This window comes from Actinoplanes sp. NPDC019969, from assembly GCF_055562375.1.
Genome location: NZ_JBVHFK010000018.1, coordinates 1 through 56,264, shown reverse-complemented (window position 1 = coordinate 56,264; position 56,264 = coordinate 1). Strand labels below are relative to the sequence as shown.

Below are 56,264 nucleotides of genomic sequence, written 5' to 3'. Positions count from 1 at the left end.
GACGTTGGCCCGGTCGAACGCCCACCGCATGCCCAGCAGATAGGCGACGAAGAAGATCACCCGCCCGTTGTCCAGCCGGTAGAGGGCCACCAACCCGATCAGGTGTGACACCACCACGAACCCGGCCGCTCCGGCCGGCAACCGCCGCTCCGACATGTCGTCCTCCCCCAACTCGGCGTCGAGAGGGATTCGTGGCCGGGAGCCGTCCGGATGCCCGCGCCCGCGGGCCTGGCACATCACCGCCGCACGCTGGGTTGTTCCGGCCGGGGTCTCAGGGGGCGGCGCGGGTCTCAGGAGCGGCGCTGGTCTCAGGAGCGGCGCTGGTCTCAGGAGCGGCGCTGGTCTCAGGGGCGGCGCGCCAGGCGGCGCGGGTGGCCTGAGCGATGGCGGCGAGGAGGAAGGCGCTGTTCAGGGCGGTGTAGCCGGCGAGCAGCCACGGCATCGCGTCCGGGACGGCGACGGCGGCGGCGATCGCTGTGACCTTGAAACCGTGGTCGCGGACCGTCTTCACCAGGCGGATCGGCAGGCTTCCGGACGGCAGCAGGCTCAGGTTGGACCCTTCCCGGGCCATCACCGACGTCACCATGGAGATCATCCAGCCGGCGGCGAACGCGGCGACCAGCCACACCGGCGTCCCCTCCCCCGCGACGGTCGCGACGGCGGCGACGAGACCGATCTGTACGGCCACGTCCGCGAGCACGTCGAGGCGCGCCCCGGCCGGGCTCGTCGTGCCGGTGAACCGGGCGAGCTGACCGTCCGCGCAGTCGGCGAGGTAGGCCGCCTGCCACAGCAGCCACGCCACCACCGCGGTGACGACCGGCAGGCGCGGCGCCGCGGCGATCACCAGCGCCGACCCGGCCAGGCCGAGCAGCAGGTTGATCAGGGTGAGCGTGGTGGGCCGCAGCCCCAGCCGGTGCGACAGCACCCCGAGGTGCGCGGCGACCGGGTAGTTCACCGTGTGGGTGAACAGGCCGGCGTCCTGCCGGGCGAGCCGGCGGAAGTCAGCGGCGGACGGGCGGGTGGTCATTGAGGATCCGTTCGTACAGGTGGCTGTCCTGCCAGCGGCCGTCGATGTAGTAGTTGCCGCGGGCCGTTCCGAAATGCTCGAAACCGTTCTTGAGCAGCACCCGCTGGGACGGGATGTTCGACGGCGCCGTGCCTGCCTCGATCCGGTGCAGGCCGAGGCTCTCGGCGATCCGCAGCATCCCGGCGACGGCGGCGGTGGCCAGGCCCCGGCCGTTTTCCGCCGTGTCGACCCAGTAGCCGAGGTTGGCGCCGCAGACCGGGGCCGGCGTGATCATGTTGAGTGAGACGTAGCCGACGATCTCGGCGTCCCGGGCCAGCATCCCGCCGGCCATCTTGCCGTCCGCCTGCGCGCCGAGCAGCATCCGGAGCCGGTCGCGCTGGCCGTCGGCGGTCCAGAACGAGTCGGGCCGGTGTTCCTCGAACGGGAGCAGGCGGTCCCGGTTGCGCAGCAGGGTGGCGGCGAGCGCGGGCCCGTCGTCCTCGCGGATCGGGCGGAGCCGGACACCGTACGGAAGATCCACGGATGCGAACATCGGCACATGGTAGTGGCCCCGGAGCCGGCCGAGGTTGAGCAGCATGCGCATCCGGGTCCTGTCCGTCGCGGGCGGGGGGCTCCCAGTCTTCAGCAGAGCCGCCGCCGGGGACGGGCAGGCGCTCCGGCGCGAACGGAAACCCTTCGGGTGACGATTCGGGTGCCGGTGGTTCGTCATCGTGGTGTAGTCACCGTGCGAGAAGGAGATGTCGATGCGATACGCGCTGCTGATGCATCACGGCGAGCCCGCGGAGGGCGAGCTGAGCGAGGAGGTCGTCGCCGAGGCGATGAAGGCTTTCGACGTGTACGGGAAGGCGCTGCAGCAGGCCGGCGTGCTGCTCGCCGCCGAGGTGCTGCAACCGGCCGCCGCGAGCACCACGGTCACCCGGCGGGACGGAACGCTGCGGGTGCAGGACGGCCCGTTCGCCGAGACCAAGGAGGCGCTCGCCGGCCTGTTCCTGATCGACGTGCCGGACCTGGACGCCGCGATCGACTGGGCGGGCAGGTGCCCGGGCAGCCAGTGGGGTGTTCTCGAGGTCCGGCCGGTGTCCACCGCGTTCGTCGACGGCGGATGGACGCGCTGACCGGTGGCGGCTCGCGGGCGGCGGAACTCGCCGCCCGCGACGGGTACGGCCGCCTGCTCGCCCTGCTGTCCGCCGCCACCAGCGACGTCGCCGCGGCCGAGGACGCGCTCGCCGACGCCTTCGAACGGGCCGTGCGGACCTGGCCGGAGCAGGGCACGCCGGGCAATCCGGAGGCGTGGCTGCTGACCGTGGCCCGCAACCGGCTGCGGGATCTGTGGCGGTCCGCCGGGTTCCAGCGCACCGTGGCCCTGGACGTGGACCGGGACACGCCGGTCCACCTGGACGAGATCGACGTGGACGCGCTGCCCGACCGGCGGCTGGAGCTGATGCTGGTCTGCTCGCATCCGGCGATCGACCCGGCGATGCACACCCCGCTGATGCTCAACACCGTGCTCGGCTTCACCGCCCGGCGGATCGGCCGCGCCTTCTCGGTGCCGGAGGCGACCATGGCGACCCGCCTGGTCCGGGTGAAGAAACGGATCAAGGCGACCGGCATCCCGTTCCGGATCCCCGACCGGGCCGGCCTGCCCGCCCGGATGGCCGCGGTGCTCGAAGCCGTCTACGCCGCCGGGGAACTGCATCTCGCCGAGGTGCTCGCCACCGTCGCGCCGGACGATCCGGAAGCGCACGGGCTGGCGGCGCTGGTGCAGCTCACCGCCGCCCGGGCGGGCGCCCGCACCGATGCCCGGGGCCGGTTCGTGCCGCTGGCCGAGCAGGATCCGTCGGCCTGGGACCGCCGGCTGATCGCCCGCGCGCACGAGCACCTGCGGGCCGCGCACGCGCACGGCAGGCTGGGCCGGTTCCAGGTGGAGGCCGCCATCCAGGCGCTGCACTGCACGGTGGCGCCGGACCGGCGGACACTGCTCGACCTGCACCTGATCCTGCACGCCCTGGCCCCGTCACGGGGCGGCGACGTCGCCCTGGCCGCGGCGACCGCCGAGGTGGACGGCCCGGCGGCCGGTCTGGCCCTGCTCGATCGGCTGCCCCCGGAGTCCTGCCGTTTCCAGCCCGCCCGCGCCACCCGCGCCCACCTGCTGACCCGGCTCGGCCGCACCGCCGAGGCGATCGCCGAGTTCGACGCGGCGATCGCCCTCACCACCGACCCCGCCGAGCGGGAACACCTGCGGCAACGCCGCGACATGGCAGGATCGGGCCATGCTGAGCGGAGTCGGGAAGGTGCGGATCGGCGTTCGTGACCAGGAGCGCGCCAAGGGCTTCTGGACGTCGGCGATGGGTTGCGACGTCGTGCAGGACGAGACGTACGGGACCGAACGGTGGCTCGAGGTCCGCCTCCCGGACGGGGTGGTGCTGATCCTGGAGCAGGCGGACCCACCGGCCGAGGCGGGCCACCCCGGACAGCCGAACACGCCGGTCTTCCTCGCCTGCGACGACGTGGACGCGACGTGGCGTGAGCTGTCCGGGCGCGGCGTGGTGTTCCGGCAGGAGCCGGTCGACATGCCGTTCGGCCGGTGGGCGCTGCTGGAGGACACCGAGGGCAACCGGTTCCCGCTGCTGGCTCAGCCCGGACGGATCAACCGCCGGTGATGGACCAGTGCCAGGCCTCGGACGGCAGGTTGACGTAGCCGTACTCCCGGGCGTGCGCCTGCAGCCAGGTGAACGCCTTGGTGCTGCGGGAGATCGTCCGGCCGCCGGAGCTGATGTCGACGGCGAGGCCGATCTCGTGCAGGGAACGGCCCGGGATCGCGGTCGGTACCCGGCAGGACGACGACGGGGCCGTCCACACGTCCGGGCAGCCGTTGATCTTCCGGAGTTCGATCTGGCGTTCCTTGGTACGGAATCCGCCGCCGGACAGCTCGACACCGTCGGCGCGGGCGTCGTCGACCATCCGCTTGAACGCGAAGGCGACGGTGCGGTGCACGGTCACGCCGTACACGGTGGTGGTGTCCTTGATCGTGAACTTGGGCCGCACGTCGGTGACGACGCCCGCGCTGAGTTTGCCCGCCTCGGCGGCGTAACCCGCGGCGGTCCCGGCGGTGGCGATCCACCGCTGCGTCTGGCCGATGGTGGCGGACGTCCACTTCCGGGCGGCGAGGGCCTTCTTCACCCCGGCGGCGGTGCTACGGGCGCCGGCCTGGGCGGTACGCAGCGTGCCGGCGGTCGCCTGCAGCTTCGCGCGGCGGGCGTCGCGGACCTTGGTGGCGGCCTCGACGGCCTTCTTCGCCCGGGTGACGGCGGCGTTGGCGCGCGGGCGCTTCTTCTGCGCGGCCGACAGGGTGGTCTTCGCGGCGGCCAGGGTGCGCTCGGCCGTCGTCAGGCGCTCCCGCACCGCCGCGTGGGCGGCGGTGACTCCGGTGAGCGTCTTCTGGGCGGCGGCGTCGGCCTTGGCAGCGGCGACGGTCTGGACGGACCGGGTCTTCAGGGCCTGCTGCTGCTGGGCGAGGGTGCCACGCAGTTTGGCCATGGTCTCGTCCGCGGTGAGGCTGCGGTACATGAGGGCCGAATAGGACGCGGCGACGGCGGGGACCGCGGCCTGCGCGGCGGCGGGCGCGACGACGATCGGCGCGAGACCGGCCAGGGTCACGGTCAGCGCGGCGGCGAGACGGGTGGCGCTATGTCGCTTGGTCAATGACGTACGCTCCTCGGACTCCAGTGCTTCGTGGATGTCCGAGGATGCGTACCGCCGGGTGCTCCTACGGGCGTGAACCGAGTGCGAACCGGTTGCGGCCACTTCCCGCGTGTGTGGTTCGGCCGTTATTCGCGCCCGAAACACACACTCCGTCGGTCAGGCGGGCTCGACGACCACGTCGCCACCGCCGCTGCTCACGTCGATCCGGTGGGCCGACGCCGGGTCGACCGGGACGCCGACGGTGCTGCTGCCACCACCGGAGTCCACGTGTACCGCGAAGCTCTCCCGGGGCAGCGCGAGCGTGGTCTCGCCGCCGCCGGTGTCGACTCGCACGGCGCCGGGCGCGGCGGTGAACGTCATGTCGTAGGCCCCGCCGCCGGTCCGTGCGGTGACGCGGGGAGCGGCGATGCCGTGCGCCGTCACCGAGCCGCCACCGGATTCGAGGTCGATCTGCCCGGCCAGCCCGTCGATCGTGATGTCGCCGCCGCCGCTCTCCAGGGTGAGCCGGACCGAGGCGGGCAGTTCGATCCGGTAGTCGACGCCGCAGTCCCCGAGCCCCTGGCAGCCGGAGGTGAAGGTCAGGGCGGTGCCGTCGAGGCGATGCTCCGGACGTGGCCGGGCGCCGGTGTAACGGGCGGTCTCGGTGACGCGGACGGTGGCTCCGGTACCGGCGGTGACGGTGATCCGGCCGCCGAGGCTGTTGACGGCCGCCGTGGTGACCGAGCCGGTCACGTCGTACGACTCGGTGCTGGTCATTCGTGCTTCGTCACAGGCGGCGGTGGAGAGCAGGGTGGCGGCGAGGACGACGGGAAGAGTGAGACGCATGGCGGGTGCCTTTCAGGGAAGGAGGAGGCCCCAGTAGAGGGCCCACGGGACGAAGAGGGCGCCGCTGGTCAGCAGGAAGCCGAGGCGCAGGCGGTCGCGGGTGGCGGTGCGCCAGGCGGCGGCGGTCATCACGGTGGCGATCAGGAGGATCAGGGCGAGGGCCTGCAGCGCGACCCAGAGGACCGGGCGGCCGGCGGCCATCGGGCCGGGGTCGATGCCCTTCCAGTTCGCGCCGTCCAGGACCAGGACGAAGTAGGTGACCGCGCCGAGCACCGCGGTCAGGCCGGCCGCGGCGGCGACCCGGGCGGGGCGGGTGACGGTGACGCTGCGGCCGCGCAGCCTGCGGATCGCGGCGATCAGGGGGTACGCCAGGAAGCCGAGCAGCAGAACGGCAAGGGCGCCGAGCTGTACGGGCCACGACTCCCACCACGCCGACGGGGCGAGGGCGACGCTGTACGCCGGCTGCGCGGGGACGGCGTCACTGTGCGGGGCCGGGCGGGTCCGGATCCAGTCGCCGACGATCTCCGGGTAGCCGGCGTACAACGCGTCGGTGAACGTGCCGCCCTGGTCGAGGACCCGCAGGGTGTGGCCGGCGCCGGGCAGGGTCCGCACGGTCAGCGGGGCGGTGACGGTCTCCCGCAGCACGGCGATGCTCTCGGCCGCCGGGACCTGGGTGTCGTCGGTGCCGTACACGGCCAGGACCGGGATCCGCAGCGCGGCCAGCGGCGGCCGCGGGTCGTGGCCGGCCTCGGCGAACAGGCCGGCGTCGTTCGCGAGGCGGTAGAACCGGTCCGACAGGGTGCCGGTGAGCGCGCCGGACACTCCGGCGGCGGCCAGCTTGTTGCGCATGTTCCAGTTCTGCACGCGCAGCGGGGACAGGCCCGGGGCGGAGGCCAGCACCAGGAACGAGATGTCCGGTGACCGCTGGGCGGCCAGCGGCATCACCCAGCCGCCCTCGCTGATGCCCCACAGCCCGACCGCTGCCGGGTTCACGCCGGCCGTGCCGCGCAGCACTCCGGCGGCGGCTGCCGCGTCGCCGGCCAGCAGGTCGTAGTCCGGCTGGTCGAGGGGCCGCTTGTCGTAGGCGAGGACCGCGATGCCCTGCCGGGCGAACGCCACGGCCTCCGGGGTGACGCTCTTCCGCTTGCCGTTGCCGGAGCCGTGCACCAGCACCAGGCCGGGCAGCGGGCCGGTCGCACCCCGTGGGGCGTAGATCGTGCCCGCGAGGGTCTTCCCGCCCGATACGGGGATGCTGACGTCGGTCGTGGTCAGTTCCGTGGCGGCGGCGGCCGGGCGGGCCGGCAGGAGCAGCATGGTCAGGCTCAGCACGGGCAGCAGGGCCAGGATCAGCAGCAGTCTCTTGGTCACACGAGAATCTTCGGAAATCCGGCCGGCCCGGCCATCGCCGCCGCGAGGGAACTCCTTCTCACTCTCCAGAGGGAGAGAGCCCTCCCGCGACGACCAGACCGGATTCGTACGCGGCCACCACCGCCTGCGCCCGGTCCCGCAGCCCCAGCTTCGCCAGCACGCTGCTGACGTGCGTCTTCACGGTGTGCTCACTGACCACCATGGCCGCCGCGATCTCGCTGTTGGTCAGGCCCCGGCCGAGCAGCTGCAGGGTCTCCCGCTCGCGTGGGGTGAGCTGGTCCAGGCCGGCCCAGCCGCGGGGCGGCAGGCCCTGGCTGCGGACCGCCGTCTCGATCAGCCGGGTGGTCACGGCGGGGGCCAGCAGCGACTCGCCGGCGGCGACCACCCGGACGGCCTGCACCAGCTCGGCACGGCGGACGTCCTTGAGCAGGAATCCGCTGGCGCCGGCCCGCAACGCGTCGTAGACGTAGTCGTCCTGGCCGAACGTGGTCAGCATGAGCACCCGTACCGGCTGCCCGGCCAGCCGCCGGGTGGCCTCGATGCCGTCCATGATGGGCATCCGGATGTCGAGGACCAGCACGTCCGGCCGGTGCTCGGCGACGGCGTCCAGCGCGGCGGCGCCGTCGGCCACCTCGGCGACGACCGTCATGTCGTCCTCGGCGTCGAGGATCATCGCGAACGCGCCGCGGATCAGCTCCTGGTCGTCGGCGACCACGATCCGGATGGTCATCGCACCGTCGCCCGGACCTGGAAGCCGCGCCCGGCCGGGGTGGGGCCGGCCGACACCGTACCCCCGCAGCTCTCCGCCCTGACCCGCATGCCCGCCAGGCCGCGCCCGTCGGCGCTCGCCGCGGCCCCCGCCCCGATCCCGTCGTCGGTGACGGTGATCCGCAGCTCCCCGTCGTGCCAGTCGAGCGCCACCGTCGCGGTCCGGGCCCGCGCGTGTTTCATCATGTTGGTCAGTGCCTCCTGGACTATCCGGTACGCCGCGACCTCGGCGTCGGCGCTGAGCGTGCCCGGCTTACCGGACTCCGTCAGCGTCACCACTGTGGACCCGGCGCCGGAGACCTGTCCGACCAGGGTGGGGATTCCGGCGAGGGTGGGCTGCGGTACGCGTTCGCCGCCGGCCTCGAGAACACCGAGGATGCGGCGGAGCTGGCTCATCGCCTCGCGGCCGGCGGTGGCGATCGCCTCGAAAGCGGCTTCGGTACGTTCCGGGCCGTGCCGCATCGCGATCGGCCCCGCCTCGGCCTGCGCGATGGTGATGCTGACCGCGTGGGCGAGGATGTCGTGCATGTCGCGGGCGATCCGGGACCGTTCCCGTTCGGCTTCCAGCTCGCGTTCGCGTTCCAGGTGCAGCGCGCGTTCCTGCAGGACCCGCAGGTGTTCCTGACGGTTGGCCCAGGCCCGGCCGAGCGCGTACGCCGCGGTCCACAGCAGCGCGCCGCGGGCCGCCGTCTCGAGCGAGCCGGTGAAGAAGACCGCGCCCCAGACGATGGCCACGATCGCGGTGATCCGCTGCCATCGGGGCGCCTGCGCGGCGACGGTGAACATGGCGATCAGCGCCCCGTACCAGAGCGGCTGCCGGGGTCCGTCCGGCACGAAGTTGTACGCCACCGCCGCCAGCTCGCTCAGCGCCAGCATGGCGAACGGGGCCTTCCGGCGGAACAGCACCGGAACGGAGCCCCCGACAGCGACCAGGTAGCCGGCCACCGGCCAGCTCGGCCCCGACCACGGGGTCCCGGAGAAGGGGGCGAGCTGGGCGAGCAACGCGACCACGGCGAGGGCCCCGTCGGTCACGTACCAGGGCAGCTTCCGGAGATCCACGGGGATGATTCTGCACGTCCCGGCCGGGGCCGGTCGATCGAGGCCGACCGCGTGTGAAACTTGAACTATTCCAGAAAAGGGCGCTAGGGTCATGACCATGACGACCGACTTCGAGGCACAGTTGCGGGCGGTCTCGCTGCGCGTGACCCGGCCCCGGCTGGCGGTGCTCGCAGCCCTGCACGACCACCCGCACGTCGACACCGACACGGTGATCGACCTGGTGCGCGCGGAACATCCTACGGTCTCTCACCAGGCGGTTTACGATGTTCTGCGTGCGCTGACCGACGCTCGCCTGGTTCGGCGCATCCAGCCCGCCGGCGCGACCGCCCGTTACGAGTCGCGAGTCAGGGACAACCACCACCATGTCGTGTGCCGCAGTTGCGGTGCGATCGCCGACGTCGACTGCGCCGTCGGTCACGCCCCCTGCCTCACCGCCTCCGACGACCACGGGTTCGTGGTCGACGAGGCCGAAGTCGTCTATTGGGGCACCTGCCCCAATTGCATGAGCTCCGATTAAACGGCACGTTTCGGAAGGAATCCGATGAGCGACATCCAAGACCCGAAGCAGAGTGGCTGTCCGGTCGCGCACGACTCTGTGACCGGCCACGGCGGCAGCGAGAGCGAGAACCCCGGCATCCCCTCGCCGGAGCCGAAGACCGGCGGGCGCCCGCGCACCAACCGTGACTGGTGGCCCAACCAGCTCGACCTGAACGTGCTGCACGCCCACTCGTCCAAGGGCAACCCGCTCGGCCCGGACTTCGACTACGCCGCCGAGTTCGCCAAGCTCGACGTCGAGGCGCTCAAGCGCGACATCGTCGAGGTGCTGACCACCTCGCAGGACTGGTGGCCGGCCGACTTCGGGCACTACGGCGGCCTGATGATCCGGCTCAGCTGGCACGCCGCCGGCACCTACCGGATCCAGGACGGCCGGGGCGGCGCCGGTGACGGCGGGCAGCGGTTCGCCCCGCTGAACAGCTGGCCCGACAACGCCAACCTGGACAAGGCCCGCCGCCTGCTCTGGCCGGTCAAGGCCAAGTACGGCCAGAAGATCTCCTGGGCCGACCTGCTGGTGCTCGCCGGCAACGTCGCGCTGGAGTCGATGGGCTTCAAGACCTTCGGCTTCGGTTTCGGCCGTGTGGACGTCTGGGAGCCGGAGGAGATCTTCTGGGGCCCGGAGGACACCTGGCTCGGCGACGAGCGCTACGTCTCCGAGAACTCCATGTCCGAGGGCGTCGGCGCCACCGAGATGGGCCTCATCTACGTCAACCCGGAGGGCCCGCGCGGCAGCGCCGACCCGCTCGCCGCGGCGCACTTCATCCGTGAGACGTTCGCCCGGATGGCGATGAACGACGAGGAGACCGTCGCGCTGATCGCCGGCGGCCACACCTTCGGCAAGACCCACGGCGCCGGTGTCGCCACCGACCACGTCGGCCCCGAGCCGGAGGGCGCGCCGCTGGAGGCCCAGGGCCTCGGCTGGCTGAGCAGCCACGGCAGCGGCAAGGGCGGCGACACCATCACGTCCGGCCTCGAGGTCACCTGGACCGACAAGCCGACCGAGTGGAGCAACCGCTTCTTCGAGATCCTCTTCGGGTACGAGTGGGAGCTCACCACCAGCCCCGGCGGCGCGAAGCAGTGGGTCGCCAAGGACGCCGAGGCGATCATCCCGGACGCCCACGACCCGTCGAAGAAGCACAAGCCGACGATGCTCACGACCGACCTGTCGCTGCGCGTCGACCCGGCGTACGAGAAGATCTCCCGCCGTTTCCTGGAGAACCCGGACGACTTCGCCCTCGCCTTCGCCAAGGCGTGGTACAAGCTGCTGCACCGTGACATGGGCCCGGTCGCCCGGTTCCTCGGCCCGTGGGTGCCGGAGGCGCAGCTGTGGCAGGACCCGGTCCCGGCCGCCGGCCACCAGCTGGTCAGCGAGGCCGACGTCACCGCGCTCAAGGCGAAGGTGCTGGAGTCCGGCCTCACTGTCGCGCAGCTGGTGCAGGCCGCGTGGGCGTCGGCGGCGAGCTACCGGTCGACCGACAAGCGCGGTGGCGCGAACGGCGCCCGGATCCGCCTGGAGCCGCAGCGCAGCTGGGAGGTCAACCAGCCGGTCGCCCCGGTGATCGACGCCCTGGAGAAGCTCCAGCAGGAGTTCAACGCCGCCGGCGGCGCCACGATCTCCCTGGCCGACCTGATCATCCTGGCCGGTAACGCCGCCGTGGAGAAGGCCGCCGCCGACGCCGGCGTGCCGGTCACCGTGCCGTTCCACCCGGGCCGCACCGACGCCTCGCAGGAGCAGACCGACGTCGAGTCGTTCAAGGTCCTCGAGCCGCGGGCCGACGGGTTCCGTAACTACCTGCGGCCGGGCGAGAAGACCCAGCCGGAGATCCTGCTCGTCGACCGGGCGTACATGCTGAACCTGACCGCGCCGGAGATGACCGCTCTGGTCGGCGGCCTGCGTACGCTCGGCAACAACTTCGGCGACAGCAAGCACGGCGTCCTCACCGACAAGCCGGGCGTGCTCACCAACGACTTCTTCGCGAACCTGCTCTCCCCCGGCACCCGGTGGAAGGCCTCGGAGAACCAGGAGCACGTGTACGAGATCCAGGACCTCGCCACCGGCCAGGTCAAGTACACGGCGACCGCCGTCGACCTGATCTTCGGCTCCAACTCGCAGCTACGCGCCCTCGCCGAGGTCTACGCCAGCGCCGACGCCCGCGAGAAGTTCGTCCACGACTTCGTGAAGGCGTGGACCAAGGTCACCGAGCTGGACCGCTTCGACCTCGTCTGACAGGTAACGCGTACAGCGGCGCCCGGCCCGCCCCGGAATCCACTTTCCGGGGCGGGCCGGGCGCTATCACGTTCGGCAGAGGCCCCAACCGATATGCCGCACAGATCGAGAATTGTCGATAGAAAGGAGGCGTCCCGACCCCCATCCCCCGGAGGAAGTCATGCTGCTCCGCAGATTCGCGGCGGCCGTCGTCGCCGCACTGGCCGTCACCGGCGTGCAGGTGGCCACCACCAGCCCCGCCGCCGCAGCCCCGCGCGTGCTGTACTACGACGCCAGTCAGGCCCAGGAGTTCAAGTCGGTGGTCGCCCAGGGCGCCCAGATCTGGAACAACAGCGTCACCAACGTGCGCCTGGAGCCGGTGCCGGCCGGCCGTACCCCGAACATCAGGGTCCTCGCCGACAACGGCTGGCCCCGCGCCTACACCAGTTCCCTCGGCAACGGCACCTGGTACATGGGCCGCCAGGCCGTCAACCAGGGCTACTACCAGCCGCGGATCGCGGCGCACGAGTTCGGTCACCTTCTCGGCCTGCCGGACCGCCGCACCGGGCTCTGCGCCGACCTGATGTCCGGCAGCAGCGCCCCGGTGAGCTGCACCAACCCCAACCCGAACGCCCGCGAGGCATCCACCGTCAACAGCAGGTTCGCCACCGCGGCGAGCGTCCCGGCCCAAGCTTTCGCCTGGAGTTCCTAGCCCGGCATCACCGCGTGTGCGGCAGCACGCCGGCTCCGATGATGTGGACGGCTCGACCGAGCCGTCCACATCGCCTTCGGCGGGATGCCACCTGACGGCATCACGATGGGCGGTCAGGTGGTGGCGACGTGCTTGCCGGAGGTGCGGAGGAGCAGGGGTACGAGGTTGAGCACCAGCCCGGCCAGTGCGACGGCGGTGACCAGGCCGACGCCGGGACGGAAGGTGGTGAAGTCGGCGGCCACGGCGGTGGTCGCGCCCAGGAGGGCGGTCACCACGGCCAGGACCATGGCGGTTCCGACCTGGCCGGAGCTCTGTACCAGGCCGGAGGCGAGGCCCTGTTCGGAGTCGTCGATGCCGTCGGTGGCCTGGGCCATGATCGAACTGAAGCCGAAGGCGAAACCGCCGCCGAGCAGCAGCATCGCCGGGAGCACCGTGAGCAGGTAACCGGGCCGGCTGCCGGCGGTCAGCAGGAACCAGACGTAACCGGCGCTCAGCGAGGCCATCGCGGTGATGATCAGGGGCGCGGTGCCGTACCGGTCGATGAGCCTGCCCATGAACGGGGAACCGAAGGCGACCAGCAGGCCGGCGGGCAGCAGGGCCAGCGCCATCCGCAGCGGCGGCCAGTGCAGCACGTCCTGCAGGTAGAGGGTCATGATGAACTGGAAGCTGACGTACGAGCCGAGCAGCGCGACCATGCTCAGATTGGCGCGGACGATCGCCCCGGCACGGAAGATCCCGAGCCGGACCAGTGGGTGCCGGACCCGGCTCTCGGCCACCACGAAACCGGCCAGCGCGGCGACGGCGAGCACCGCGATCGTGATGGTCAGCGGGTCGGTCCAGCCGCGTTCGGGGGCGGTGACCACGGCGTACACCGAGAGAAGCATGCCTGCCGTGAGGGTGACCGCACCGATGAGGTCGTGGCCGCCGTCGGCGGCGGCCCGGTCGCGCGGGATCAGGAACCAGCCCGCGATCAGCGCGCCGAGTGCGAGCGGCACCGGCACGATGAACGTCCACCGCCAGCCCAGGCTGGTCAGCAGGCCGCCCAGGATCAGGCCGGACGAGTAGCCGCTCGCGCCGAACACCGTGAAGATCGACAGCGCGCGGTTGCGGGCCGGGCCCTCGGCGAACGTGGTGGTGAGGATGCTCATCGCGGTCGGGGCGGTGAACGCGGCGGCCAGGCCCTTGACGAACCGGGTCGCGATGAGCAGCGCGCCGTCGTCGACCAGGCCGCCCACCAGGGACGCGACGGTGAAGACGCCGAGCGCGATCAGGAACACCCGGCGGCGGCCGAGCAGGTCGGCGGTGCGGCCGCCGAGCAGCAGCAGGCCGCCGTACCCCAGCACGTAGCCGTTGACGATCCACTGCAGGGACGCGGTGGAAAGGCCCAGTTCGGCGCCGATGGACGGCAGCGCCACGCCGACCATGGAGACGTCCAGCCCGTCCAGGAACAGCACGGCGCAGAGCACAGCGAGCACACCCCACAGCCGGGGCGTCCACGCTTCGCCGGCGGCTCTGGTCCCTGTGGTCACCACTTGCGGCTCGGTAATAGTCACGCGGCGAATCTAGATGCACCTGCAACTAATGCACAAGCATTAGATGCGTACGCATTTAATTCCTGTGCATACAGCCCTGCCGGCGGATAGGATGCCGGGCATGAGCTCCGAAGCCGCCCTGCTCGACCGGTGGCGGTCACTGCTGACCAGCTACAACGAGGTCGCCGTCAACCTCGAGCGCGCGCTCGCCGAGTCGCACGGGCTGTCGCTCAGCGAGTTCGAGACACTCGATCGGCTGGCCACGCAGAACTGTGACAAGCGCCGCATGCAGGAGCTCGCCGAGGCGATGTATCTGAGTCAGAGCGCCCTGTCCCGCACGGTCACCCGTCTGGTCAACGCGGGCCTGGTCGAGCGCACCAGCTGCGTGCAGGACCGTCGCGGCATCTTCGTCCAGCTGACCGAGGCCGGCCGTGCCCGGCACACCGAGGCCCGGCAGACCCACCTGGCCGTCCTCGCCCAGCATCTCCCCACCCCGGCGTAACGCCCACCGAGCCTTCGGCTGGCCGTCAGTGCTGTGTCCGGCGGCCGGAGACAGCACTGACGGCCAGCCGGTTCCGGCGTTCCCCGGCTGGTTCTCATGGCTGTCTCGGGGCGCGCGAGACAGCCATGAGAACCAGCCGGGCCGGGGTGGGAGGGTCAGGAGAAGTCGCGGCGCAGGACGTCGAGCTGGTGTTTCGTCACAAAGGACGGGTTGGCGGCCTGGGGCTGCCGCAGCACTTCCAGGTCGGCCAGCTCGGGGTGGGCACGCAGGGCGGTCCGGGGGATCCAGGCGGACGGGGCGGCGATGGTCAGGTCCAGCGGCACCCACCAGCCGTGGCCGCCGGCCTCCGGGCGGGCGGGGCCGCTCAGCACGCCCCGGCCCCAGATGCCGTAGGGAACGTCCCGGAAGCGGCTGCCACTGCCCCAGAACAGGACGGGCTGACCGGCCTCCATCAGGTCCAGGCGGTAGCTGCGCTGCACGCACCATCGGTCCACCCGCGGATCCTCGGCGAAGCGTTCACGCAGGCCGGTGCGGTCGTCGTTGCCCTTGATCAGCCAGGCGCCGAGAGCCGCCGCGGTGATCAGGCCGGGGTTTCTGCTCACGGGGACAGGACTACCCCGCGGAAGAGCTGGTGACCACTATCGCCGACGGCTTGCCGCAACGCCAGCCAGGTGGCCCGGAAGGCGGCGCGGGCGGTGATCGGCGGCCAGCCGTCCGGCAGCAGTTCCAGGGGCAGCAGCGGGTCGGGGGCGATCGCGTGGTCGAAGGCGGCCGCCAGTCCGAGGGCCTGCCGCAGCACCTCGACACGCTGGTCGTGCCCGGCCACCTCCGCGGGGACCGGCCGGGCCGCCAGCCGCGCCACCGGGTCGTAGCGGGCGGCGATCTCGTCCAGGGGCCACAGCCGGCCGGCGAGGACGGCGGGCCGGCTGTTCCCCGCGTGCCGCAGGTCGGTCGTGGTGGCGGACCAGAGCGGAAGGCCGGCGAGTTCGGCGGTGACGACGTCGTTCCAGTCGTTGGGGCTGACGTACATGCCCGGGTGCAGGGGTGCGCCGCCGAGGCGCAGCAGGGTCCGGCGGACCGTGTCGCGGACGGCCCGCTCGCTCTCCGGCACGGTGAAGACCACGAGGCGCCACCTGCCGTCCCACGGCTCCAGGCCGGCGTCGCGGCGGTAGGCGAACCGGAGGAACCCGGCGTCGTGCCGTTCGGTGAGCGCGGCGGTTCCGGAGCGGCGCAGGATCCCGGCGCGGCCGCGGCCCTCCTGCACGTAGGCGCCGGCGGCGACGAGGCGGCGGATCGTGAGGCGCAGCGGCTGGTCCGGGATGCCGAGCGCGTTCCCGGTGTCGTAGACCTCGGTGAGGGCGGCGGTGCCGTCCGGGCGGACCAGGCTCTCGATCAGGAACCGGGCGCTCACCTCGGGCATGCCGGGACCTCCTTGACCATGTCGGTGACCGCGGCGAAGCCACCGTAGAGCCGGCCCAGCGTACCGGTCTGCTCGGTGCGGACCGGGACGAAGCCGACCCGTTCGTACAGCGCCCGGGCGCGCGGGTTGGTGTCCACGACGGACAGCCGCAGCCGCCGCAGGCCCTGTTCGGCGGCGAGCGTCTCCGCCTCGCGCAGCAGCCGGGTCCCGAGGCCCTGCCCGCGCGCGGCGGGGTCGACGGCGATGCCGTCCAGCAGCAGTTCGCCCGGGCGCGCGGTGCGGTGCAGCCCGATCAGGACGAGACCGCGCCACCAGGCGCCGGGGCCGTAGGCGCGGAACAGGCCGCGCAGCGTCACGTCGAAGGCGGCGCCGCCGTCCAGGTGCAGTCCGGCGACACCGCGCACCCGCCCGTCCACCGTGGCGCACAGCATGCGGTCCGGGCGCAGATGCTCGGCGAGGAACCGGATGCGCTGGTCACCGGCGCCCAGTGCGACGCGCAGCTTCGCGTCGAAGGCGTGCGCGTACAGCTCTGCCGCAACGGAACGCGCCGCGTCCGGCACCGTCCGGTGAACGGTGACGCCCCGCGCGGTGGTCTCTGCATCGTTCTCGTCTCGCATGGATAACCTATCGTTGAAGCAACGGCCGTCTACGAAAGGATAGGTCATGCGGAGATGGGTGGCGGCGGTGACCGCGGTGGCGCTGGTGGTCGCCGGACTGGCAGGGGCTGCGGCCTGGGGGAACACGTTCGCGATGGAGGAGCGGGTGGTCAGCCTGCCGGGGCTGGGCGGCACGCTCGACGGAGTGCTGACGCTGCCCGAGGACCGGGCGGGGCCGGTGCCGGTGGTCGTGTTCGTGCACGGGGACGGGCCGGTCGACGCGACGCATCAGGGGCTGTACCGGCCGCAGTTCGAGGCGCTGGCGAAAGCCGGTGTGGCCGCGGTGTCCTGGAGCAAACCCGCGGACTGGCTGCGGCAGGACCAGGCCGACCGGGCGCGGGAGGTGGCCGGTGTCGTCGCGGCGCTGCGGCAGTGGCCGGAGATCGACCCGGAGCGGGTCGGGTTGTGGGGCGCCAGCCAGGGCGGCTGGGTGGTCCCGGCAGCGGCGGCGGCCGACCCGCGGATCGCCTTCGTGGTGCTGGTGTCCCCGGCGATCAACTGGATGCGGCAGGGCGAGTTCAACCTGCGCGCGACGCTGGAGCACGACGGCGCGGACCAGGCTGCCCGGGACGCCGCGCTGGCCGCACGGGAGCGGGTGAACGCCGTGCTGGCGCGCGGTGGATCGTACGAGGAATATCTGGCGGCGAAGCCGTCCGGCGAACCGATGACCCGGGACCGGTGGGATTTCGTCGCCCGCAACTTCCGGTCCGACGCCACCGCCGCCCTGCGTGACCTGGCCCGCCGGAAGACGCCCGTGTTGCTGCTGCTCGGCGGCAACGACCGCAACGTCGACGCGCACGAGACCGAGCGCGTCTACCGGGCGACACTGGGCAAGGATCAGCTGCGGGTGTGCTGGTTCCCGGACGCGAATCACTCGCTGGCCCGCTCGGAGGTCGAGAACGACGAGCTGCGGGCGTGGGTCACCGCGGTCTTCACGCCGCGGCGCCTGATGGCGCCGGGCTATCTGGAGACCATGGCCGATTTCGTACGGGGCACCGGCGTGTAGACGCCGCCACCCGTGGATACTCAGGGTCGGTGAGCACCGAGGCGACCACCGTCCAGGCCGTTCCACCGTCGGCGTGGGCGCCGCTGCGGATCGCGGTCTTCCGCAGTCTGTGGCTGGCGCTGCTGGCCGGCAACATCGGCACCTGGATGCAGACCGTCGGCGCGCAGTGGCTGCTGGTCGAGCAGTCCGGCACCGACACCCTGGTCGCGGTGGTGCAGACGGCCAGCACCCTGCCGATCGTGCTGCTGGCGCTGCCGTCCGGGGCACTGGCCGACATCTTCGACAGGCGGCGGCTGCTGATCGCCGTGCAGGTGTTCCTGACCGGGGTCGGCGCGGTGCTGACCACGCTGACGCTCGCCGGGTACATGCCGCCGTCGCTGCTGCTGACGCTCACGTTCGTGCTCGGCGCCGGGCAGGCGCTGACCGCCCCGGCCTGGCAGTCGATCATCCCGGAGCTGGTGCCGCGCCCGCAGCTGGCGTCCGCGTCGGCGCTCGGCGCGATCAGCATGAACCTGGCCCGGGCGGTCGGCCCGGCGGTGGCCGGCCTGCTGATCGCGCGGGCCGGCGCGGGCGTGGTGTTCGGCCTCAACACGATCTCGTTCGCGGTGTTCGCGCTGGTGCTGTGGATGTGGCGGCCGGCGGCCACGGGACCGGCGACGACGCCGGAGCGGTTCACGGCCGCGGTCCGGTCCGGGAGCCGGTACGTGCGGCACTCCCCCGTGGTCCGCCGGATCCTGCTGCGGGCGGGGCTGTTCCTGGTGCCGGGCAGCGCGTTGTGGGCGCTGTTGCCGCTGGTGGCGAGCCGGGCGCTGGGGCTGGGCCCGGGCGGGTACGGCCTGCTGCTGGCCGCGGTCGGCGCGGGCGCGGTGGCCGGTGCGGTGCTGCTGCCCCGGCTGCGGGCCCGCTGGTCGCTGAACCGGCTGCTGCTGGTCGCCGGCCTGGGGTTCGCGGTGGTGCTGGCGGTGCTGGGGACGTCCGGGTCGACCGCCGCCGTCGTGGTGGCGCTGCTGCCCGCCGGGGTCGCCTGGGTGATGGTGCTGTCCAGTGTGAACGCGGCGATGCAGCTGTTCCTGCCGAACTGGGTACGGGCCCGCGGCCTGGCCGTCTATCAGATGGTGTTCGCGGGTTCACAGGCGGCGGGCGCGCTGGCCTGGGGTGTCGTCTCCGACGTGTGGGGGCTGCTGCCGGCGCACCTGGCGGCGGTCGCGCTGATGCTGGCCGGCGCGGCGACGCTGCGGTGGTGGCCGCTGCACGACACCAGCGGCCTGAACCGGGACCCTGCCGTGTTCTGGCCCGAACCGCACCTGGAGGTGGAGCCGGACGACCAGAACGGCCCGGTCCTGGTGATGACGAGTTACCCGGTGCCGGCGGAACGCCAGGCGGCTTTCGCCGAGGCGATGCAGGGGGTACGCCGGAGCCGGATGCGCACCGGCGCCGTCCGGTGGGGACTGTTCCGGGACGGCGAACGGCCCGGCCGGATGGTCGAGGTGTACCTGGTGCCGACCTGGGACGAGCACCTGCGCCAGCACACCGGCCGGCTGACCGGCGCCGACCAGGCCGTCGAGCAGCGGGCCCTGGAACTCACCGACGGCCCGGCCGAGGTCAGCCACCTGCTGTCCTGAGGAACGCCAGGACCGCCATCACCCGCCGGTTGTCGTCGTCGGACGGCGGCAGGCCGAGCTTGCCGAAGATCGCGGCGATGTTCTTGCTGACCGCGCTGTCGCTAAGGAACAGCCGCTGCGCGATCGCCGCGTTCGACCGGCCCTGCGCCATCAGCTCGAGGACCTCGTGCTCGCGGGCGGTCAGCCGGGACAGCGGGGTGGCGGCGCCGCCGGAGGCCAGCAGTTTCGCGATCACCTGCGGGTCCATCGCGGTGCCGCCGGCCGCGACCCGGTGGACCGCCTCGGCGAACTGGTCGCCGTTGAGGACCCGGTCCTTGAGCAGGTAGCCGACCGCGCCCGCGCCGTCGGCCAGCAACTCCCGGGCGTACAGCTGCTCGACGTGCTGGGACAGCACCAGGACCGGCAGCCCGGGGCGGGCCCGGCGGGCGTCCAGGGCGATCCGCAGGCCCTCGTCGGTGCGGGTGGGCGGCAGGCGTACGTCGACGACCGCGACGTCCGGCCGCTCCCGGTCCAGGGCGTCGCGCAGCGCCGGCCCGTCGGCGACCGCCGCGACCACCGCGAAGCCGTGGCTCTCCAGCAGCAGGACCAGGCCGTCCCTCAGGAGGTGCAGGTCTTCGGCGAGGACAACGCGCACGGCACCTCCATGATCACTACGGTCGGCCCGCCGGGCGGGCTGTGCAGGGTCACGGCGCCGTCGAACGCGCCCAGCCGCCGCCGGATGCCGTCCAGGCCGCTGCCGGCCGACGGGTCGGCGCCGCCGGGCCCGTCGTCGGTCACCACCATCCGGAGCAGGCCGTCGCGGTGGGTCATCGTCAGCGACACGTGCGAGGCGACCCGGGCGGCGTTGGCGAGGGTCTCGCAGACGGCGAAGTAGACGGCGGACTCGACGGCCGGTGGCAGGCGGCCGGGCAGGGCGGTGTCGACGGTCACCGGCAGCGGGGTGTCCAGGGCGATCGCGCGGACCGCGTCGGCCAGGCCGCGTTCGGCGAGCACCGGCGGGTGGATGCCACGGACCAGGTCGCGCAGCTCCGCCAGGGCGGTGGCGGACGTGTCCTGGGCCTGGGCGAGCATTTCCCGGGCGCGTACCGGATCGGTGTCCATCAACCGGGCCACCGCGCCCAGGCCGAGCCCGACCGCGATCAGCCGGGCCTGCGCGCCGTCGTGCAGGTCCCGTTCGATCCGGCGCAGCTCGGCGGCGGCGGCGTCGACGCTGTCCGCACGGCTGGTGTGCAGGTCCGCGACCCGGCCGGCCAGCACCGCCGCGGCGGTCGGGGTGAGCAGCCGGGTGTCCCACCACAGGCGCAGCCGGGTCAGCGGGCCGGCCAGCACCAGCCCGAGACCGGCGATCGCCAGGCCGAGCAGCACGCTGGTCCAGTCCGGGATCCGGGCGGGTACGGCTTTCGCGTACTCCAGGGCGTACCAGAGGTAGAAGGGCGGCGCCCACCAGCCGGACGCCAGCCCGACCGGGACCGCCCACGGCGCCCAGGTGAGCGGCTGCCACACCAGGCCGAAGAAGCCGAGGGCGACCAGGGTCGCGGGCAGCAGCGAGAGCGGCGCGAACACCACCGCGCCGAGCGCCCACACCTGGTCGCGCCAGGTCGCCGGGTCACGGGTGATCCAGAAATAGCGCTGGGCCAGGACGGCCTCGGACCGGCCGGTGTAGAGGGTGCGGCCGACCCGGTACGCGCCGTCGGCGTCCGGCTCGGGCGGTGGTGGGACCGGCCGGTACGGGCTGGGCAGCCGCACCCCGGTCCACCGGTGGGCGTGCCGCCGGTACAGCTCGGTCATCGGCCGGACGATCGTCTCCACCCGCACCAGCAGGCCGCCCCACGACAGCAGTACCGCGACCAGGGTCAGCAGGGCCGCGCCGAACGCGGCGAGGGACAGCCCGGCGAGTCCGGCCAGCCGCCAGGTCGCGGCCGACGCCCGGCGGATCCGGCCGGGAGGGGACGGCCGGTCGGGCGTTCGCAGGAGCAGGCGGGTGCTTTCCCCGTACCGCCGCAGAGCAGTCGGCGCCAGCCCGAACGCGGCGGTGAGGGCGCCGCCCGCCGCAAGGAACGCCCCCACCCCGCCGCGCAGTGCCAGCGCCACCGCGAGGCCGGTCAGCGCCGGCGGGACCAGTGCCGGAACCGCGCTGGTGAACGGGGCGGTCATCAGCCAGCGCCACTCGCGGCGGGCGTGCGGGTCGCTGCCGTAGTGATCGATCCGGGCGAACCAGCGCGGCAGGCGCGGCGACCGGTACAGGGTGGCGTGGTAGGCGAACCAGCCGTCGGCGCGCTGCCGTGGCACCGGCGGCGCGGCCCGGATCACGTCCGGCAGATCAGCGCCGGCCCACCGGCGGGCCAGCCGGCGGCCGAGCGCGGCGAGACGCTGCTGACCGGCGACCGCCGGCGGGTACGGGACGACGAGGGTGGCGGCGACCAGGACCAGCAGGCCGTACGCCAGACCGGCGACCGCGAGCAGGACGAGAACGGCGCATCGGACCAGGGCGAAGGCACGGTGGGTCATGAGCCGAGCCTTCGCCGCCGCGGCCGCCAGCACATGCCAGCAGGCTACCGGCCTTCACTGCAGATAAGTGCACCCCGCGATCCGGCCCCGGACCTCGCCCAGGCCGATGACCGTGCCGTCCGGGCCCGGAGCCGTCGCGGTGATCGTCACCTCGTCACCGTCGGCGAGGAACGTGCGCTCCGAGCCGTCCGGCAGTTTCAGCGGGTCGTCGCCGTTCCAGGACAGCTCGATCAGCGAGCCGCGCTGGTCCGGGTCGGGGCCGCTGACGGTGCCGGAGGCGTACAGGTCGCCGGTGCGCAGCGACGCGCCGTTGACGGTCAGGTGGGCGAGCATCTGCGCGCCGGTCCAGTACATGCCGGCGAACGGCGGCCGGGAGATCACGTGCCCGTTGAGCCGGACCTCCAGGCTGATGTCGAGAGCCCACGGTTCCAGCGCCGCGTCGTCGAGGTACGGCAGCAGCGGCACGGACCGGGCCGGCGGGGCCACCCGGGCGTGATCGAAAGCGGCCAGCGGCACGATCCATGGGGAGATCGAGGTGGCGAACGACTTGCCCAGGAACGGACCCAGCGGGACGTACTCCCAGGCCTGGACGTCCCGGGCCGACCAGTCGTTGACCAGGCAGATCCCGAACACGTGGTCGGCGAACCGGCCGGCCGGAACCGGTGTGCCCAGCGTCGACGGCGTGCCGACGACGAACCCGATCTCGGCCTCGATGTCGAGCCGCCGCGACGGCCCGAACGCGCCCGCCGACAGCTGGCCGGCCGGGCGGGCGATCTCGGTGCCGGAGACCACGACGGTGCCGGCCCGGCCGTGGTAGCCGACCGGCAGGTGCTTCCAGTTCGGCATCAGCGGCTCCTGACCCGGCCGGAACATCCGGCCCAGGTTGGCGGCGTGCTGCTCGGAGGCGTAGAAGTCGACGTAGTCGGCGACCGTGAACGGCAGGTGCGGGATCGCGTCGCGGGCCGCGACGAGATGCCCGCCGAGCAGGTCCCGGTACACCTCCCCGGTGACCCAGGTGGTCAGCGCGGCCCGCAGCCGGCTCCAGACGGCCGGGCCGGCGGCCAGCAGCGTGTCCAGCGACGGGCCGGCGACCGCGCCGGCCAGCGACGGCTCCAGCCGGCGGACCGCGGCCGGCAGGTCGATGATCCAGTCGCCGATCGCGACGCCGGCACGCGGGTGCGGGTCCGCGGGCGTGCTGAACACCCCGTACGGCAGGGTGGCCACACCGAACGGGTGGCCGGCGGGGACGTCGAGCCAGGTCACTTGAGTTCCTCCGGGAGAAGCCGGTAGCGCAGCAGGCCGGCGACCGGCTCGGCGACGCTGCACGTGCCGAAACTGACGAAATGCTGCCGGACCGCCTTGACCAGGACCTCGTCCAGGCCGGCGACCGCGGCCGCGACCCGTTCGCCGTCCTGGTCGGCCAGGGCCCGCTCGCTGTCGTAACCCTGCACGGCCCGGGCGGTGGCGAGCATGACGTTGAGGAAACCGTGATGTTCGAAACCGGTCACCGGGTCACGGTGGCGGATCGGGTCGTGCAGGCCCGCGGTCAGCTTGAACGCGACACCGGCGCGGACCGCCGACGACAGGGCGCGGGCCAGCTCGGGCTCGGCGGGGAACGCGTCCGCCCGTACCCCACCGGTCCTGATCTTCAAGCGCGAGCCCGCGTCGCGCAAGGCCGCGAGGCGCGTCGCGGTCACCTCCCCGCACGGGATTTCGGCGTACGCCGGACGCGTCCCGGCCACCGTCGCAGCCGCGCCGGGGAACTCGACGGCGACGATGTCCACCGCCGGATCCGTGGGCGGCTCGTCCTCCGGCGACCCCAGGATGAGCGAGACCGCCAGCGGCGGCCCACCGGCGACCGCCTCGGTCAGCTCCCCGAACCGAGCCGCCGTGCAGACGAACGGCCCGAGCAGCGGCGCCAGCGGCGAGGCCTGCCGTTCCCGGTGCGCCTTGACCGCGTCCGGCATCGGCAGATCACCGGGCGGGAAGATCGCCGCGTCGTCGAACAGCCCCGTGAACAGCGGGTTCACGGCTTCTTCGCCCAGGTCCAGGCGTACACGCCGTCGTCACAGAGCCGGCCCGCCTCGCCGAGCCCGAGCGGCCGGAACGTGTCCACCATGACCGCCACCTCGTCGAACCGCTCCGCCCCGAGGCTCGCCTCGATCGCCGCCGGCTGCGGCCCGTGCGGATAGCCGCCGGGATGCAGCGACACCGACCCGACGTTGATGCCGGAGCCCTTGCGCGCCTCGTAGTCGCCGCCGACGTAGAACATGACCTCGTCGCTGTCGACGTTCGAGTGGTAGTAGGGCACCGGGACCGCCAGCGGGTGGTAGTCGACCTTCCGCGGGACGAAGTTGCAGATCACGAAGTTGTGGCCCTCGAAGACCTGGTGCACCGGCGGCGGCTGGTGCACACGGCCGGTGATCGGCTCGAAGTCGGCGATGTTGAACGCGTACGGGTACAGGCAGCCGTCCCACCCGACCACGTCGAACGGATGGTGCGGCAGCACGTGCACCGTCCCGCCCGACCGATGCTTGATGTAGACCTCTACGTCCGCCCCGTCGACGATCTGAGGGGCGCTCGGCGTACGCAGGTCACGTTCGCAATACGGCGCGTGCTCCAGGAACTGCCCGTAGCGGGACAGGTATCGCTTCGGTGGAGCGATGTGCCCGTTCCCCTCGATGACGTAGAGCCGCAACATCTCGTCCGGCATCCACCGGTGGGTGGTAGCCCGTGGTATGACGACGTAGTCCCCGGGCCCGACCTGGAGATCCCCGAAGACGGTCTCGACAGTGCCGCTGCCCGCCTCGACGTAGACACACTCGTCCCCGGTCGCGTTGCGGTACAGCGGCGAGACCGCCCCCGCCACCACGTAACTGATCCGCACGTCGTCGTTGCCGAGCACCAGCCGCCGGTCCCGGACCGCGTCACAGGACTTCCACTCCTCACCCTCGAAGAGCGTGTGCAGCTTCAGGTGCCGGGGCAGCAGCGGCAGGTTCGCCTCGGTCGACTGGTCCGGCAGCTGCCAGACCCGCGCCCCGGTCACCGCCGACGGCACATGCCGGTGATAGAGCAGCGACGAGTCGGACGAGAAGCCCTCCTCCCCCATCAGCTCCTCGTAGTACAGCTTCCCGTCCGCGTCCCGGTGCTGGGTGTGCCGCTTCGGGGGAACGCTCCCGGACCGCTGGTAGTGGGCCATCGTCGTCTCCCGGTCAGAAGTTGCCGCGCTTGGCCTGCTCGCGCTCGATCGCCTCGAACAGCGCCTTGAAGTTGCCCTTGCCGAAGCCCAGCGACCCGTGCCGCTCGATCAGCTCGAAGAACACCGTCGGCCGGTCCCCGATCGGCTTCGTGAAGATCTGCAGCAGGTAGCCGTCCTCGTCCCGGTCCACCAGGATGCCGCGCTTCTGCAGCTCCTCGATCGGCACCCGGACGTTGCCGATCCGGGCCCGCAGCTCCGGGTCCTCATAGTAGGAGTCCGGCGTGGCCAGGAACTCCACACCCTCCTCGACCAGCGCGTCCACGGCTCGCAGGATGTCGTTGGTGGCCAGCGCCAGATGCTGCGCCCCCGGGCCCTTGTAGAACTCCAGGTACTCGTCGATCTGCGACTTCTTCTTGCCGATCGCCGGCTCGTTCAGCGGGAACTTCACCCGGTGGTTGCCGGACGCCACCACCTTGCTCATCAGCGCCGAATAGTCGGTGGCGATGTCGTCACCGATGAACTCCGCCATGTTGGTGAAGCCCATCACCCGGTTGTAGAACGCCACCCATTCGTCCATCGCGCCCAGCTCCACGTTGCCGACCACATGGTCGAGAGCCTGGAAGATCCGCTTGGGCGCGCCGGGACGCTTGCGGTGCGTCGAGGTCCGGGCCACATACCCCGGGAGGTACGGGCCGGAGTAGTTGCTGCGGTTCACCAGGGTGTGCCGGGTCTCGCCGTACGCCGCGATCGCCGCGATCCGCACCGTCCCGAACTCGTCGCTGACGTCGTGCGGCTCCTCCAGCACCGTCGCGCCCTGCGAGCGGGCGTGCTCCACACACTTGTCGACGTCCGGAACCGACAGCGCGATGTCGGTGATGCCGTCCCCGTGCCGGGCGTGATGCGCGATCACCGTGCTGTCCGGGTCGACCCCGCCCTGCACGACGAACTTGATCGCCCCGCTCTTCAGCACGTACGACATGTGGTCCCGGTTGCCGGTCTCCGGCCCCGAGTACGCGATCAGCTCCATCCCGAACGCCGACTGGAAGAAGTGCGCGCTCTGGGTCGCGTTCCCGACCGCCCAGACGATCGCATCCCAGCCCGTCACCGGGAACGGGTCCCCCGCCGAGTCGTACTCGACGAGGCCCACGAGCTGCTTGAGGCTGTCGAGATCGAGCTCGGCCAGCCGCTCCTCATCGGTCAACGTCTCATTGATGGACATCGGCGCTCCTTCCAGCGACCCTGCTGATGCCCACAGCATGCTGAGACCCCGGTCACTGCACAACAAGTACATTCCAGGCCGGGCAGTTTGCCCAGAAGTGCTCGATCTTACCGGCGAGTAGTAGACAAAATGCCTATGACAATGGACCCGGCACTAGGCACCGGCACGCTGAGGCGGTCGGCGGATGGCCGCAGCGACAGAGAGCCGGTCAGCTGACACGCCGACAGTCCTCGATCCGTCAGCGATTCCGCGCTGACAGCGCGATGGTCGATGGATGCGGTGCGTTTCGATGCGCGCCCGCCGGGAGGGCCGGAGCGATGGCGGAGCGGACGGATTTCGGGCCATGGATCGACCTCGCCGGCCGAGCCGTCTCTCTGCACGAGGACGCTTTCCCGGTGAAGCGCATCGCTGGACTGCTCAGCACCACCCTGCACGCGGAAGGCGTGTCGTTCAGTTGGGCCGCAGGCGAGCGATCAGGCGCTCGAACCTGGTCGTCGGTCATCACCCAAGCCGAACAGGAAGTGTTTCTGCGTAGCAGAGCATTGTGGTTCGACCCTTTGATGGTGTGGTTCTTGAGAACCGGACGGATCGCCCCGCAGTCGTCCAGCAGGGTGCCGTCCGGATTCGGCACGGAGGCATTCGAGGAATGGGGCGCGCTGTTGCGCCGGAAAGGGATTCGTGATCGCTTGTCCGTTCCGGTCCGCTTGACATCCGGCATCCACGTCGCGTTCGTACTGGCAACCACCGATCGGTCCTTCACCGAAACCGACCTGAGCATCGCCGTGCGCTTGCAGCCGCTGTTGACCGGGTTGCTCAGCCAGGCCGAAGCCGCCTGGAGCCACGCTGACATGCTACGGGCTGCCGACTTCGCACTGACAGTGCGTGAACTGTCGGTGCTGGGCCTTCTAGCGGACGGCTTGACTGCGGCGTCGATCGGCCACCGACTGGGCATCACCCGGCGCACGACCCAGAAGCACCTGGAGAACCTCTACCGGAAGCTGGGCGTCCATGACCGTCTGGCTGCTGTCCTGAGCGCGCAGCGCGCCGGGTTGCTCACCACGCACGCTCCCCCGCAGCCGGACCGATTCCTGACGCATGTCGTTTCGGCAATCGGCGCTCCTCCCTTCGAAGCGCGCAACGGGGGCCGACCGCCGTGATCCGACTGCCGGCCGCCCCTCGTCACAGTCTTCCCTGGGTGTAATCGGGACCGTTTCCGGCCCTCCAGGACGGCCGCGGCGCCGCCCTGACGGGCTTGAAGGGCTCAGGCCGGGGCGGTGCCGGCGCCGGCATGGGAGCCTCGGACCGATCCGCCGGGCGCGCCGGTCCGGTAGCCGGCGGGGCTGGACGGGGCACCGGAGGCGGTGCCGCTGCCGATGCGCCCGTCGACTCTCTGCGCCGTTTGATGCCCTGGAGGACCACCGCGGCGGCGTACGCCGCGCCGACCCACCCCGCTATCCGGCGGGTATTGTCGCCCATGGTTCCCTCCCTCTCGTCGCTCACCGCTCGGCCCGATCGGCGGTGCTTCAAAGGTCGAGCGCCCGCCGGAAGGCCGATCGGAATACTGGATCGACGGTCCCGCAGATCCGGCGCCCGGAACATACGTACTTGGACGTAGGGCGGAACCCCGGCGAGCACGGGAGATGTCCGTGGCCGGGCCGGCGCGTGTCAGCGGCCCGGGGTGGCCGGGGCCAGAGTCTGCTCGACCCAGGTGCGCAGGACTCCCGCCGGGGCGGCGCCGGACCGGGTGGCCAGGACCCGGCCGCGGGAGAGCAACAGCATGGTGGGGACGGCCTGGATGCGGAAGCGGCGATGCAGGCCGGGTGCGGTGTCGATGTTGACCTTGACCAGCTTGACCTTGCCGGCCAGGTCGCGGGCGACGCGTTCCAGGGCCGGGGTGACCTGGCGGCACGGGCCGCACCACGGGGCCCAGAAGTCGACCAGGACCGGCATCGGGGAACGCTCGGCGACGTCGGGGAACGTGCGGTCTCCGGCGTCGGCGATCCAGGGCAGGGCGGTGCGGCACTTCCCGCAGACGGGGGTGCCTTTGGCGGTGGGCTGGGTGCGGTTGCGCTGCCCGCAGGAGGGGCAGGCCACGATGTCGGCCATAGGTTGAGCCTATCTCGCTCAACTTGGGGCGGCCGGCGGGGCGGGCGGTGGGTGTTCGGCGGGAATACTTGGCGCGTTCGGTGGGTGGGCGGCGGGGAACCGGCGGATCGTCGACGGCGGAGAAAAGCCGCAACCACCAGGAGGAAATGATGAGAAGCCAGCTTGCCGCCGTGACCGTCGCCGTCGCTGTGGCCCTCGGCGGAACCCCGGCCCTGGCCGCGTCCGGGCCGCTGCCCGACCCGTGCACGCTGCTCGATGTGGACGAGGTGGAGGAACTCACCGCCCGGGAGGTCACCCGGATCGACGAGGACGGCGCCGACGGCGAGGAGGACGCCCGCTACTGCCAGTGGCAGCAGGAGGGTGGACAGCTCGCGGTGTTCCTCAGCGCGACGACCCCCGAGGACTTCATGGTCACCGTCGACGAGGCGCAGTGGGTGGACGGGGTCGGCGAGGCCGCGTACCAGCACTCCGGGCACCTGTACGTCCTGCACGACGACATGCAGGTGGACATCTACTCGCGCGGGGACGGTGACGACGAGATGGACGCGCGGGCCGTCGCCACGGCGGTCATCGAGCGTCTGTGATCAGGAGGCCGGGCCGGTGCTCGCGCGGTCCAGGACCCGGATCGGCGGGCCCGGATACTCGGCGGGCGGCGTGCCGTCGAGGGTGGCCAGGACCGCGCGGGCCAGGGCCAGGCCGTGCTCGTGGACGTCGATGCTGAGGGCGGACAAAGGTGGCACGGCGAGTTCGCAGAGCGGCGAGTCGTCGTACACCAGCACGCTGACCTGCGCCGGGACCCGCACGCCGGAACGCAGCGCGGCGACCGCCATCACGTCGTTGTCGAAGACGACGGCGGTCGGCGCCGGGTCGGTGGAGAGCAGCTCCTGGATGCCGAGGATGCCGGCTTCCGCACTGTAGTCGCCTTCGACGATGTGCACGTGCACGTCGCAGGACGCGGCGGCGGCATGCATGGCGGTGGTCCGGTCGGCGGTGTGCACCAGGTCGGCGGGGCCGCTGACCCGGCCGATCACCCGGTGGCCGAGGGCGGCCAGCATCCGGACCGCGGCGGTCATCGCGCCGGCGTCGTCGGTGACCACCCGGGCGAACGACGGGGCGTCGCAGCGGCCGGCCAGCACCGCGGGCAGCCCGATCTCGGTGAGGCGGGCCGGGCGGACGTCGTCGTGGACCAGGTTGACCACGACGACGGCGCGGACCGTGTGGTCGCCGGCCCAGCGCCGGTAGGTCGCCAGTTCGGTGTCGAGGTCCGGCACGACCAGGAGCAGCACGTTCATCCCGTACGGCGCGAGCTCCTGTTCCATGCCGGCGATCAGTTCCATGAAGAACGGCTCGACGCCGACCCGGGCGGCGCTGCCCGCGAGCACCAGCCCGATCAGGCCGCCCGGGTCCGGCATGTCAGCCCACCTTCGCCGGCAGGGTCAGCGAGTTCGCCGAGCGCAGCACCTCGGGCGCGGTGAACGCCTCGGCGTCCACGGTGGCCGTGGTGGTGACGGTGAACGTGTGGGTCTCCCCGGGCAGCAGGTCGACGAGCATGGTGTCGGCGACGGCGTCGGGGGCGACCCGGTCGGCGAGCACTGCCACGTCCCGGGCGAACGATGCGGCGGTCACGGTGATCGAGTATCCGCCTTCGGTGCGGACGGCGTGCGCCCGTACCGCCGCCGGGTCGTAGGCGAGGCCGAAGTCCTCGGCGAACAGGTGCGTGGCGCGCTGCCCGCCGAAGTCGGCGACCAGCACCTCCCGGTCCGGCTGGGCGACGGCGAGCAGGTCGTCCGGCACGTCGAGGAGGGCCACCGAGCGGGCCGGGACGTCCACGTCGATGGCGCCGGCGGCCAGTTCGGTGCCGTCGAAGCACACCCGCCGCAACTGGGCGCTGCCGCGCCACGGCTGGTCGCTGTCGTTGATCGCCGCGAGAAGGTGCTTCCGGAAGGTCAACACCCGGGGTGCGTACGCGTCCCGCAGCGCGTACCAGGCCGGCTTGAGCCGCCCGGAGGAGTCGACGACGGCCCACGAGGTGACCGGCCAGCAGTCGTTGAGCTGCCACAGGATGCTGCCCATGGTGCGCGGGGCGTGCGAGCGGAGGTGCCCGATCGCGTACGCCGTCGCCCGCGCCTGGTTGAGCTGGGTCGCCCAGTGCCATGCCGCGAAGTCCTCCGGCACCGGCATGTGGCGGGCGAGGCCGGCGTCGAGTTTGCCGTTGCCGTCCTCGGCCTTCTGGTGCAGCAGGAACGCCGCCGACTCCTTGTGCAGGTCACCGGGTTCGATGGTGGCGATCAGCGTGGACCAGGTGGGCGGCGCCTGCCAGCCGAACTCGGAGCAGAACCGCGGCACGAAGTTGTCATGGAACGTGTAGTCCTCCCGGTTCCAGGCCTCCCACTCGTGCCGGGTGCCGTACCGGTCGTCGTTCGGGTGCACCTCGGCCGGGTCCAGACCGGGGCTGGACGGGCTGCCCGGGTGGTACGGCCGGGTCGGATCCAGCTCGGCCAGCAGCGCCGGGAAGTCCTCGTAGTAGTAGCGGGCCCCCCAGGTCGCCCCGTTCAGCGCCTCTTTCCACTGCCAGTCCTCGTGGCCCCAGATGTTCTCGTTGCCGCCGTTCCACAGGATCAGTGACGGGTGCGGGGCGAGCCGGGTGATGTTCTCCCGGGCCTCGGCGAGGATCTCCGGCCGGATCGGGTCCTCCTCCGCGTACGCCGCGCAGGCCAGCGGGAAGTCCTGCCAGACCAGCACGCCCCGCTCGTCGCAGACGTCGTAGAAGTCGCCGGACTCCCAGATCCCGCCGCCCCAGACGCGCAGCAGGTTGGTGTTGGCGGCGACGGCCCGGTCCACGGCGGCTTCCAGGCGTTCCCGGGTGATCCGGGTGAGCAGGTGGTCCTCGGGGATCCAGTTGAGCCCGAGCACGAAGATCTCCTGCCCGTTCACCGACAGCGTGAACCTCGAGCCGTGCTCGTCGGGGCTCTCGTCCAGGCGCACGTCCCGGAACCCGACCCGGCTGTGGTGCTCGTCCAGGGTCTCGTCACCGGCCAGCAGCCGCACGGTCACCGGCACGAGCGGCTGGTCACCGTACCCGGTGGGCCACCACAGCGGCGCGCCCGGCACGTCGATCTCCAGCACACCGCGGTCGCCGTCCAGGTCCAGGTGGGCCTTCTGGTCACCGACGGTGACTTCAACAGTGAGGGGTACGCCGGACGCCCGCTCCACCTCGACGTGCACGGTGAGCCGGTCCCGGGTCGCCAGGGGCCGGACGGCGGCGAGCCGTGCGGTGTGCCAGCGCTCCAGGCGGACGCCCTTCCAGATGCCGGCGGTCTGCAGGTCCGGGCCCCAGTCCCAGCCGAACGAGCAGGCCATCTTGCGGACCGCGTTGAACGGGTGCGGGTACGGCCGGGGCCGGCTGCCGACCTGCTGCTCGACCTGCTCGGCGTACTCCAGCGCGGACCCGAAGCGCACGGTCAGCGGGATCGGCCCGTCGTGCAGCAGGTCCCGGACGTCGAACCGGTAGCCGCGGTGCATGTTCGCCGTCCGCCCGATCTCGACGCCGTCCACCTCGATCGTCGCGACCGTGTCGAGGCCGTCGAAGACCAGGTCGACGCGCTCGCCGGGGGCGGCCGGGGCGGCGGTGACCGTGGTGTCGTACCGCCACGACGACCGGTGGAACCAGGCCAGCTCCGCCTCGTTCAGGCCCAGGTAGGGGTCCGGGATCAGGCCCGCGGCGAGCAGGTCGGTGTGGACCGTGCCGGGCACGGCGGCGGGCAGCGTCCGCTCGGCGATCGCGGCGGGGACCGGTCCGCCGGTGGCCCGGACGGTCCAGCCGTCGTGAAGGTCAGTCCTGAGCATGCGGGCGGCGCTCCTGTCGTCGGGCGGATCCTGCTGACATTCTTAAGCTACTGAACGAAGTGACGTCAACGCAGTGCGAGCGGAGGCACCATGCAGTCCGTGATCCATCTCAGCGCCGCCGGAGTCAGTGTCGTGCTGGACTGCCGCGGGACCGGGCTGCCGGCGATCACGTACTGGGGTGCGGCCCTCGGCGACCTCACCGGCGCCCAGCTCGACGATCTCGCGCTGGCGGCGGCGCCGCAACCGATCGGGTTCTCCGCCGACACCCCGGTACGGGTGTCACCCGTCCCCGAGCAGTCCGGCGGCTGGCTGGGATTTCCGGGGCTGGCCGGGCACCGGGACGGGCGGGCCTGGTCGAGCGCGTTCGCGCTGAGCGATGTCGTCCGGGACGCGTCGAACGTACAAGTGAAGGCAGTTGATCGGGCCGCAGGCCTGGAGCTGACCGTGGACCTGGAGTTGCGGCCGTCCGGGATCCTGCGGGCCCGCGCGCGGCTGACCAGCACCGGGCCGGGAACCTATTGGCTCGGGCACCTGATGGTGTTCCTGCCGGTTCCGGCGGCGGCCACGGAGCTGCTCGACTTCACCGGGCATCATCTGCGGGAGCGGGCGCCGCAGCGGACCCCGTTCACGCACGGGCTGCGGGTGCGGGAGAACCGGACCGGGCGCACGGGCTATGACGCGGCGTACCTGATGTGCGCCGGCACGCCCGGGTTCGGCAACCGGCACGGGCAGGTGTGGGCGGTGCACACGGCGTTCTCCGGGAACGCGCAGACGACCGCCGAACGCAACTATCACGGGCACTCCGCGATCGGCGGCGGCGAGCTGCTGACACCGGGCGAGATCGGCCTGGCCGACGGCGAGAGTTACACCACGCCGTGGATCTACGCGGCGTTCGGCGCGGACGGGCTCGACGCGGTGTCGCAGCGGTTCCACGATCTCCTGCGGGCCCGGCCGCGGCACCCGCGGTCGCCCCGGCCGGTCGTCGTCAATACGTGGGAGGCCGTCTATTTCGATCACGACCTGCAACGGCTGACCGATCTGGCGTCCGCTGCCGCCGCGGTCGGCGCGGAACGGTTCGTGCTGGACGACGGATGGTTCGGGTCCCGGCGCGACGACACGTCCGGGCTCGGCGACTGGGTGGTGTCACCGGACGTCTGGCCGGACGGTCTGAAACCGATCATCGACGTGGTGCACGGGCTCGGCATGGAGTTCGGGCTGTGGGTCGAACCCGAGATGATCAACCCGGACTCGGCTCTGGCGCGCGCCCACCCGGAGTGGATGATGGCGGCAGGCGACCGGCTGCCGCCGCCCGCCCGGTCCCAGCAGGTCCTCGATCTGCACAACCCCGCGGCGTACGGGCACCTGCGCGACCGTCTCGACGCGCTGCTGACCGAATACGACATCGCGTACCTGAAATGGGACCACAACCGGGACCTGGTCGACGCCGGCCACCCCGCCTCGGGGCGGCCCGGGGTGCACGACCAGACGTACGCCGTCTACCGCCTGCTGGACGAGCTCCGGGAACGCCATCCTCGGGTGGAGATCGAATCCTGCTCGTCCGGCGGCGGGCGCGTCGACCTGGAGATCCTGCAGCGCACCGACCGGATCTGGGCGTCCGACTGCATCGACGCGCACGAGCGGGTGCCGATCCAGCGGTGGACGAGCCTGCTCGTACCCCTGGAGTTGATCGGCTCGCACATCGGCGCGAGCCGCGCCCACACCACCCACCGCGAGTTGCCGCTCGACATGCGGGCCGGCACCGCGATCTGGGGACACCTCGGCATCGAATGGGACCTGACCAGGGCGACCCCGGCCGAACTCGCGCGGCTCGCCGCGTGGGTGGCGCTCTACAAGGAGGTCCGCGGGCTGCTGCACACCGGGACGCTGGTGCACGCGGACGTGGCCGACCCGGCGTACGAGCTGACCGGGGTGGTCTCCCCGGCCGACGCCCTGTACGCGCTGACCACCACCGCGACCAGCGTCTCCTACCCGCCCGGGACGGTCACGCTGCCCGGCCTCCACCCGGACCGGGTGTATCACGTACGGCCGCAGCCGCCCGGCGACGTCCCCGACGGCAACGCGCTGGCCTGGGGGTTTCCGTTACCGTGGGCAACACCTGCGGGGGTACGGGTGACCGGCCGCGCACTGGCCACCTCCGGCCTGCGGATGCCGGTAATGTATCCCGATCGCGTCCTGTTGATACGCGCCACCGCCGTTCCCGCGTGTTGATTTCGGACGCTGAGCGCGCCCGAAATCCACACGCGGGTTTGGTTCGGGACACTGATGACAACCGGGGGGTTCGGTGAAGGAGGCGGTCCGCAGGCGGCGGCCCGGAGCGCGCGAGAGCATCCTGGACGCGATCCGGGCATCCGAGCCGCTCAGCCGGGTGGAACTGGCCGCGATCACCGGGCTGACCGAGGCCGCGGTGTCGATGACCGTACGCCGCCTGCTCGAAGACGGCCTGCTCGTCGAGACCGGCCGCACCCCGACCGGCGGCAAACCGCGCACCCTGCTGCGCCTCGACCCGGGCGCCCGGCTCGCCGTCGGCGTCTACCTGGACCGCGACACCACGACGTACGTCCTGACCGGCCAGACCGGCGGCGTCATCTCCCGCCTGGCCCGCCCCGCACCCACCATCGGCCTTCTGGAGCACCTCACCGACGGCATCGGCACGCTGCTGGCCGGCTCCGGCGTCGACCCCGCGCGCTGCCTCGGTGTCGGCGTGGTCTGGCCCGGGCCGCGCAGTGGCGTCGCCCGGTTCGACGACGGGCCCCCGCACCTCAGCGGCTGGGACGGCGACGAGCTGGGCCGCCGGCTGTCCGCGTCGACCGGCTGGCCGGTGCTCGTCGAGAACGACGCGACCGCCGCCGCCGTCGGCGAGTACTGGGTGGCCCGGGTCGGCCCGGAACGGGCGTTCGCCGCCCTCTACATGGGCAGCGGCCTCGGCGCGGGCATCGTCGTCGAGGGCCGGGCCCTGCGCGGCGGCCGCGGTTCGGCGGGCGAGTTCGGGCACATCTGCGTTCAGGTCGACGGCCCGGAGTGCTGGTGCGGCAGCCGCGGCTGCCTGGAGGCGGTCGCCGGGCCGCGGGCGGTCGTCCTGGCCGCCCGCGCCGACCCGGCCACCGGCCTGGGCCCCGGCCGCAGCGTCACCGCCGACTTCGCCGCGATCGCCCGCGCCGCCCGTGCCGGATCCCCGGCATGCCTCGCCCTGCTGGAGGAGTCCGCCCGTTACGTGGCCGCCGCCGCCGAGTCGGTGGTGAACCTCCTCGACATCGACCTGGTCGTGCTGACCGGCCCCGGTTTCGCGGCGGCGTCGTTCGTCTACGGCCCGGCGATCATGCGCCGCGTCCGGCCCGCCGACGCTCGCACCTGGAACCGCACGGTGACGGTCACGGTGTCCCTGGCCGCCGCCACCGCGTCGGCCACCGGCGCCGCCGCCCTGGTGCTCCAGTCCGACCTGCGCCGCTGACCGTCGCCGGCCCGGCGAGGGCATTCCTTCCGGCCGTGAGCTGCGGGCCCACTGTTCCATTGACTTTCATATATGGCTTAACTAAGTTCTCGGGAGCGCTCCCATTTCGACTCCCTTCAACACAGCGGAGGCCGGCCGATGAGAATCCGACGCGTCTTACCCGCCGTCGGCGCCGCCGTGGCCCTCATGGCCGGCGCCGTGGCGACGGCAACGCTCCCCGCGATGGCTGCGGCCACCGGATGCGCGGTCACCTACACGGTGCAGAGCCAGTGGTCCGGCGGATTCACCGCCGCCGTGGACATCAAGAACCTCGGATCGGCGGTCACCGGCTGGACGCTGGCCTTCGACTTCCCGGACGCCGGCCAGAAGGTCGCGCAAGGGTGGAACGCCTCGTGGAGCCAGTCCGGCGCCACGGTCACCGCCGGCAGCGCCGGCTGGAACGGATCGCTCGGCACGGGGACATCCACCTCGATCGGCTTCGTCGGGGCATGGAACGGCGCGAACCCGGCGCCGGCCTCCTTCACCCTCAACGGCGCCGTGTGCACGGGCTCCGTCGACCCGTCGCCGTCGACCTCGGTACCGCCCGTGGACGGGCCCGCTCCGGAACTCAAGGTGTCCGGCAACCGGGTCGTCACCGCGGACGGCCGGGCCTACCGGCCGCTCGGAGTGAGCCGCTCCGGCAGCGAGTTCGCCTGCGTGCAGGGCAAGGGACTCTGGGACTCGGGGCCGGTCGACCAGGCCTCCGTCGATGCGATGAAGACCTGGAACATCCACACCGTACGCCTGCCGCTGAACGAGGAATGCTGGCTGGGCGTCAACGGATCACCCAGCGGCGCCGAATATCAGCGTGGCGTCAAGGACTACGTGGACCTGCTGGTCGCCAACGGCATCAACGTCATCCTGGATCTGCACTGGACGTGGGGCGCCTACACCACCGGACCGGACTGGCACTGCACGGACGAACACGCGACCTGCCAGAAGCCGGTGCCGGACGCCCGGTATGCTCCCCAGTTCTGGGCCGGCGTGGCCACCACGTTCAAGGGCAACGATGCGGTCGTCTTCGATCTGTTCAACGAGCCGTACCCGGAGATCGCCAACAACTGGGACAAGACGTCAGGCTGGCAGTGCCTGCGTGACGGCGGCGCCTGCCCCGGGATCGCCTACGAGGTCGCCGGCATGCAGGACCTGGTCGACGCGGTCCGCGGCACCGGCGCCACCAACATGCTGATGGTCGGTGGGCTCGAATGGACCAACGACGTACGGGACTGGCTGACGTACCGGCCGATCGACCCGTTGAACAACATCGCCGTGTCCTGGCACGCCTACAGCTTCAACGCCTGCGCGAACGAGGCATGCTGGGACAGTCAGATCGCGCCGCTGGCACAGCAGGTGCCGGTGGTCCTCGGCGAGTTCGGTCAGGACGACTGCGCCTTCGGCTACATGCAGCGGCTGGCGACCTGGGCGGACGCGCACGGCATCGGATACCTGGCCTGGACCTGGAGCCCCTGGGGCTGCACCGGCGGGGCCGTGCTCATCAAGGACTGGTCCGGCACACCGGAACCCGGCGTCGGCGAGGGCTTCAAGGCTCACCTGCTGACCCAGAGCCCGTACGTCTGAGCGTGACACCGGCCCCAGACCGGCAGCGCCCGGCACCCCGATCCGCCGGGGTGCCGGACGCCACCATGACAGCGCCTGGTCGGCCTGGCCGTACTGACCGGCCCCGATTTTGCGCGGCGTCGTTCGTCTACGGCCCGGCGATCATGCGCCGCCTCCGGCCCGCCGACACCCGCACCTGGAACCGCGCGATGACGGTCACGGTATCCCTGGCCGCCGCCACCGCGTCGGCCACCGGCGCCGCCGCCCTGGTCCTCCGATCCGACCTGCGCCGCTCATCACGGCTCGCCGGCCAGCCTCGCCTTCGCACGGTTGAGTTGTCGCAAACTCCGCCGCTCAACATGCTCGTCCCGAAACTTCTTGTAGTCCAGGATGGCCTGTTCGGTATAGACCGGACCCATGGAGAGCAGCGCGATCGGCGGCGGGAAGCCCGGCGACCTCGACAACTGACTGACTCGCGATTTGCTCACCCCGAGGATGTCGGCGATCTCGCTCGCACCGGCGAGACGGGGCGTCGGCGTGGCAGTCGAGGGATATGTGCGAATGCTGTACGGCTCCAGCGAGAGCTTGGCCTCCAGCATGAGGAACGCGATTTTCCTGATGGCGTCCTTGGTGGCTTGTGCCGCGGTTGCGACGGCGCTGGAGTAGGTGATGGCGATTTCGCCATGCACACCGAATTCCACGGACGGCTCCGGATTCTGGACGCTCGTCAACTTGAAATGAACCAGCTCATAGTTGTTCGGGCGCCGAAATTCAAGGACCGTCGACCACACGTTTCACCCCCCAGCAGTTGGGTGGGGCCGGTGATCACCGGCCCCTTTCGCTCGATCATTCAAGGATCGCTGGATCATTCAAGGCGAGGATCACTGACCCGGATCTCGACGACGGCTGCCGTCATGGCTGCGACAACTACCGCGAGGATTGCATCGCCTTCCGTGCGATACCACACGAACATTCCCATCCCGAACGCCATCACCGCGATGATGAACAGCCGAAGAGGTCTCGGATGACTATGCACACCTTGTGCCGCTCGAAGGCGGACCAGCTGTGCGTCTCTCTCAAATTCCGCCGACCAGCCCTGAACAGGCAATCCGAAGCAGCTCCTGTGACATCCATCACTAAACGATGTTCAGTCATAACGTATTCGCTGGCTAACGGCCCAGTTTGATCGAGCATAGGCCCGACGCCCGTTTCCTCCAGGATTCGCCCTCCGGACGGCGTCGGCCAAGCCACCGCCACGAACAGTCACATCAGAAAGGTGCGGGTGGGTCAGCGTTCCATCTTGTGGCGGTAGGCGGCGTCGGCGACGTCCGGAATCGGGTGGCGGCGCAGGTGGTGCATCGCCTGCCGGCAGAGTGGGGGCCAGCTCCGGGACCGGCCGGAGGCGGTGACCAGGGACAGCGCGAACAGGCCGCCGGCCAGGTCGGATCGGTCCGCGAGCCGCCGGGCGGTGGTCAGGACGGCGTCGAGGTGTTCGGCCGCCGGGTGGATCTCGGCGAGCCGGGCGGCCAGGTGGGCGGCGAGGACGGGGCGGGCGGCGACCAGGTCGGCGACCTCGGCCAGGTGCTCGTGGCCGGGCGTGGGGCGGGCGGCGGCCAGCGCGGTCAGCAGTTCGGTGGCTTCGCCGAGGAATCCGGGGTGGGCGGCGAGCCGGCGGGCGGCGGCGCGGGCCGGTTCCAGGTCGGCGTCCGTGCGGTCGCCGGCCCAGCGTGCGGCGCAGGTGACGATCTCGGCGAGACGGCGGCGGGCGGGACGGTCCCGGCCGGGCTCCGCGCTGCCCGGCTCCTGATCGTCGCGGTCGTGGGCGGCGAGCAGGTCGAAGAGGGGTTCCAGCGTGCTGCGGGCGGGGTCGGCCGGGTGGTCCAGCAGGGCTTCGACGAGCGAGCGTACGGCCGCCGTGTACCAGTGGACGCGTGTGCCGTTCCGGTCCGGGTCGGCGAGCGCGGTGACGACGAAGCCCACGGCGCCGGGGGCCCAGCGCAGCCACGGCGCGAGAGCGTCGAACGCCTTCCGGGCGATCGGCAGGCGGGGGCTCCGGCAGACGGTGACGACGAGCGACGCGAAGCGTGGGCGGTCGGGTTCGCTCAGATCGTCCGGGGTGACCGCGAGCAGCGCCTGGATCTCCGCCGGTTCGGTGGAGGCGGCGGCCTCGGTGAGGATGTCCCACGGCAACGGTGACGACCGGCGGAGCGCGGTGAGGACGACGGCTCGCACGTCCGGGTGGGTGCCGGGGGCGTGCCATACCTCGGCGAGCATGCCGGACGATCCCTGCGGTCCGTAGCGGGTCAGCAGCCGGACGGCGGCCTTGCGGCTGGTCACCGGGATGCCGCCGGACGCCGGGGCGAGCAGGATGCCGCGCAGGAGATCGAGCAGGGCCGGGGCGCTGACGAAACGGGCGGCGCGTTCGGCGGCGGGCAGGGCCACCCGGGAACGGTCGCCGCCGGCGTAGCCGAGCAGCACCGGAAGCGCCTCGTCGGGCCGGTCGGTCCACGGCAGCGCGCCGATCGCGGCCTCGGCGACGGGAGTCTCCGGCGAGCCCAGGAATCCGGTCAGCATTTCCCGGCCGGTCACCGGGACCCGGGCCAGGCTCTTCACCGCGGTCACCCGGATGCGCTGGTCCTGCTCGGTGTCGGTGGCGACGGCGGCGAGCACGGCCGCGTAGGCGCTCTGCTGCTCGGGCTGCCACCGCCGGATCCGCCCGGGTGTCCCGGCCAGCGCGATGTCGACCGGCCGAAGCCCCGCGGGCGATCCCGCCGGGCAGGCCGGATCGGGTCCGGCCGGGGGAAGGGCCGCCGGGAGGACGAGATCCAGCAGGCCGGTGCTGTAGGTGGTGATCTCGCGCCAGATCGGGGCGATGCGGACGGCGGTGGGGTCCTCGCGGAGCAGTTCGGCGGTACGGGCCGCCCGCGTGCGGGGGTCGTCGAGCCACATCGTGACGGCCCTCTCGCGGACGTCGGCCGGGGCGGACGGGTCGGCGGCGCGGCGCAACAGCTCCTGGATCCGCGGCACGTGGCGGGCCCGCGCCTCCAGCAGGCCGGCCAGGTCGAACAGCTCACCGGTGTCGGCGATGATCCGTTTCAGGAGCGCCGCGGTGATCAGATGTTCGTGGCCGGGGCGCAGTGTCTCGACGTAGTACGGGATCGGCAGCCGGGCGATCATGCCGAGCGCCCACCGGGCCAGCGCGTCATCGACGGCGAACTCGCCGGTGGGCCCGGTGGCGGCGGCCGGGGTGGCGGCGATGGCGGTGGGCCGGGCGGCGAGGACCTCGTAGGCGAGTTCGACGAGTTGTTCGCGGTTGCGGTGGGAGAAGTCGCGGGCGTCGAGCGTCGCGTCGGTGATCGCGGTCAGTGCCGGGGCGGCCGACGGGACCAGGTGCGGCACGAGGTCGCGCAGGGCCCGCAGGACGGGGAGGCGGACGGCCTCGCGCTCGTTGCGCAGACGGGCCAGGCGTTGCAGCACCTCGGGCAGGGCGGCGGGTTCGCGGCGGGCGACGGCGACCAGCGCGCTGTACGCCTCCCCGCGCCGCCACGGGCTCGCCTCCCGGATCGCCGTGTCGAGCACCGGCAGCGCCTCGGCGGCCGGCAGCAGCTCACTCCAACTGCGGGTGCTCTCCGCGTCGGCGGCGATCCGCGGCAGTGCCAGCACCCGGCGCACCTCGCGCACCCGGACCGGTTCCGGCAGCAGTTCCAGGTGGCTCTCGTTCGGGACCTCGCCGCGCGGGGTGGCGGCGTAGACCTCGGCGCGCCGGTCCGGCGGCAGCATCTCCAGGAAGCCGGTGGCGACCTGGTTGATCGCGACGAGTTGCGGCAGGCCGAGATCCCGGAAGCGGCGCAGCACCGCGGGGGTCAGCCAGTGGTAGGCGTCCCGCGCTGTCACCCTGCCGATCACCAGGGCGGCGGTCCGCTCCGGCGACACGGCGGCGAGCGGGGCGAGGCTGATCCGCGGCAGGGTGGCGGGGGTGTCCCGCTCCAGCAGGGCGAGGACCCGCGCCGCCTGCAGGTGGGCGCACGCCTGGACGGGCGCCTCGACGGCGGGCCAATCGAGGTGGGTGTCCACCCAGTCCAGGATCACGGCGCCGTGGCGGCGGGCGAGGATCTTCCAGGAGCCGATGGCGCCGGCCAGTTCGGGCAGCAGGCGCGCCACGGTCACGGAGGTGCAGCCGGGCAGCAGGACGACGGCCTCGCGGTCGCCGAAGCGGGCGCGGACCAGGTCGATCACGGCGTCGCCGGCGCCGGGCCGGCGGCGCAGCAGGCGCAGGATCAGGTGCCGGAGTACGGGTGGGGCGTCCTCCAGCAGTTCGGCGCCGGTCACCCAGTCCCGGCGGAGGGCCTGGCGGACTGCTTCCGCCCGTACCGCAGGGTCGGGGTCTCGCAGAGCCGCAAGCACGACGGGCCGTAGGCCGAGCGCTGCCGCCGCGACCACCGCCAGGTAGCGGTCGTGCGGGCCGCCCGCCGCCATCCCGGCGAGCCGGGCCCCGGGATCGGCCTCGGCCCGCAGCGACGTCAGAAGGTTCGGCAACGCGTCAGACAGCACCCGCGGATTGTGCCATCAGCGAGGGTCAACCCGTGTGTTGATTTCGGCCGCTCTGCGCGCCCCAAATCAGCACACGGTTCGGTCGGGGTTGGGCGCGGCGTCGGCGAGCGTCCTGGTGTACTCGTGCTGCGGGTCGAGGATGACGGAGTCGGCGGGGCCGCGTTCGACGATCTTCCCGCGGTACATGACGAGGATGTCGTCGGAGAAGTGCCGGGCGGTGGCGAGGTCGTGGGTGATGTACAGGACGCCCAGGTCCTCCTCGCGCTGCAGGGTGGCGAGCAGGTTGAGCACGCCCAGGCGGATGGACACGTCGAGCATGGACACCGGCTCGTCGGCGATCAGCACGCCGGGTTCCGGGGCGAGCGCGCGGGCGATGGCGACGCGTTGCCGCTGGCCGCCGGAGAGTTCGTGCGGGCGGCGGCGGGCGACGTGCGCGGCCGGGGTGAGGCGGACGCGTTCGAGCAGGTGCAGGACGCGGCGGTGGACATCGTCGGCGGACATCTTCGGGTTGTGCAGGCGGATCGGGCGGGCGAGGTGGTGCTCGACGTCGTGGTAGGGGTTCAGCGACGCGAACGGATCCTGGAAGACCATCTGGACGGTACGGCGGTACCGCGCGAGCCCGCGGCCGCGGCGGGCGACCGGTTCCCCGTCGAGGAGGATCTCCCCGGCGGTGGGGCGCTCGAGCTGCAGCAGCAGCCGCGCCATGGTGGATTTGCCGCTGCCGCTCTGGCCGACCAGCGCGACGGTCCGGCCGTGAACGAGAGTGAGGCTGACGTCGTCGACGGCGCGGATCCCGCGGTAGTCCTTGACCAGGTTGCGTGCTTCCAAGGTGGTCACGGGGCCTCCTTCACAGCGACGGCGTCCAGGGCGAGCAACCGGTCGTCGAGCGCGCCGCGGACGAACGAGCCACGGTCGCCGGTGAGGCTGGGGAACGAGGCGAGCAGCTGCCGGGTGTAGTCGTGGCGGGGGTTGGTGTACAGCTCCCTCGCCGGCCCGAGCTCGACGATCGCCCCGTCCCGCATCACCGCGATCCGGTCGCTGATCTCCAGCAGCAGGGGCAGGTCGTGGGTGATGAAGACGACGGCGAAGCCGAGTTCGTCGCGCAGCCGGGAGATCTCCCGCAGGATCTCGCGCTGCACGACGACGTCGAGGGCGGTGGTCGGCTCATCCATGATCATGATCTGGGGTTCGAGGGCCATCGCCATCGCGATCATCACGCGCTGCCGCATGCCGCCGGACAGCTCGTGCGGGTAGGACTTGAGCCGGCTCCGGTCGACGCCGACGCGTTCCAGGAGATCGCCGCAGCGCTGCCGGCGTTCCGCACGGCCCATCTTCGGCCGGTGGGTGACGAAGATGTCCTCGAACTGGTCACGGATCGAGATGACCGGGTTGAGGGAGTTCATCGCGCCCTGGAAGACCATCGAGATGGTGTCCCAGCGGGCCGCGCGTAACTCCTCGTGACCGAGGGAGTTCCAGTCGGTGTCGCCGTTGTCGCGGTCGTGGAAGACCACCTTCCCGCCGACGATGGAGGCGGGCGGTTTGAGGAGACGGACGATGCCGTACGCCAGGGTGCTCTTGCCGCAACCGCTCTCCCCCGCCAGTCCCAGCACCTCGCCGCCGTGCAGGGTCAGCGAGACGTTGCGAACCGCGTGGACCGGCGGTTCCACCAGGTAGTCGACGCTGAAGTCGTCGATGGTCAGCACCGGACGGCTCACAGCGTCGACTCCTTGGCCTTGCGCAGCTGCTCCCGCGACATCCGCCAGCCGCGGCGGGCGGCCCGGGTCTGGCTGCGCAGTTTGGGGTTGATGATCTCGTCGATCGAGAAGTTGATCAGGGACAGGGCCGCGCCGAACAGGGCCAGCATCAAACCCGGGGGTACGAACCACCACCACGCGCCGAGCCGCAGCGCCAGGCCGTTCTGCGCGTAGTACAGCATGGTTCCCCAGGTGAACGAGTCGGAGGCGCCGAGGCCGAGATACGACAGCCCGGCCTCGCCGAGGATCGCGAAGATGACCGCGAACACCACCTGGGAGGCCAGCAGCGGGATCAGGTTCGGCAGGATCTCCACGGTCAGGATCCGCCAGCGCTTCTCCCCCGCGACCCGGCTCGCGAGCACGTAGTCGCGGCTGCGCAGGCTCAGCGTGGAGCCGCGCAGGACCCGCGCCGAGCCGGCCCAGCTGGTGATCGCGAGGACCACCGAGACGAGCAGCAGGCTGCGGTCGGCCACGTACGCCGAGATCACGATGACCACCGGCAGCCCGGGGATGACCAGCATGATGTTGGTGAACAGGCTGAACGCCTCGTCGACCCAGCCGCCCGCGTAGGCGCCGACGATGCCGAAGAACGACGACAGGGCGAGGGTCAGCACCCCGACGATCGCGCCGACGATCAGCGAGCCGCGGGTGGCGTGGGCGAGCTGGGCGAGGACGTCCTGCCCGGTCTGGGTGGTGCCGAGCAGGTGATCGGCGCTGGGCGGGGCCAGGCCGATGTCGCTGACCTGGGACGGGTCCTGCACCAGCAGCGGGCCGGCCAGCCCGAACAGGACGATCGCGCCGCCGATGATCAGGCCGGTGGCGAGTTTCGCGGTCATCGGCGGGAAGGTGACCCGCTTGCGAGGAAGCGGTACGTCGAGAGCGATGGGGTTCGCGGCCATGTCCGTCCCTCTAGTTCCTGGCCCGGATACGCGGGTCGATGACCGAATAGAGCAGGTCGACCAGCAGGTTCGCGCCGAGGACCGACAGCGTGATGATCAGGAGGATGCCCTGGATGAGGGCGTAGTCGTTGCCGCCGACGGCCTGCAGCAGCGCCGAGCCGATCCCGGGGTAGGAGAACACCGCCTCGGTGACGATCGACCCGGCGACCACGAAGCCGAGCGAGATGGCGAAGCCGGAGATGGACGGCAGGATGGCGTTGCGGGCCGCGTACCGGCGCATGATCCGGCCGGACCGCAGGCCTTTCGCCTCCGCGGTGACCATGTAGTCCTCGGAGAGGGTGGACACCATCATGTTGCGCATGCCGAGCATCCAGCCGCCGACCGACGAGATGATGATGGTCAGCGCCGGCAGCGTGCCGTAGTACAGGACCGAGCCGAGGAACGGCGCGTTCCAGCCGGGCGCGACGTTGTAGACGTCGTAGCCGCCGTTGAGCGGGAACAGCGGCCACACGCTGCCGAACGCGAAGAGCAGGATCAGGGCGAGCCAGAAGTACGGCACCGACTGGAACATCGTGGTCACCGGGATCAGGTTGTCCGCCCACGAGCCCCGCTTCCAGCCGGCGAGGGTGCCCAGGGCCACGCCGGTCAGGAAGCTGATGACCGTGGCCAGGCCGATCAGGCCGATCGTCCACGGCAGGGTCTGCTCGATGATCGAGACGACCGGCGCCGGGTAGAAGACCAGCGAGGTGCCCAGGTCACCGGAGGCCAGGCCGGCGAGGTAGGCGCCGTACTGCGACAGGATCGACTGGCTGGAGTCGGTGCCGAGCATCGCCTCGATGGCCTCCTTGGCCTCCGGGCTCACCGGCCCCTTCTGGCCCAGCTTCGCCAGCATGATGTCGACCGGGTCGCCGGGCATCATCCGCGGGATGACGAAGTTGACGGTGAGCGCCGCCCAGAAGGCGACCAGATAGAACCCGAGTTTCCGGAACAGGTGCCGCACGGTGACTACTGGACCGGCTTCAGGTTGGCCAGGACGATGCCGTTGTCCCAGATCTTCCAGGAGGCGGGCAGGGCGTACTTGTCCTCGTTGCTGGGCCAGCCGGTGGCCCGGCTCGTGTTGAACTCGGTGAGCAGCGAGTTCACGTAGATCGGGATGTACGGCAGGTCCCGTACGATCTCGTTCTGAATGATCTTGTACTGCTCCTTCTGAATGTTCTCGTCGTTGGTGCCGGCCGCCACCTCGACCGCCTTGTCCACCACCGGGTTGGAGTACCGGGCGAAGTTGCCGCTGTTGCGGGCCGCCTCACCGACCTTGGCCGTGGTCGCCGAGCCGTACTTCGGCTGGTAGGTGTGGTACGGGTTGGAGTTCGCGCCCAGCCCGATCGAGTCCAGGGACAGCTGGTACTTGCCCTGCACCTGGTTGTTGCTCCACTCGTTCCAGGACAGCTGGGCCGGCTTCAGCTCGATGCCGACCTCCTTGAACTGCTGGGCCATCGCGTCGTTGAGCGAGATGTAGTCGCTCCAGCCGGTGACCGTCTGGATCGTCATGGACAGCCGCCGGCCGTCCTTGGCGCGGATGCCGTCGCCGCCCGTGGCCCAGCCGGCGGCGTCGAGGATCTGGTTCGCCTTCGCCACGTCGGCGGCGCCGGGGATGGACGCCTGTGACTCCTCGGCGATCCACTTCTTGTCCCGGTCGGGCAGCAGCATGGTCGGCGAGGCGGGACCGGCGAAGCCGCCGCCGGCCAGCTTGTTGAGCTGGTCGCGGTTGAGGGCGTGGTAGATCGCCTGGCGCACGGCCACGTCGGTCTGCGGGCCGGTGCAGCCGAGCGCCGCGTTGGAGCAGGTGAAGATCGCGGTGGTCATGGCCGGCGTGTTGACGTACGTCAGCTCCTTGTGGTTCTTCAGGAGCTGCTCCAGACCGGGCAGGAACGAGGTCATCCAGTCGACCTGGCCGGCGGTCAGCGCGGCGCTCGCGGCGTCGGCGGTGGCCAGGCTGATGAAGCGGACGTTCTGGATCTGCGGTTTGCCGGGCTGCCAGTACTTCGGGTTCTTCTCCAGCACGTAGCTCTGCGCGGAGAACGTCTTGAGCTTGTACGGCCCGGTGCCGACCGGGTTCGGGTTGATGGTCTTCGACGGGTCGCCGATCGTGCTCCAGATGTGCTCGGGAACGATCGGGGTGTGGCCGATGATCGCCGCCTCGTCGGTGAACGTCTTGACCCCGAAGGTGAGCACCGCGGTCTTGTCGTCCTTGGCGACCGCACTCGTGATCTGCAGGTTCGTCGCGTTGATCGCCTTGTTCCGCTTGATCAGGTCGAAGGTGAACGCGACGTCCTTGGCGGTGAACGGCTTCCCGTCGGTCCAGGTGACGCCCTCCCGGGTGGTGATGGTCAGCTCGGTGCCGTCGGCGTTCCATTTGTACGCGGTGCCGAGCATCGGCTGCGGCGGCGCGTCGGTGGCCATGTTGTACCAGAACAGCGCCTCGTGGATGGCGCCGCTGGTGGGCTGCAGGAAGTTCGGGATGAACGGGTTCCAGTTCTCCACGATCGCCCCGTTGGCGCCGTTGAAGACGGTGATCGAGCTGTCGCCGTTCCCGCCGGTCTTGGGGGTGCTGTCCGAACCGGTACAGCCCGCCAGCCCTAACGCCAGCACGGCGGCCGCGGCGACCGCCCGGCTCCTGGTGAGGTGGAACATAGTGGCTCCCTCGATCCGATCACGGACGCGGCTCACCCGCACTTCCACTCGGGGAGCGCCAGGTCAACCTATCGACGGGCCATTATTAAGTGGCTTAATTTTGTCTTGTCAAGGCCGGATCCGCATCCGTGCGCCACTCACCAAGATCAATATGCGGCATCGATGCTGATCACGGGGTTAACCGGTTCATTCACACGGATGTGGTCAAGCGGCCGATCATCGAGTGGGCGGCGGCGGTCACCACCGTGCGGTCGTAGCTCACGACGAACTCGAACTGCCGGTCGCCGTCCGGGCCGGTGTCGCCGAGGTCGCGGGCCATCAGGGCGGCCGCCGTGTGGGCGCCGAGCACCACGACGGTCCACTCGCTGGCCAGCGGATCGTCCGGGTCCAGGCGGGCGCCGCGGACGCCCGGCGCCGGTTCGGCGGGCATGTCGACGCCGAGCGCGCCGACGAACGGCAGGTGCGCGGCCAGCTCGGTGAACCGCCGGGCCGTCGACGGGCGGAAGAAGCGGGCGTGCTCGAAGGCGGCGAGCAGCACCGGCCGGACCGCCTCCTGCAGGGCCATCAGCTCGAGCGTCTTCGACACCGGGACCAGCAGGTGCTTGGGGGCGAGCCGGATCCGGCGGCAGGACCCGATCAGCTCGTACGGGGTGGTCCGCAACGCCGTGCCGATCGGCCGGGCCGCGAACCGCTCCGGCGCGGACGTCCACGGGGCGAGGCGCCGTTCGCCGCGGCTCCACAGCCAGCCCTGCCCCAGGGTCGCGCCGAGCACCTGCGCCCGGATCAGGTCCTCCGGCGTCTCGATGCCCTCGGCGACCACCTCCGCGCCGGCCTGCTCGGCGTAGGCGCGGACCGCCCCGGCCACCGTGACCGTGGCCGGGTCCTTGACCGTACGCAGCAGTTTCAGGTCGAGTTTGACCACCTCGGGCCGGACCAGCGGGATGAACGCCAGGGACTCCGGGTGCACCCCGACGTCGTCCAGGGCGATCGCGCAGCCGGACGCCCGCAACCGTTCCGCGCCGGCCAGCACGCCCGCCAGGTCGTCGGCCAGCGCCCGCTCGGTGATCTCCACGACCACCGAGACGTGCGCCGGCCGGCCGGCGAGCACCTCGAGGACCACGTCCAGGCGTCCGGTCAGCGTGGACGGCTCCAGGTTGACGAAGAGCGTCACCGGGCGGCCCGCCGACTCCCGGACCACCGTGGCGAGCGCCGCGGTCAGCGACGCCCGCTCCAGGTCGGCGAGCCGGCCGGTGGCGCGGGCCTCGTCCAGCAGGGCCAGCGGCGACTGCCACGGAGTCCCCTCGGGGCCGCGCAGCAGCGCCTCGAAACCCACCACCGCGCCGGTGTCCACATCGACGAACGGCTGGTAGACGCAGTGCAACCGGACATCAGTCAGCACATCAGCGAAGGTCGGCACACTCCCCTATCGGCAGTTACGCCGTGGGGCATAGCCCGGCGGCTGCGGCGGCGGGGGAAGCAGAGGCTTGAGGGGTACGACCGGGCGCGTCACCGCCTCCGCCGCGGTCACCTCGGCCTCCTCGTCGTAGAGCCGGATGGTGAGCCGGGCGTCCGCGCCGTCGCGCACCGACACCCGTACCGTCTCGTGGTCCACCTCCACCTGCAACCGCACCCCGGTGTGCCGCAGGTTGAACCGCAGCCGGGTGATCCCGGACGGCAGCCGCGGGTCCAGGGCCAGGACGGCCGGGCCGTGATCCAGCTCGCGCAGCCCGCCGAAGCCCTCGACGATCGCCGACCAGGCCCCGGCCAGCGACGCCACGTGCAGGCCGTCGCGGGTGTTGCCGTGCAGGTCGCGCAGGTCGACCATGGCGGCCTCCCAGGCGTAGTCGTGGGCCAGTTCGAGATGACCCACCTCGGCGCACATGACGGCCTGGGTGCAGGCGGACAGGGACGAGTCCCGTACGGTGATCCGCTCGTAGTAGTCGACGTTGCGGGCCTTCTGGTCATCGGTGAAGTCGTCGGCGCACCAGTGCATGGCCAGCACCAGGTCGGCCTGCTTGCAGACCTGCCGGCGGTAGAGCTGGAAGTACGGCGCGAGCATCATCAGCGGCTCGCCGGGGTGCTCGTCGGCGAAGTGCCAGGGCGCATAGCGGGTGAAGCCCTCGGACTGCGGGTGCACGCCGAGCCGCTCGTCGTACGGCACGTGCACCGCCTCCGCGCAGCCCCGCCATTCCGCCGGCTCCCCGGAACCCACGCCCAGCTCGCGCGCCAGTTCGGGGTGGCGCTCGCACGCCGCCGCGGCGGCCCGCAGATTCCGGGCGGCCATCAGGTTGGTGAAGACGTTGTCGTCGGCGACCGCGCTGTACTCGTCCGGGCCGGTCACCCCGTCGACGTGCCACACCCCGTCCGCGTCGTGATGACCGTGCGACACCCACAGCCGCGCCGTCTCCACCAGGATCTCCAGGCCGCCCTCACGCTCCAGGGTGGTGTCGCCGGTGACCAGGCGGTACCGGTCGACGGCCCGGGCGATCACCGCGTTCAGGTGCAGCGCGGCGGTGCCGGCCGGCCAGTACGCCGAACACTCCTGCCCGCCGAGGGTCCGCCACGGGAACGCCGCCCCGGACAGCCCGAGCGTCCCGGCCCGCTCCCGGGCGTGCGGCAGGATCGCATGACGCCAGCGCAGCGCGTCGGCGGCGGCGCGCGGGGCGGTGTACATCAGCAGCGGCAGCACGTAACCCTCCGTGTCCCAGAAGGCGTGGCCGTCGTACCCCGGGCCGGTCAGGCCCTTGCCCGGGATCGGCCGGCGCTCCGCCCGGGCCCCCGCCTGCAGCACGTGGAACAGGCCGAACCGGACCGCCTGCTGCAACCCGGGATCACCGTCGATCTCCACGTCGGCGGCGTCCCAGAAGTCGTCCAGGTATTCCCGCTGGGCGGTCACCAGACCGTCCCAGCCGGCGTAGCGGGCCCCGTTCAGCACCGCCGCGACCTGGTCACGCAGCGCATCGGGGGAACGGTCGGCGCTCCAGCCGTACCCCAGGAATTTGACCACCCGCAACCGCTCGCCCGGCCGCAGCACGGTGACCACCGTCGTCCGCGCCCAATCCGGCCGGACGTCGGTCTCCTCCTCGAGATCGCCGGGCGCCTCCACCAGGTGATCCATCCCCGCGGCCAGCAGCAGGCCGCTGCGCCGGGTCCGATGCAGCAGCACCGCGCCGTGCTGCTCGCGATCCTGCTCCACCGCCAGCAGCGGGTCCTGCAGCGCCGCCGCGACCCGCGGGTCCTCGGAGACCTTCACCTGCTCCTCGTCGGCGGCCAGGCACGACTGCACGGTGATCCGCACCGGCTGGTCGAGCGCCTCCACCTCGTAGGCGATCGCCGCGACCGCACGCTGCGTGAACGAGACGAGCCGCTCACTGCGGACCCGGACCCGCCGCCCGGCCGGCGACTCCCACTCCACCTCGCGCCGCAGCAGCCCCGCCCGCAGGTCGAGGACCCGTTCGTGCGAACGCAGCACCCCGCGCCCGACATTGAACTGCTCGTCGTCCACCATCAGCCGGATGATCTTGCCGTCGGTCACGTTCACGACGGTCTGTCCCTGTTCCGGATACCCGTAGCCGCCCTCCGGGTAGGGCAGCGGCCGTTCCTCGTAGAACGAGTTCAAGTACGTTCCGGAGATCTCGTGCGGCTCACCCTCGTCCAGGTTCCCGCGCAGCCCCAGATGCCCGTTGGCCAGCGCGAACACCGACTCCATCTGGGCCAGCAACCCTCGTTCGAGGCGGGTCTCCCGAACCTGCCAGGCATCCGCCGGGCAGACGTCTTCGTCGATCATGCGGTGCGGTCCGAGCTGTTCATGGACCTTCGATAACCCGCGGCGGCCCCGCAAAAACTGGCAACTTCCTGAAGGTCTCCGGCATGAGCCCCGGCAACCGGACAGAACCTTTCGTGCTCCGAGCCGGCGATCATCGGGCCCGGGCGTGGGCCGAAGTCAACGGTGAGCCCGCAGACAGCGGGCGTAACGCTCCGAAAGGGTTCGCTCTTGCGCCAGTTCCTTCGCCGCCTCGCCGTGACCGCCCTCCTCGCCCCGGTCGCCGCCATCGGCGCCACGATGATCGCGTCCCCGGCCGAAGCAGCGCTGGCCTCCGAGCAGTCCCTGCAGACCGAGGTCAACCGCCTCGTCAACATCGAGCGCACCAGCCACGGCTGCCCCGCCCTGACGGTCAGCCCGGCCCTCACCGCCGCTGCCCGCACCCACAGCGCCTGGATGGGCCAGACCGGCACGTTCTCCCACACCGGCCGCGCCGGGTCCAGCTTCATCACCCGCGCCAAGGCCGCCGGCTACGCCAAGCCCTCCGCCGAGAACATCGCCTGGGGCTACCGCAACGCCGCCACCGTCGTCGACGGCTGGATGAACAGCCCCGGCCACCGCAAGAACATCCTCAACTGCCAGTCCAGGACCGTCGGCGTCGGCGTCGTCTACAACGCCTCCGGCACCCCGTACTACACCCAGGACTTCGGCTACTGATCCTTTGAATGCAGCGAGGCCCCAGCCGTACACGGCTGGGGCCTCGCGTGCGGTGGCCTCGGATACGCCAGCCGAAATGTCGGTGGGCTCGCGTATGCTCCGCCGCGACCATGTACCCGCGCGGGAAGGCCGACATGCTCATCCGGTGCCCGACGATCATCGGTTCCGATGCCGCCGTCGTCAGCGTGAACAGGTGAGCGACGCGTGGCGGGAGTGGCGGCGGATCCGCCGCTATGCCGTCCCACCATGGATGATCGCTGAATGCACCGAGGCTCGTGAGCGCGGCGACTGGCGGGCCGCCTGTGCGGCCGGCCGGGTCGACGTGGCAATCGACGACGCGGTGCTGGGCGCGTCATTCCGCCAAGCCTGTCTATGACAATATTGCTGTGCAGCCCAAACACGTCTAAGCCTTTGTACGTTACGGGAACGTGCTGCCTCCACGCTCGGAAGATCTCTACGCCTACCACATGGCCGCTTGGCCCCGACAGCGCAACGAAGGTCAGGCCACTCTCGAACCCGGCACGTCCGGGCGCCGGGATCATGGATCCCGGCGTTCCGAGATACCGGAACCCAGGAAGCAGGAAGTGCTCGCTCTGCTTCAGCTATTGTCATTCCGAAACGAACAGGCCCCGCGCCGTCCGGCGGAACAAGTTCTATTCCCGGCTCCATAGGAGCCCTCCTCAATGAGCTGATCTCAGCTCGGCTTGCCCTGATCAGGTTAGTCCGCACGGTGCCCCGCAACGCGGACAGAGTGCTCGCTTGCTGGTCGAGGTGACCGTGCTAAGGCACCCAGGACATGTGCCCTCCTCGCAGAGCTCTTGATAGATGCCGAGACCACCGCCATTTCGGTCGCGATCCGGCCATGCGACCAAGCGATCTTCGACCTCTCCGTTTTCCACGTCGGTCAACACCTCGACGATCATCAGGTCGTGCCGGAAGGCGGGCTCGGCATTGTTGGCGGCCTGCACCGGCAGCACCTGACGCATGACGTCCAGAAACTCGGCCAGCGGCAGCGCATTGAGCGCAGCCACAAGCATCGTCAGCTGGGCCTCGCCGGATCGGACTTCAGGTTCGCCAGCTTCGTTCATTTCTCGGCTCTTCCTCGCTACTTCGATCTTGTCCGATGAAGATATCGAGGGCTCAGGCGCCTGTTGCACGCGGCTTCGATAAGAGGCTCACTCATTTGCCGCGATCCGCTCGCCACCCAGCGCTACGGCTGCCGGAGCGCCGGCCATGCGAGCTACTGGTGAGTGAAGATGGATCGCATGGGCCATGAGCATCACCGCTTCCACAATCCGGTGTCAGCAACACCGATCGAGGTGCGGGCGGCGCTCGATCGCGGCGAGATGTCCAACGCCCTGGACGCCATGGTCGGGGCCGTTCTCTATGGCGACGGGGATTGGGAGGAGCTACAAAACCTCTATCTCGCTCTACTCGACCATCATGATCGCCAAGTGAGACTGCTAGCCGCGACTTGCCTGGGGCACCTGGCGAGGGTTTATGGCCGGCTGGATGAAGACAGGGTGGTTCCCAAGTTGCGCCAACTCGAGGCGACCAACGCGCTGTCGGATATCGAGGTCTTCCTTCATCCGAGGCGCACGCGCTGGCGTGGTCGACTACGGAGAGCCCTCCGCCCCTGGACTTGGCTTTAGGGCCGGTGTCCAGGCTGCGACGACCATGTTCGCCCTCGTCCTCATCTGGCCGCCGGGAGCGCGTTGGTCGTAGACCTACGAGGTGCCGAGCAGCGGTCGCCGCTCGGGAGAACCTCACGAAGATGCACCGCTGCCCGGCACCTGAACTGGGTAGGCCGTCTCGCATCAGAGCCGACCCCAGATCATCAGGGTCAACGCTGACCGGTCGAAGCGAGCGATATGACGACCTCGACAGCACTCCAGCCCAACCCCACCACTTCCGACTCACGAATCCTTACGGCCGCAGTCGCCGCGTACCTCGGCCGGTATCGCGGTCAGTCCCGGATGCACACCGACTCCGACCTCAAGGTCTTTCTGCACTGGTCGGCAACCCAGGCGCTGGACCCGCTGCAGGCAGCACGAACCGACATCGAACGCTACGTGCGCTGGCTACAGGACATCCGCTGCTACCAGCCCTCGACGGTATCGCGGCGGCTGTCCGTGGTGATCGGCTTCTACCCCGTCTGCGTCATCGACGAGCTCCTGCCGCACTCACCCGCCGACTACGTCCGCCGGCCACTCGTCCCACCCGAGTCACCCACCCTCGGCCTCAGTCACCTCCGGTTCGAAGCGATGATCACCGCCGCCCGCCTATCGGCCAACATCAACGACTTCGCCCTGGTCGCGATGCTCGGATTGCTCGGGCTGCGGATCTTCGAAGCCTGCGGCGCCAACATCGCCGACCTCGGCGAAGAACACGGCCACCGCGTGCTCAGGGTCCGCGGCAAAGGCGGCAAGGTCGTCCTGGTTCCCCTGCCACCGGCGGTGGCCCGAGCGATCGACCACGCCGTCGACGAACGCGACGACGGCCCAATTCTGCGGAATTCCCGCGGTACCCGGATGGACCGGCACGCGGCGACCCGACGGCTCAAGCACCTGGCCGAGACCGCCGAACTCCGGATCCCGAGGATGCACCCACACATGCTGCGGCACACCTTCGTCACGACCATGCTCGACGCCGGCGTCAGCCTCCGCGACGTCCAGATCGCCGCCCGCCACGCCGACCCCCGCACCACCATCCGCTACGACCGCGCCCGCAAGAACCTCGACCGCCACCCCAACTACATCCTCGCCGCCTTCATGGCCTCCGGAACGTAGGCGTGGTCGAAGGTACGACCATGCCGATGTGAGTGCGTGCTCAGGTTCACCGGACCTTTGTCAGAGGGCGTACTCGAGCCGGAATCCATCTGGGCAGATCCGGCCATGTCAAGGAATCCACCGGCGTACTCGCTGTGGCATTCCCTGCTCTGATCACCCCGCAGCGGCTGAGGTCACGACGGAGGGCCGGTGTCGCGACGTGGTGCCCGGGCCTACGGTCGGGCCGCCGGCGCGGCCGGCTGGATTGGAGGCGCCTCGGGAGCAGGCCGCGTCAGCGCCGCGACGACGGCGTCGGTGACGTGCCGGCGGACCTCGGTGGCCGCCCGGCCACAGTCGATCGTGAGCTGCTCCCATACTGGCACCGAGGTCATCGCCCAGGCCAGGTCGGCTGCGGCGGTAGGGTCGAGTCCGGCCCGCAGGTGGCCGTTGGCCGCAAGCCGTTGCGTGGCATGACGAAACCCGGCGCGCAGTTCGTCCATCCGGTCGTTCCATGCGCTCATGGCGTCGGGATCGTCGTGACGGGAGGCCAGCAGCGCCGACGCCACCGGCTGGATCTTTGCCGCATAGCGCAGCCAGACGAGCACGAACTTGTTAAGCGCCTGCACCGGATCGGCGTGCCCGAGGGCGCGCTGGCAACGGCCGCGGATGCCTTCCTGCTCGTCCATGTGTCGCACGACGGCCAGGAAGAGACTGGCCCGAGAGTTGAAGTGCAAGTAGACCGCTTGGCGAGAAACGCCGGCCGCACGGGCGACGTCTGCCATGGCGATTCCGGCGCCGTGCTGCGCGACAAGGTTGCGGGCGGCGTCGAGGATGCGGAGCTGGTTGCTTGACACCTGTAAAGCCTAGCCCTAGCTTGACACGTGTCAAGCCAGCCGCTTCTCAGGAGACCTCATGAACACCGCTCATCCAGCAATCGTCGCCGCCCGCACGGCGATGAACGCCGTCTCCGCCGGCGACCGCCTCGCCTGGCTCGCCTGTTACGCCGAAGACGCGGTGCTGCACGACCCGGTGGGCGGTTCACCCCTGGATCCCGAGGGTTGCGGCGTGCGGGGGCACGACGCGCTGGACCGGTTCTGGGAGCAGGCCATCGCCGCCAATCAGATCCGCTTCGACGTCACCGCGATGCACGCCGCAGGCTCGGAGGCAGCCGTCGTCGCCATGGTCACCACCCGGTTCCCGCACGACGCGGTCGTGGAGTACGACGGCGTCTTCGTCTACACCGTCGACGACGATGGGCGGATCGTCTCGCTACGCGCGTACTGGGACGTGCAGCGCCTCCTGTCATCGCTGACCGCCGTCTCCGAAGGAGCCGGCTTGTCCTCGGGACAGCGATGACTTCGCGGGCGATCGACGGATCACATGGCAGGCTGGGGACGTGTCTATGGATGACGTGATCGATCAGCCGTTGCGGGTTCAGTGGGAGTCGTTTCTCGAGGAGCACCGGGCGGCCCTCCACGACAGCCTGGACGGGCTGACCGAGGAGCAGGCGCGGCGGCGGCTGGTGCCCTCGCGGACCACCCTGCTCGGCCTCGTCAAGCACGTCACCTTCGTGGAGAAGGTGTGGTTCGACGAGGCGATCACCGGGCGGCCCCGCAGCGAGATCGGCATCCCGGCGACGCCGGACGAGTCGTTCGTTCTCGATGAGGCGGACACGATCGACAGTGTGCGGGCGGCCTACCGGGCCGCCTGCGAGGCGTCCCGGGCCGCCGTGGCCGGGCGAAGCCTGGACGATGTGGTGACCGGGAACCGGCGTGGGCCGTTGCCGCTGCGCTGGATCTACCTGCACTTCCTCCGGGAGATCGCCCAGCATTGCGGGCACGCCGACATCCTCCGCGAGCAGATTCTCGCCGGCTGACTCCGGCTGGTTCTCATGGCTGTCTCCGGGCACGCGAGACAGCCATGAGAACCAGCCGAGCGGGGCCACGACGGAGCGATGAGGTGGAACCGTGGCGAAGCGACCGGTGTGTCCGCCTGCGGTGACGTAACCGGGGGCGCCGTATATCGCCAACGGCCGGAATCGCCGGCCATCACGGCAGCGGGGTACGAGACCAAACCGACCGCCACGGGATCATGCGGCGGGTCGTCGAACGTGCGGGCGGGGAGGTCACGTCCGCTGGCGTGGTGTAAGAGGCGGCCAGCGCTGATCCGTGTGTGTTGATCTTATGCGGCGATTGCTGTCGTTTCGACGATTTCGGTG

53 protein-coding genes (1 of these 53 running past the window's edge) are annotated in these 56,264 nt (G+C 71.3%); 20 read left to right on the top strand and 33 right to left on the bottom strand.

Annotation, left to right across the window (positions count from 1 at the left end; genetic code table 11):
- The 3 genes from ACZ3II_RS38850 to ACZ3II_RS38840 form a co-directional block, all read right to left on the bottom strand.
- Window positions 1-156 carry the start of an SDR family NAD(P)-dependent oxidoreductase gene (locus ACZ3II_RS38850; protein WP_465524973.1) on the bottom strand. The gene continues 1,821 nt to the left of window position 1, outside the view, so 156 of the gene's 1,977 nt are visible here — the first part of the coding sequence; its start codon is at window positions 154-156; its stop codon lies off the left edge, out of view.
- Window positions 157-271: 115 nt separating this feature from the next.
- Window positions 272-1,027, bottom strand: coding sequence for a CDP-alcohol phosphatidyltransferase family protein (locus tag ACZ3II_RS38845; protein ID WP_465524971.1), 756 nt, complete (start codon window positions 1,025-1,027; stop codon window positions 272-274).
- Window positions 1,002-1,559 carry a GNAT family N-acetyltransferase gene (locus ACZ3II_RS38840; RefSeq protein WP_465524969.1) on the bottom strand — a complete coding sequence of 186 codons (558 nt, stop codon included), beginning with the start codon at window positions 1,557-1,559 and terminating at the stop codon, window positions 1,002-1,004. The genes ACZ3II_RS38845 and ACZ3II_RS38840 overlap by 26 nt, the downstream gene beginning before the upstream one ends.
- A 211-nt stretch (window positions 1,560-1,770) precedes the next feature.
- Here ACZ3II_RS38840 and ACZ3II_RS38835 point away from each other — a divergent pair, with 211 nt between their 5' ends.
- The 3 genes from ACZ3II_RS38835 to ACZ3II_RS38825 are packed head-to-tail and all read left to right on the top strand — an operon-like array spanning window position 1,771 to window position 3,687.
- Window positions 1,771-2,142 carry a YciI family protein gene (locus tag ACZ3II_RS38835; protein ID WP_465524967.1) on the top strand — a complete coding sequence of 124 codons (372 nt, stop codon included), beginning with the start codon at window positions 1,771-1,773 and terminating at the stop codon, window positions 2,140-2,142.
- A complete protein-coding gene (locus ACZ3II_RS38830) occupies window positions 2,130-3,338 on the top strand; it encodes an RNA polymerase sigma factor (RefSeq protein ID WP_465524965.1) in 1,209 nt (402 codons plus the stop codon). Before ACZ3II_RS38835 ends, ACZ3II_RS38830 begins: the two co-directional genes overlap by 13 nt.
- Complete coding sequence (locus ACZ3II_RS38825; RefSeq protein WP_465524963.1) at window positions 3,298-3,687, top strand: VOC family protein; 390 nt, start codon at window positions 3,298-3,300, stop codon at window positions 3,685-3,687. The genes ACZ3II_RS38830 and ACZ3II_RS38825 overlap by 41 nt, the downstream gene beginning before the upstream one ends.
- Here ACZ3II_RS38825 and ACZ3II_RS38820 read toward each other — a convergent pair.
- The 5 genes from ACZ3II_RS38820 to ACZ3II_RS38800 all read right to left on the bottom strand — a co-directional run bounded on the left by ACZ3II_RS38820 (window position 3,674) and on the right by ACZ3II_RS38800 (window position 8,749).
- Window positions 3,674-4,729, bottom strand: a complete 1,056-nt coding sequence (locus tag ACZ3II_RS38820) for a D-alanyl-D-alanine carboxypeptidase family protein (RefSeq protein WP_465524961.1) — start codon at window positions 4,727-4,729, stop codon at window positions 3,674-3,676. The two genes, ACZ3II_RS38825 and ACZ3II_RS38820, sit on opposite strands and share 14 nt — an antisense overlap.
- A gap of 156 nt (window positions 4,730-4,885) precedes the next feature.
- A complete protein-coding gene (locus ACZ3II_RS38815; RefSeq protein WP_465524959.1) occupies window positions 4,886-5,554 on the bottom strand; it encodes a DUF4097 family beta strand repeat-containing protein in 669 nt (222 codons plus the stop codon).
- 12 nt (window positions 5,555-5,566) lie between these two features.
- Window positions 5,567-6,922: an alpha/beta hydrolase family protein gene (locus ACZ3II_RS38810; protein WP_465524957.1), complete on the bottom strand. Its 1,356-nt coding sequence runs from the start codon at window positions 6,920-6,922 to the stop codon at window positions 5,567-5,569.
- Between the two features lie 58 nt (window positions 6,923-6,980).
- Window positions 6,981-7,652, bottom strand: coding sequence for a response regulator (locus ACZ3II_RS38805; protein WP_465524955.1), 672 nt, complete (start codon window positions 7,650-7,652; stop codon window positions 6,981-6,983).
- Window positions 7,649-8,749, bottom strand: coding sequence for a sensor histidine kinase (locus ACZ3II_RS38800; RefSeq protein WP_465524953.1), 1,101 nt, complete (start codon window positions 8,747-8,749; stop codon window positions 7,649-7,651). The genes ACZ3II_RS38805 and ACZ3II_RS38800 overlap by 4 nt, the downstream gene beginning before the upstream one ends.
- A 97-nt stretch (window positions 8,750-8,846) precedes the next feature.
- Between ACZ3II_RS38800 and ACZ3II_RS38795 the strand changes: the two genes are divergently transcribed.
- The 3 genes from ACZ3II_RS38795 (at window position 8,847) to ACZ3II_RS38785 (ending at window position 12,222) form a co-directional block, all read left to right on the top strand.
- A complete protein-coding gene (locus ACZ3II_RS38795; protein WP_465524951.1) occupies window positions 8,847-9,266 on the top strand; it encodes a Fur family transcriptional regulator in 420 nt (139 codons plus the stop codon).
- Between the two features lie 24 nt (window positions 9,267-9,290).
- Window positions 9,291-11,531: a catalase/peroxidase HPI gene (gene katG / locus ACZ3II_RS38790; RefSeq protein ID WP_465524949.1), complete on the top strand. Its 2,241-nt coding sequence runs from the start codon at window positions 9,291-9,293 to the stop codon at window positions 11,529-11,531.
- Window positions 11,532-11,691: 160 nt separating this feature from the next.
- On the top strand, window positions 11,692-12,222 hold the full coding sequence (locus tag ACZ3II_RS38785; RefSeq protein ID WP_465524947.1) for a snapalysin family zinc-dependent metalloprotease: 531 nt from the start codon (window positions 11,692-11,694) through the stop codon (window positions 12,220-12,222).
- 113 nt (window positions 12,223-12,335) lie between these two features.
- On the opposite strand, the gene ACZ3II_RS38780 is transcribed toward ACZ3II_RS38785, so the two are convergent.
- Window positions 12,336-13,775 (bottom strand): MFS transporter, encoded by a 1,440-nt coding sequence (locus tag ACZ3II_RS38780; RefSeq protein ID WP_465524945.1) that lies wholly within the window; start codon window positions 13,773-13,775, stop codon window positions 12,336-12,338.
- Window positions 13,776-13,875: 100 nt separating this feature from the next.
- Between ACZ3II_RS38780 and ACZ3II_RS38775 the strand changes: the two genes are divergently transcribed.
- A complete protein-coding gene (locus ACZ3II_RS38775; protein ID WP_465524943.1) occupies window positions 13,876-14,256 on the top strand; it encodes a MarR family winged helix-turn-helix transcriptional regulator in 381 nt (126 codons plus the stop codon).
- Between the two features lie 155 nt (window positions 14,257-14,411).
- On the opposite strand, the gene ACZ3II_RS38770 is transcribed toward ACZ3II_RS38775, so the two are convergent.
- The 3 genes from ACZ3II_RS38770 to ACZ3II_RS38760 are packed head-to-tail and all read right to left on the bottom strand — an operon-like array spanning window position 14,412 to window position 16,293.
- Window positions 14,412-14,858, bottom strand: coding sequence for a hypothetical protein (locus ACZ3II_RS38770; RefSeq protein ID WP_465524941.1), 447 nt, complete (start codon window positions 14,856-14,858; stop codon window positions 14,412-14,414).
- Window positions 14,855-15,676 carry a PaaX family transcriptional regulator C-terminal domain-containing protein gene (locus tag ACZ3II_RS38765; protein ID WP_465524939.1) on the bottom strand — a complete coding sequence of 274 codons (822 nt, stop codon included), beginning with the start codon at window positions 15,674-15,676 and terminating at the stop codon, window positions 14,855-14,857. Before ACZ3II_RS38765 ends, ACZ3II_RS38770 begins: the two co-directional genes overlap by 4 nt.
- Window positions 15,664-16,293, bottom strand: a complete 630-nt coding sequence (locus ACZ3II_RS38760) for a GNAT family N-acetyltransferase (RefSeq protein ID WP_465524937.1) — start codon at window positions 16,291-16,293, stop codon at window positions 15,664-15,666. The genes ACZ3II_RS38765 and ACZ3II_RS38760 overlap by 13 nt, the downstream gene beginning before the upstream one ends.
- Before the next feature lie 46 nt (window positions 16,294-16,339).
- On the opposite strand from ACZ3II_RS38760, the gene ACZ3II_RS38755 reads away from it, so the two are divergent.
- A complete protein-coding gene (locus ACZ3II_RS38755; protein WP_465524935.1) occupies window positions 16,340-17,338 on the top strand; it encodes an alpha/beta hydrolase family protein in 999 nt (332 codons plus the stop codon).
- A gap of 29 nt (window positions 17,339-17,367) precedes the next feature.
- The gene (locus tag ACZ3II_RS38750; RefSeq protein WP_465524933.1) at window positions 17,368-18,960 is read left to right on the top strand and encodes an MFS transporter; all 1,593 of its coding nucleotides are present in this window, start codon (window positions 17,368-17,370) and stop codon (window positions 18,958-18,960) included.
- Here the strand turns inward: ACZ3II_RS38750 and ACZ3II_RS38745 are convergent.
- Genes ACZ3II_RS38745 through hppD form a run of 6 tightly spaced genes read right to left on the bottom strand, consistent with a single transcriptional unit; the run spans window position 18,941 to window position 25,880 of the window.
- Window positions 18,941-19,594, bottom strand: coding sequence for a response regulator (locus tag ACZ3II_RS38745; protein ID WP_465524931.1), 654 nt, complete (start codon window positions 19,592-19,594; stop codon window positions 18,941-18,943). The two genes, ACZ3II_RS38750 and ACZ3II_RS38745, sit on opposite strands and share 20 nt — an antisense overlap.
- Entirely contained in the window at window positions 19,558-21,468 is a 1,911-nt protein-coding gene (locus tag ACZ3II_RS38740; protein WP_465524929.1) for a sensor histidine kinase, read from the bottom strand. The genes ACZ3II_RS38745 and ACZ3II_RS38740 overlap by 37 nt, the downstream gene beginning before the upstream one ends.
- Before the next feature lie 54 nt (window positions 21,469-21,522).
- Window positions 21,523-22,731, bottom strand: coding sequence for a fumarylacetoacetase (gene fahA / locus ACZ3II_RS38735; protein ID WP_465524927.1), 1,209 nt, complete (start codon window positions 22,729-22,731; stop codon window positions 21,523-21,525).
- Window positions 22,728-23,498 carry a hypothetical protein gene (locus tag ACZ3II_RS38730; protein WP_465524925.1) on the bottom strand — a complete coding sequence of 257 codons (771 nt, stop codon included), beginning with the start codon at window positions 23,496-23,498 and terminating at the stop codon, window positions 22,728-22,730. Before ACZ3II_RS38730 ends, fahA begins: the two co-directional genes overlap by 4 nt.
- A complete protein-coding gene (locus tag ACZ3II_RS38725; RefSeq protein WP_465524923.1) occupies window positions 23,495-24,667 on the bottom strand; it encodes a homogentisate 1,2-dioxygenase in 1,173 nt (390 codons plus the stop codon). The genes ACZ3II_RS38730 and ACZ3II_RS38725 overlap by 4 nt, the downstream gene beginning before the upstream one ends.
- A gap of 13 nt (window positions 24,668-24,680) precedes the next feature.
- Window positions 24,681-25,880, bottom strand: a complete 1,200-nt coding sequence (gene hppD, locus ACZ3II_RS38720; protein ID WP_465525105.1) for a 4-hydroxyphenylpyruvate dioxygenase — start codon at window positions 25,878-25,880, stop codon at window positions 24,681-24,683.
- A gap of 323 nt (window positions 25,881-26,203) precedes the next feature.
- Between hppD and ACZ3II_RS38715 the strand changes: the two genes are divergently transcribed.
- The gene (locus tag ACZ3II_RS38715) at window positions 26,204-27,043 is read left to right on the top strand and encodes a helix-turn-helix transcriptional regulator (protein ID WP_465524921.1); all 840 of its coding nucleotides are present in this window, start codon (window positions 26,204-26,206) and stop codon (window positions 27,041-27,043) included.
- A 508-nt stretch (window positions 27,044-27,551) separates the two neighbouring features.
- Here ACZ3II_RS38715 and ACZ3II_RS38710 read toward each other — a convergent pair.
- On the bottom strand, window positions 27,552-27,992 hold the full coding sequence (locus ACZ3II_RS38710) for a thioredoxin family protein (protein WP_465524919.1): 441 nt from the start codon (window positions 27,990-27,992) through the stop codon (window positions 27,552-27,554).
- Between the two features lie 47 nt (window positions 27,993-28,039).
- On the opposite strand from ACZ3II_RS38710, the gene ACZ3II_RS38705 reads away from it, so the two are divergent.
- Window positions 28,040-28,576, top strand: a complete 537-nt coding sequence (locus ACZ3II_RS38705; RefSeq protein ID WP_465524917.1) for a DUF3558 family protein — start codon at window positions 28,040-28,042, stop codon at window positions 28,574-28,576.
- Here the strand turns inward: ACZ3II_RS38705 and ACZ3II_RS38700 are convergent, their stop codons facing one another.
- Both ACZ3II_RS38700 and ACZ3II_RS38695 read right to left on the bottom strand, forming a co-directional pair.
- Window positions 28,577-29,404 (bottom strand): LacI family DNA-binding transcriptional regulator, encoded by an 828-nt coding sequence (locus tag ACZ3II_RS38700; RefSeq protein WP_465524915.1) that lies wholly within the window; start codon window positions 29,402-29,404, stop codon window positions 28,577-28,579.
- A 1-nt stretch (window position 29,405) separates the two neighbouring features.
- The gene (locus ACZ3II_RS38695; RefSeq protein WP_465524914.1) at window positions 29,406-31,838 is read right to left on the bottom strand and encodes a glycoside hydrolase family 2 protein; all 2,433 of its coding nucleotides are present in this window, start codon (window positions 31,836-31,838) and stop codon (window positions 29,406-29,408) included.
- Between the two features lie 90 nt (window positions 31,839-31,928).
- Here ACZ3II_RS38695 and ACZ3II_RS38690 point away from each other — a divergent pair, with 90 nt between their 5' ends.
- The 3 genes from ACZ3II_RS38690 (at window position 31,929) to ACZ3II_RS38680 (ending at window position 36,924) form a co-directional block, all read left to right on the top strand.
- Complete coding sequence (locus tag ACZ3II_RS38690; protein ID WP_465524912.1) at window positions 31,929-34,067, top strand: alpha-galactosidase; 2,139 nt, start codon at window positions 31,929-31,931, stop codon at window positions 34,065-34,067.
- A gap of 73 nt (window positions 34,068-34,140) precedes the next feature.
- Entirely contained in the window at window positions 34,141-35,307 is a 1,167-nt protein-coding gene (locus ACZ3II_RS38685) for an ROK family protein (RefSeq protein ID WP_465524910.1), read from the top strand.
- Between the two features lie 138 nt (window positions 35,308-35,445).
- Window positions 35,446-36,924 carry a cellulase family glycosylhydrolase gene (locus ACZ3II_RS38680; protein ID WP_465524908.1) on the top strand — a complete coding sequence of 493 codons (1,479 nt, stop codon included), beginning with the start codon at window positions 35,446-35,448 and terminating at the stop codon, window positions 36,922-36,924.
- A gap of 275 nt (window positions 36,925-37,199) precedes the next feature.
- On the opposite strand, the gene ACZ3II_RS38675 is transcribed toward ACZ3II_RS38680, so the two are convergent.
- From ACZ3II_RS38675 to ACZ3II_RS38630, 10 genes are all read right to left on the bottom strand, one after another.
- On the bottom strand, window positions 37,200-37,694 hold the full coding sequence (locus ACZ3II_RS38675; RefSeq protein WP_465524906.1) for a helix-turn-helix transcriptional regulator: 495 nt from the start codon (window positions 37,692-37,694) through the stop codon (window positions 37,200-37,202).
- Between the two features lie 74 nt (window positions 37,695-37,768).
- Complete coding sequence (locus ACZ3II_RS38670) at window positions 37,769-37,894, bottom strand: hypothetical protein (protein ID WP_465524904.1); 126 nt, start codon at window positions 37,892-37,894, stop codon at window positions 37,769-37,771.
- Window positions 37,895-38,190: 296 nt separating this feature from the next.
- Window positions 38,191-41,454, bottom strand: coding sequence for a hypothetical protein (locus ACZ3II_RS38665; protein WP_465524902.1), 3,264 nt, complete (start codon window positions 41,452-41,454; stop codon window positions 38,191-38,193).
- 66 nt (window positions 41,455-41,520) lie between these two features.
- Window positions 41,521-42,291: an ABC transporter ATP-binding protein gene (locus ACZ3II_RS38660; RefSeq protein WP_465524900.1), complete on the bottom strand. Its 771-nt coding sequence runs from the start codon at window positions 42,289-42,291 to the stop codon at window positions 41,521-41,523.
- Window positions 42,288-43,169 (bottom strand): ABC transporter ATP-binding protein, encoded by an 882-nt coding sequence (locus ACZ3II_RS38655; protein ID WP_465524898.1) that lies wholly within the window; start codon window positions 43,167-43,169, stop codon window positions 42,288-42,290. The genes ACZ3II_RS38660 and ACZ3II_RS38655 overlap by 4 nt, the downstream gene beginning before the upstream one ends.
- On the bottom strand, window positions 43,166-44,107 hold the full coding sequence (locus ACZ3II_RS38650) for an ABC transporter permease (RefSeq protein ID WP_465524896.1): 942 nt from the start codon (window positions 44,105-44,107) through the stop codon (window positions 43,166-43,168). Before ACZ3II_RS38650 ends, ACZ3II_RS38655 begins: the two co-directional genes overlap by 4 nt.
- A gap of 10 nt (window positions 44,108-44,117) precedes the next feature.
- Entirely contained in the window at window positions 44,118-45,107 is a 990-nt protein-coding gene (locus ACZ3II_RS38645) for an ABC transporter permease (RefSeq protein ID WP_465524894.1), read from the bottom strand.
- 5 nt (window positions 45,108-45,112) lie between these two features.
- Window positions 45,113-46,798 (bottom strand): ABC transporter substrate-binding protein, encoded by a 1,686-nt coding sequence (locus ACZ3II_RS38640; RefSeq protein WP_465524892.1) that lies wholly within the window; start codon window positions 46,796-46,798, stop codon window positions 45,113-45,115.
- A gap of 190 nt (window positions 46,799-46,988) precedes the next feature.
- Window positions 46,989-48,197: a sensor domain-containing phosphodiesterase gene (locus ACZ3II_RS38635; protein WP_465524890.1), complete on the bottom strand. Its 1,209-nt coding sequence runs from the start codon at window positions 48,195-48,197 to the stop codon at window positions 46,989-46,991.
- Window positions 48,198-48,221: 24 nt separating this feature from the next.
- Window positions 48,222-50,585, bottom strand: a complete 2,364-nt coding sequence (locus ACZ3II_RS38630; RefSeq protein ID WP_465524888.1) for a glycoside hydrolase family 65 protein — start codon at window positions 50,583-50,585, stop codon at window positions 48,222-48,224.
- A 207-nt stretch (window positions 50,586-50,792) separates the two neighbouring features.
- On the opposite strand from ACZ3II_RS38630, the gene ACZ3II_RS38625 reads away from it, so the two are divergent.
- On the top strand, window positions 50,793-51,278 hold the full coding sequence (locus tag ACZ3II_RS38625) for a CAP domain-containing protein (protein ID WP_465524886.1): 486 nt from the start codon (window positions 50,793-50,795) through the stop codon (window positions 51,276-51,278).
- Between the two features lie 193 nt (window positions 51,279-51,471).
- Window positions 51,472-51,654 (top strand): hypothetical protein, encoded by a 183-nt coding sequence (locus ACZ3II_RS38620; protein WP_465524884.1) that lies wholly within the window; start codon window positions 51,472-51,474, stop codon window positions 51,652-51,654.
- A gap of 337 nt (window positions 51,655-51,991) precedes the next feature.
- On the opposite strand, the gene ACZ3II_RS38615 is transcribed toward ACZ3II_RS38620, so the two are convergent.
- On the bottom strand, window positions 51,992-52,366 hold the full coding sequence (locus tag ACZ3II_RS38615; protein ID WP_465524882.1) for a hypothetical protein: 375 nt from the start codon (window positions 52,364-52,366) through the stop codon (window positions 51,992-51,994).
- Window positions 52,367-52,543: 177 nt separating this feature from the next.
- On the opposite strand from ACZ3II_RS38615, the gene ACZ3II_RS38610 reads away from it, so the two are divergent.
- Both ACZ3II_RS38610 and ACZ3II_RS38605 read left to right on the top strand, forming a co-directional pair.
- The gene (locus ACZ3II_RS38610) at window positions 52,544-52,930 is read left to right on the top strand and encodes a hypothetical protein (protein ID WP_465524880.1); all 387 of its coding nucleotides are present in this window, start codon (window positions 52,544-52,546) and stop codon (window positions 52,928-52,930) included.
- A 324-nt stretch (window positions 52,931-53,254) separates the two neighbouring features.
- Entirely contained in the window at window positions 53,255-54,067 is an 813-nt protein-coding gene (locus ACZ3II_RS38605) for a tyrosine-type recombinase/integrase (RefSeq protein WP_465524878.1), read from the top strand.
- Window positions 54,068-54,279: 212 nt separating this feature from the next.
- Here ACZ3II_RS38605 and ACZ3II_RS38600 read toward each other — a convergent pair whose 3' ends face one another.
- On the bottom strand, window positions 54,280-54,900 hold the full coding sequence (locus ACZ3II_RS38600; RefSeq protein ID WP_465524876.1) for a TetR/AcrR family transcriptional regulator: 621 nt from the start codon (window positions 54,898-54,900) through the stop codon (window positions 54,280-54,282).
- A gap of 58 nt (window positions 54,901-54,958) precedes the next feature.
- Between ACZ3II_RS38600 and ACZ3II_RS38595 the strand changes: the two genes are divergently transcribed.
- Together ACZ3II_RS38595 and ACZ3II_RS38590 are read left to right on the top strand one after the other, a co-directional pair.
- The gene (locus ACZ3II_RS38595) at window positions 54,959-55,402 is read left to right on the top strand and encodes a nuclear transport factor 2 family protein (protein WP_465524874.1); all 444 of its coding nucleotides are present in this window, start codon (window positions 54,959-54,961) and stop codon (window positions 55,400-55,402) included.
- A 46-nt stretch (window positions 55,403-55,448) separates the two neighbouring features.
- Window positions 55,449-55,922 carry a DinB family protein gene (locus ACZ3II_RS38590; RefSeq protein ID WP_465525103.1) on the top strand — a complete coding sequence of 158 codons (474 nt, stop codon included), beginning with the start codon at window positions 55,449-55,451 and terminating at the stop codon, window positions 55,920-55,922.
- The last annotated feature ends 342 nt before the right edge of the window (window positions 55,923-56,264 follow it).

Excerpts from the sequence above, each read along its gene's own strand:
- ACZ3II_RS38845 (WP_465524971.1), bottom strand. The coding sequence starts at position 1,027 with ATGACCACCCGCCCGTCCGCCGCTGACTTCCGCCGGCTCGCCCGGCAG.
- ACZ3II_RS38840 (WP_465524969.1), bottom strand. The coding sequence starts at position 1,559 with ATGTTCGCATCCGTGGATCTTCCGTACGGTGTCCGGCTCCGCCCGATC.
- ACZ3II_RS38835 (WP_465524967.1), top strand. The coding sequence starts at position 1,771 with ATGCGATACGCGCTGCTGATGCATCACGGCGAGCCCGCGGAGGGCGAG.
- ACZ3II_RS38830 (WP_465524965.1), top strand. The coding sequence starts at position 2,130 with ATGGACGCGCTGACCGGTGGCGGCTCGCGGGCGGCGGAACTCGCCGCC.
- ACZ3II_RS38825 (WP_465524963.1), top strand. The coding sequence starts at position 3,298 with ATGCTGAGCGGAGTCGGGAAGGTGCGGATCGGCGTTCGTGACCAGGAG.
- ACZ3II_RS38815 (WP_465524959.1), bottom strand. The coding sequence starts at position 5,554 with ATGCGTCTCACTCTTCCCGTCGTCCTCGCCGCCACCCTGCTCTCCACC.
- ACZ3II_RS38805 (WP_465524955.1), bottom strand. The coding sequence starts at position 7,652 with ATGACCATCCGGATCGTGGTCGCCGACGACCAGGAGCTGATCCGCGGC.
- ACZ3II_RS38795 (WP_465524951.1), top strand. The coding sequence starts at position 8,847 with ATGACGACCGACTTCGAGGCACAGTTGCGGGCGGTCTCGCTGCGCGTG.
- katG (WP_465524949.1), top strand. The coding sequence starts at position 9,291 with ATGAGCGACATCCAAGACCCGAAGCAGAGTGGCTGTCCGGTCGCGCAC.
- ACZ3II_RS38785 (WP_465524947.1), top strand. The coding sequence starts at position 11,692 with ATGCTGCTCCGCAGATTCGCGGCGGCCGTCGTCGCCGCACTGGCCGTC.
- ACZ3II_RS38775 (WP_465524943.1), top strand. The coding sequence starts at position 13,876 with ATGAGCTCCGAAGCCGCCCTGCTCGACCGGTGGCGGTCACTGCTGACC.
- ACZ3II_RS38765 (WP_465524939.1), bottom strand. The coding sequence starts at position 15,676 with ATGCCCGAGGTGAGCGCCCGGTTCCTGATCGAGAGCCTGGTCCGCCCG.
- ACZ3II_RS38760 (WP_465524937.1), bottom strand. The coding sequence starts at position 16,293 with ATGCGAGACGAGAACGATGCAGAGACCACCGCGCGGGGCGTCACCGTT.
- ACZ3II_RS38755 (WP_465524935.1), top strand. The coding sequence starts at position 16,340 with ATGCGGAGATGGGTGGCGGCGGTGACCGCGGTGGCGCTGGTGGTCGCC.
- ACZ3II_RS38740 (WP_465524929.1), bottom strand. The coding sequence starts at position 21,468 with ATGACCCACCGTGCCTTCGCCCTGGTCCGATGCGCCGTTCTCGTCCTG.
- ACZ3II_RS38725 (WP_465524923.1), bottom strand. The coding sequence starts at position 24,667 with ATGGCCCACTACCAGCGGTCCGGGAGCGTTCCCCCGAAGCGGCACACC.
- ACZ3II_RS38715 (WP_465524921.1), top strand. The coding sequence starts at position 26,204 with ATGGCGGAGCGGACGGATTTCGGGCCATGGATCGACCTCGCCGGCCGA.
- ACZ3II_RS38710 (WP_465524919.1), bottom strand. The coding sequence starts at position 27,992 with ATGGCCGACATCGTGGCCTGCCCCTCCTGCGGGCAGCGCAACCGCACC.
- ACZ3II_RS38700 (WP_465524915.1), bottom strand. The coding sequence starts at position 29,404 with ATGCCGGACCCGGGCGGCCTGATCGGGCTGGTGCTCGCGGGCAGCGCC.
- ACZ3II_RS38695 (WP_465524914.1), bottom strand. The coding sequence starts at position 31,838 with ATGCTCAGGACTGACCTTCACGACGGCTGGACCGTCCGGGCCACCGGC.
- ACZ3II_RS38690 (WP_465524912.1), top strand. The coding sequence starts at position 31,929 with ATGCAGTCCGTGATCCATCTCAGCGCCGCCGGAGTCAGTGTCGTGCTG.
- ACZ3II_RS38680 (WP_465524908.1), top strand. The coding sequence starts at position 35,446 with ATGAGAATCCGACGCGTCTTACCCGCCGTCGGCGCCGCCGTGGCCCTC.
- ACZ3II_RS38670 (WP_465524904.1), bottom strand. The coding sequence starts at position 37,894 with ATGGCGTTCGGGATGGGAATGTTCGTGTGGTATCGCACGGAAGGCGAT.
- ACZ3II_RS38650 (WP_465524896.1), bottom strand. The coding sequence starts at position 44,107 with ATGGCCGCGAACCCCATCGCTCTCGACGTACCGCTTCCTCGCAAGCGG.
- ACZ3II_RS38640 (WP_465524892.1), bottom strand. The coding sequence starts at position 46,798 with ATGTTCCACCTCACCAGGAGCCGGGCGGTCGCCGCGGCCGCCGTGCTG.
- ACZ3II_RS38630 (WP_465524888.1), bottom strand. The coding sequence starts at position 50,585 with ATGATCGACGAAGACGTCTGCCCGGCGGATGCCTGGCAGGTTCGGGAG.
- ACZ3II_RS38615 (WP_465524882.1), bottom strand. The coding sequence starts at position 52,366 with ATGAACGAAGCTGGCGAACCTGAAGTCCGATCCGGCGAGGCCCAGCTG.
- ACZ3II_RS38610 (WP_465524880.1), top strand. The coding sequence starts at position 52,544 with ATGGGCCATGAGCATCACCGCTTCCACAATCCGGTGTCAGCAACACCG.
- ACZ3II_RS38605 (WP_465524878.1), top strand. The coding sequence starts at position 53,255 with ATGCACACCGACTCCGACCTCAAGGTCTTTCTGCACTGGTCGGCAACC.
- ACZ3II_RS38595 (WP_465524874.1), top strand. The coding sequence starts at position 54,959 with ATGAACACCGCTCATCCAGCAATCGTCGCCGCCCGCACGGCGATGAAC.
- ACZ3II_RS38590 (WP_465525103.1), top strand. The coding sequence starts at position 55,449 with ATGGATGACGTGATCGATCAGCCGTTGCGGGTTCAGTGGGAGTCGTTT.